The organism is Oceanobacillus saliphilus (assembly GCF_023522835.1).
GTDB classification, from domain to species: Bacteria; Bacillota; Bacilli; order Bacillales; family Amphibacillaceae; genus Oceanobacillus; species Oceanobacillus saliphilus.
In genome coordinates, this window is record NZ_JALCZU010000001.1 from 265,297 (window position 1) to 322,967 (window position 57,671).

Sequence of the window (57,671 nt, forward strand, 5' to 3'; positions counted from 1 at the left end):
CCTCAACCTTGCTACTTCTTCTACCTTCAATTTCGTTAACTTTGCAATGTGTTCATCCGAAAAATTTTCACGTATTAACTCTTGAGCCAACATCTTTTTTGCCTCTTCTCGGCCTTCTTCTCTTCCCTGTTCTCTACCTCTTACTAATCCTTCGTCTTTCGCCTCAGCAAACAACTCTGCTATTGTAGGTGGTAACTTTTCTTTTTCTGCACGCATTGTTTGGGACACCTCCATTCCTATTAATGGTCTTATATCTTCGCTTAATTTCTTTTTTAAGGATTCTGGAACGTGGAGTAGATAATCGATGAAGTAAAATATACTGCTTAGATAGATGCGGGGGTTTTCCTGTTCGGTGCTAAATTTTTGCAGGACTTGAATCATTAGTTTTCGTTTAAACGTGTAACGCTTGTGTGCCTCATTTTTACTTTTACTCGCGTAAATACCAGCCAGCACTGCTGCAGCAAATGGATTCGATGATTGCTCCAATTCTTCGATATCTTTTCCATGAAATTTGTACATATTATATGCATAGGTAAGTTCAGTACCAAAAAAGGAAAGATTAAATTCATTGTGCTGACTCGAGTACTCAGTATCAGTTATCAAGGCAATCGCATAAATCTCCTTGTTAAATTTATCATAAATTCTATAAAAGTAACGGAACATCCGCTTTGAAAAATCCTTGCCCGCTATTCCTTGCACTTCCACATGAACCAATATCCATCTTTCCTGACCGCTTTTCATAAACACTTTCACAATTTGATCCGCATTAACTCTTCCTTTCCTTTCGTTTATCACATCTTGGAAAAGCTCTTGTTGCAGAAATTCCGGTGCTCTTGTGAAGTCAATTTCTTCATACAATTCGGGAGCGAAAAATTGCATAAACTCCTCGAATAATTCGCCAATTAATTTTTTCCATAACCCATCCTGGTCTGATTGTATTGATTTATAATTTGCAGTATCCTCAAATACGTAAATTGTTGCCATTATTTTACCACATCCTTTGGTGAATATGAATTTGTTTTTGATACGGAAATTCGACAGCGTGGGAGCAGCTCTACGTTTGGGAAGTGCTCTCTCCTGTTTGAAGGGTGCTGTCTCCCGTTTGGGCGGCGATGTCTCGCGTTTCGGCGGCGCTCTCTCCCGGTTTGACGGTGCTGTCTCCCGTTTCGGTGCTGCTCTCTCCCGTTTTGGCGGTGCTATCTCCCGTTGAGGCGGTGCTATCTCCCGTTTGGGTGGCGCTCTCTCCCGTTTCGGTGGTGCTCTCTCCCGTTTCGACGGTGCTGTCTCCCGTTTTGGTGGCGCTGTCTCCCGTTTCGACGGTGCTCTCTCCCGTTTTGGCGGTGCTCTCTCCCGTTGAGGCGGTGCTGTCTCCTGTTTCGGTGGTGCTCTCTCCCGTTTCGGTGGCGCTCTCTCCCGTTTCGGTGGTGCTCTCTCCCGTTTCAGTGGTGCTCTCTCCCGTTTCAGCAGTGCTCTCTCCCGTTTCGGCGGCGCTCTCTCCCGTTTCGGCGGCGCTCTCTCCCATTTCGGCGGTGCTCTCTCCCGTTTCGGCGAGGCTCTCTCCCATTTAAAGGGCGCGCTCTCCCGCTCAGACGGCCCGCTCTACCGTATTAGAGAAAGCTCACCAGCCTCGCCTGGCCTACTCTCTACTTCTTATACCATCTCCTATGCTTTTCATCATATTTCAGTCCGGCATTTTTCATTAACCTTGTGGCTATATTTTTTGATTTGAAATTTAAGAACCGCATACATTCTGAATTTGTAATCCAGGGGTTTACTAGTAATAAGTAATCTTCCAGCGTTTTCTTATGTGCTGTGGGGGATTTATGATGACATTTATTGCATTGCCAGTTGCTGTGTGTCCGCTCCATTCCGAGCCACCCACATGCCGGGCACTGCACCCCGGGTAATAGATCACTCCCCTTTATGCTATGCTTGGTCATAATATCGATATCAAATTCTCTACATTCACGTAGAATCGTATATCCAATTTTTTGGTGTTGTACAGGCGTGTTGCTGGATAAGCTTTTTTCGTGATTCATTAGTTTCATCGGAGTGCTCTCTCCTCTTACTACTACTTTTGCAATAGCTTCTTTGTCGCCGACAACCTCTAGTATTGTGGCTGGATCACTTATTGCAATAAAATGATAGATTGGAATACTTGGAAGGCCACGTTCTTGCAGCCAGTTTTGAAGTTTGATTTGTTGGATTTCCACCTGGGTAATGGGGTGATTGAAGCCCGTTTGTATTTTGCCGTCATCGCGGATGAACTGGTTGAGGACAGTGTCGAATATGATTTTGCCGCTGTAGTTCTTCACTTCAATCAAATAGATTGCCTGGGGGCTTAGGATGAGGTTGTCTATCTGCACAGACTGACCGCCTATAGGTAAGCAGACATCCTGCAGAATCGTGTGTTTATCGGCTAGCAGGGACAGATAGTAATCTACTTTCAGTTCTCCCTTATAGCCCTTGAGGTACTTGGCAGATTCATACTGGATTTCCTGCAAGCGTGGGAAGTTCCTCCTAAGCCGGGGTGCGATGGCTTCGTATTTTTGCAGCACGAGAGGTTTTGGACGTTTTCTTATGATCATCATGTACTCCTTTCCGATCGTAATAACTATATTATAACCACTGTCCAGGATTTGGCAATTTGCTAAAATTTAATTTTCTATTAAATATAATGCATAAAATAATCGAATGCTGGACTAAAATAATATTTTCAAATAACGAAACCATTCTAAAAGAGAAGTTTCACCTTTTTCCTGGAAAAATGTCATTTTTTGTTCGCATGATTTTGTGCTATATTTAAGATATCAAAAGGAGGTGAATGGCATGGAGAAGGAAGATCAGATTATAGCAATGCTTGAGAAGATTATTGGAAAGTTGGATGAGCATGGAGAAGCCTTAGATGAGCATAGCAGTATTCTTAGTAAACATACTAGCATCCTTAATGAGCATAGCAGCATTCTTGATAAACATACTGGAATCCTTAATGAGCATAGCAAAAAGCATGAGGAACACAGCGAACAATTTAAAGAACATGGGCAGATATTAGCAGCACTTCGCAATGGGCAGGAGTACTTGAAGGCGGAAATGGACGGAATGAAGATAGCGAATGCAAAGGAATTCGGCTCATTAAAAGAAGAAATTAGTCTTATTTCTACTAACCAGGACCTACTTCGAGAGGATACTTGGGCAAGCAAAGTAGATATACATCGCATTAAAAATACGATGGGTATGAAATAAATGTGGAAAACTTCTTCATACTTCCTAACTATACTTCTAAGAATCAGTCTACTGAATATATAGATTACCTCGATAAACTAACCCGATCCGGATTCCCACAATCCAGATCGGGTTTATTTTTATATCTATATATGTGGTGCTACGTTTACGTACGCTCCCCGCGCCCTTTATAATTAATCGCTACAATACCAACGGCCACAAGCGCTATTGACCCAACAATAAACAAATTTAACTCTTCGCCCGGTATGAACATTGCTGACAAAACGGTTCCGGCAACGGGAACAACAAATTTGTACATGCTGATTTCCCCTGCCTTGTTGTATTTGAGCAGTGAATACCAGAGTGCAAAGGCGACCGCAGACAATAGGGCCGAATATATTAATAAGCCTGTTCCAAGCGGATTGAAGATAATGGCATTTTCACTGATTTGAGGAAGGCCGATTATGAGCAGAATCGCTGCACCGATTGTCAGCTGCCAGCCGGTAAGTGCGAATGGATGGATCCCTGTCGCAAGTTCCTTCGCCATGATTGTTCCAATTGCACCAGTCAAGGCAGCGAGGATCATATAGCCCTCCCCTGTCAGCTGGAAGCTCAGCTGAAATTCCTGTCCCCAGTTTGCGACAATAATACCAGTAAATCCGGCGATTAAACCGATTGTCTTATTCCAATTCATACGGTCATTGGTATAAAAATAATGGGCGATTAGAACGGTAAAAAATGTTCCACTTGATGATAGGATTGCACCCTGCATCCCAGATACTTTTGCCAGTCCATTATAAAAGAAAAAGTATTGGAGCGAGGTTTGGAAGATACCTAGAATTATAAGGACTTTAATCTGCCTGCGTGTCACCAATAGATGACGCGGACTTGTAAGCAGCAAACCTACCAATACAATCAGGCCTGCAAGCAAAAAGCGCCAACCGGCAAAAACAACTTTGGCAATCGTATCATCCGGTGCCATCTGCAATTCCTCATAACTAATTTTCAGCACCGGAAACGCGCTCCCCCATAATATCGAGCAGAATATGGCAATGGCTATAACGGACCATTTATTTTGAAATAGATTGTTCATGATGTCATCTCCTTGGGGTGGTTGGGATTTTTTGTTTGGCCGAGCTGCTCTCCCAAGTTGGTGCGGTGCTCTCCCGTTTGGACGGGGTGCTCTCCTGTTTGGTCGGGGCTCTCTCCCGTTTAGGCGGGGCTCTCTCCCGTTTGGAGGCGGGCTCTTCTGTTTGGACGGAGCTCTCTCCCGAATGGAGGGCAGGCTCTCCCGTTTGAACGGCGCTCTCTCCCGTTTGGACGGGGCTCTCTCACGTTTGGACGGAGCTCTCCCGTTTCGGTGGTGCTCTCTCCCGTTTGAACGACGCTCTCTCCCGTTTGGAGGCGGGCTCTCCCGTTTGGACGGAGCTCTCTCCCGAATGGAGGGCAGGCTCTCCCGTTTGAACGGCGCTCTCTCCCGTTTGGCCCGGGTGCTCGCCCGAGTTGACCCAGAATCCCCGTGCCTAGGCGCGATCCCACGTATAATATTTCGTATTCAGAACAATGTTTATCATAAGCGAATTGGTATCAGAACGCAAATTAACAGATTAAAGCGGAATGGCCTTTCATAAGGAACAAAGTGAAACGCAATCGGCAGTAATTCAATCTTGTTTAAACATAGTGGGTATTTGTTAAATATCTCTATTAATTCACGAAATTTGTTGACTAATTAGGACTATCTTACTAAACTTTATATATTGGATATTTTTACTAATAGATAGAGAGAAGGTACGAACTTAATGGAGAATGGGAAGAAAAAGATGAGAAAGGCCGATTTTCTTGGTTTCTTGAGTGGTTTGATTGCTTTTGCATTGCTAATTTTACCTTTTGGCAATACACATGCAGGGTTGACTGATGACAATGATGTCCGCTCAGATGTATATGGTGAAGAAGAGAATACGAGAGAAGATGTTTATGGGGATGAATTAGATTTTAATGAGGAAACAGATGTTACGGGTGATGTTTATTGGGATGAATTGGATTTTGATGAGAAAACAGATGTTACCGATGATGTATATGAAGCCATTGGCTATTCGGCTGAAACGGTAGCTGGTTATGTTTATTACCGGTATGATTTCAATGAATTCAATATAGGTGATTACATCGATTCAAATGGGGATGTTGTTGCAAATGATAGTGATTGGATAACCTTTACACCGGGATTATTGGACTCGTTGGATGATGATAGTTCGGTTCATTTGAATTTTAACGGCAGTAGCGTGCAAATTCCGCTTTCGTCTATCAGAGGAAATTATTCCAGTCTAGAATATATCGATTTCCACCTAACTCCAGTGAATATAGCTGGGCATGTTCCGCCATTGAGCGAAGTTTTCTGGATTGGTATGGTCGATCAATATGAATGGGAGTATCACGATGAGATTGGTGGGCCTGTAACGCTGACTTTCCAGATCGACCCAGATGCAGTTGAGAATTGGGAAAATGTTGTGATCAAGTATATGAACGAAGATTATGAGTTTGTGGACTATGAACATCAGAATCTAACATTTAATACGGAAACTGGAGAGATTACTGCAGAGGTCTATCATTGGAGAACCTATGCAATATTTGAGGAGCCTGGCAGTGAAACGGATGAGACGGTTTCAGAAGACAACAAACCGGATGAGACTCATGAAGAAGATGAGGATGAATTCGTTTACGTTCCCGAAGATAGAAAAGTTACCGACGATGTATACTATTTGATTGGATTTGAAGATGCTTTAAATGATTTAAAAGATAGTAATGGAAATGTCGTTGCAGAGAATGCAAAATATTTTATGATTACGAAGATTTTATTGGATACATTGGATAGTGACAAGGAGCTCATCCTAACAAATGATGGAATAAAAGTAGCTGTTCCAATTGGTGCGCTCAAGTCATTGAGCAAAGATAGTTATATCCTGGCTCTGGATCTGACTAATGTGACAGATCAGTATCCGAACGCAAAGAGTTCCGTCTATGACTTTAGCCTTTTTCTGGATTATGAATATGTGGAGAACACTGCTTTTCCCAAACCCTTTGAAGTAACCTTCTATGTGGATCCGAAGAAAGTGACAAATTGGAACGATATTGTCCTCCGCTATATCGACCAGGATGGCAAGATTACCGATTATAAAAATCAATTTGTCAGCATTAATGCGGCAACAGGTGAAATTGTCGCAAACATCTATCACTTTAGTACGTATGGCATTTTCGAAGTTCCAGGCAGCGGGTCACCTACCAACAATGGGGAATCGTTGGTGATTACAGGGGTGAATGAAGATAAGAATAAAGATGAATCTTCTAAAGGAAAGAAGAACGCTCCTGAATCTGTGAACAAGGTTTCCAGTAAGAGCAAAAGCAGCTCGGCTGATGAAACAGCGACTGATGCTCCGAAGCAAAATCAATTAGGGAGTATCTTACCTGACACAGCAACCAATACATTTAACATTCTAGCGATTGGCTTGATCGTCCTTTTATTCGGTTTACTTCTGGTTATTTGGAAGAAACCTAAAAAAGCTTAATGTCTGACCCCTTCCATGAGTTGGAAGGGGTTTTTGGTGGGTTTAGGGGAGAGTATTATCTTTTTGTGGGAGTGAAGCATCGTCGGGCGGGAGGCAGCACTCCGCAAACGGGAGAGAGCAACGTCCAAACGGGAGAGAGCGCTGCCGAAACGGGAGACAACTCCGCCTAAACGGGAGACAGCTCCGCCTAAACGGGAGACAGCTCCCCCTAAACGGGAGACAGCTCCGCCTAATCGGGAGACAGCTCCGCTTAAACGGGAGAGAATCACTGTCGGACTTGAGAAAACCGACACCCCCCATCTCTCATATTTTTTCATTTTCCGACAATTGCCGTGACTATCGTCGTGTATAATAATATGGGTATCTATCAGGAATCGGAGGATTTATCGGATGAATTGGTTTATTTTTATTTTTTTGGCTTTGATTTTTATTTTTTCACCGTATCAGAAAGGGCTTTATTTTGATACGGACTTTTATGGTGTTCAGCTGCTTGTATTTGGGCTATTCATCATGCTGTTCCTTACGTTAATCATAAAGAAAGAATTAAGTTCCATCAAACCGGTTTGGGTTATTGTTGTTTTGCCTTTTTTCTATTTGATTTCCCTGTTCAACGCTGAAAACCCGATGGGGGCATGGAATTCTTTGTTGCGCTGGACATGTTATGTGGCTTTTTTCCTTCTATTATATTGGGCAGCGAGCAGGGATAAAAAGATACATCAGTTATTGCCGGTTGTATTTCAGATTACTGGCATTTGGATTGCTATACATATGCTATTCAATCAGTTTGGTTGGCTGGAATATCCAACAGCATTTATTTTTGATCGGTTTGCTGGTGTTTTTCAATATCCGAATACATTTGGAATGATTATGGGCGTATTTTATTTATTTTCGCTTATGATGTTGCTGCAGTCTCGGAATAACCTGCCGACTTTTATTTTGTACGCTGCTCCTTTGGTTATTTTTATGATTTGTTTTATCGAGTCGTATTCCAGGGGGATGTTTTTGGTTCTGCCAGTGACCTGGTTTGTGGGGCTACTTCTTTTAAGGCCATTAAAGCAGATTCAATATGTTCTTTATACCTTCATTTCTGTGGTGGCAGGTGTTATGGGGACCGTTATTCTCAAACAGGATACACCTGTAGCAAATCTTATCTACATAACTATCATTTCTGGCATCGTCGTTCTGTTGCTGATTTTTATTAAGAAATGGATTTCGAACCCCAAATTTGATAAATTTGGCGATAACAGATTGTACCGGTTCATTGGTCCAGCTGTCATGATGGTGTTTGCTCTTTTGTTACTTTTGGATTTAGGGTTTAAAGGTCTGGTCTATCAGCAAATGCCTACTGACCTGCAAGAGCGGATATCCAGTATGACGGGAAGTACGTCCGCACGTGAGCGGGTATTGTTTACGCAGGACGCTTTCGAAATGACGAAAGAATCGCCGCTTTTTGGCTCGGGTGGCGATTCATGGGCGTCCCTTTACCGTACCTATCAGCAATTACCATATCAGGCCAATAAAGCACATAACGAGTACCTTGAATTCGCAATCGATATCGGCTGGCTCGGGCTGGCAGGGATGATTGCTGTATTCGGATTTTTTTATTTTATCATTGTAAAAAAATATCGACATAGCGACGAGAACACCGCATTTATTGCCGTTATGATTTCCAGTCTCACTATTTTGTTACATAGCTTGATTGACTTCAATTTATCATTTGGTACAGTATGGCTTCTGCTTCTTTGGCTGTTGGTCTATGGCTTGCTGGGCGAGGAAAATTTGGGTGCCGGGAAGCTGATCGATACGAAATTTTACAAATATGGAATCTATGCTTTTTTTGGTTTGCTGCTTGTGGTTGGCTTTTTCTCTTATCGCTTTATGACCGCCGAACACGATTACAGGCTTGCCATCAATACAAATAATATTTCTGAAAAAGAATTCCATTTGAATGAAGCAGTGGATAAAAATCCATATAGCCACCGCTACTTGTTCGCATCAGGGAATTTATATATTCAGCTCGTCAATCGGGATATAAACGTAGAAGCGAATAGCCAAAATGTTATCGGCATTGCAGGAAAACTGACTGAATTGGAACCGAATAACTCCTTCCTTCTGTATCAGGCAGGATTAATGCTTGAGGATGTTGGTGAAACAGCGATGGCGTCATCACTTTTTGAGAAAGCTTTGGACTTGGATGATTTTGGAACCGATATTTATGAAGCTGCCATTCGGGTAAAGTTGGAACTGGATCGCGAGCAGACTGATCCTTCGGCAAAAGGGAATCATCTGAACGACGCGATAGCGGTGTATGAGCAGTTAGTCATAACCTATGCGGACTTTGAAAAAAATCCAATTGGCAATGAGCATAATAGCAGGAAATTTCAGGTTTCTGATGACGCCAAGTCAATGGCTGCGGAAGTATATTACATGCTCGCAGACACAGTAGCAATTGAAACTATTCTTATGGGACTCGAGTCTGATAGTGATGTTGTAGAAGATGTGGTAGTTCTTTTGGTTCTTTCTCTTCAGGAAGCAGGGAAATTTGAAGAGGCTGCTGATGTATTGGAAGCTTATCAGGCGGTTTATCCTGATTTGGCGGAGAGATTTATGGAGTGAATATCTTGATTGTTGTGTGCTGCGGCTAAATATTACGGTTGGCCTTCTCCCTTTAATAGGGGGAAGGTTTTTTGTTTTATGGTTAGCAGAGATTGGGAGCGAGGTACAGACGCTTGCTCTCAGATCATAAATATTCGATACCAGGCTATGAACAATCAACTCTCTGGATTTAACGCTCGATCCAGGCCATGGACGCTCCAAGTACATATTCGAACGCTCAATCCCAGGCCTTAAACGCTCATCCCCCTCGCTCGAACGCCCGCCCCGAACCACGGAACGCTCCACTCTCCTGCTCGCACGCTCACCCCCGCCCCCAACAGCTCACCTCACACAAAAACCAACCAATGATCTCCACCCCAATTAACATTATAGTAATATTCCCTCCCCAACTAAAATAAACTCTATAAAACAAGCTTTATCTGGAGGGATATAGATGGATGCAGAGAACTTGCTGATTACTGAAGAAATGTTGGCCAGATATTATGATCTCAATAAGATGAAAAAGGAAGTAGAAGCAGAGATGAGTCAGTTGAAGGCTAATTTTAATGCCTATATGGATCAATATGCCGGGACAAATAAGAAGGGTGAGGTTGTTGAAGGGAAATACAAGCTACTTAGGCAGATTAGAAAAACGGAGAAATTCCATGAGAAGGATACCTTGGAACTGCTGGAAGAGATGCAATTGCATGACCTGATTAAAGTGGTGAAGAAGCCGGATGATGGGAAAATTAATGCAGCAATTGAACTAGGCTTGCTCGCAGAAGAGAATCTGAAGGACTGCCGGATAGCAAGCTATTCACCGGCGATTGCTGTTAAAAAGATTTAAAATCGTAAGGGGATGTGTGCATCATGTGAGCACTCATCCCCTTTCATATATGATTCGACATAATTCGGGGAGTGACAGACACCGCCGGAGGGCGCTGCCATTACCCGTTCAATGCTGCTTCATCTGCAATAATCATTACATTGCTGTGTTTTTGTAATATAGAAGCTGGAAACTCTTCCGAAACTTCTCCGTTCAACAGGCGATCAAGTGCCTCGCTTTTACTGGATCCCGATACAAGCAACAGGATCTCTTTACTTTGCATAATAGAGTCAATTCCCATTGTGATTGCTTTTTTAGGTACCTCTTCTAAGGAAGCAAAAAATCTTGCATTCGCTTCACGAGTCGATTCGTCTAAATCGACGACATGGGTTCTGCTGGTGAAGGCTGTTCCAGGCTCATTGAACCCAATATGACCGTTTATGCCAATACCAAGCACCTGAACATCGACCTTTTTCGCATCGATAATTTTTTTCTCATAATCCTGACATTCCTTGTCCAAATCCTTAGCAACGCCATTTGGCAAGTTAACATTGTTCTTATCGATATCAATATGTTTGAAAAGCTTTTCGTTCATATAATAATGATAGCTGTTCGGATCGTCATTTCCCAAGCCTACATATTCATCCAAGTTAAATGTCGAAACATTCTTGAATGACACGTTCTGCTCTTTATTTTGTTGAATTAAACGGTCGTACAGGCCTTCTGGAGTTGAACCTGTAGCAAGACCAAGTACTGGTTCTTGCAGTTCTTTTATCTTTTCTACTATATAGGAGCAAGCCTTCTCGCTCATTTCGTCATAATCTTTTACTTTTATTATCTCCATTACATACTAGCTCCTTCCATATACATCATTCGACAAATTTCGGGTGGTGCCTGGCACTGTTCGGTTTTCGACAAAATTCGAGGAGTAACAGGCACCCAACTACTTCTAACTGCTGTAGGCAATCGCGCCGCGGCAGATGGTGTGTTTTATGTTTAGTTGGTTGTCTACTAATAGGATGTCTGCGTCTTTGCCGACTTGGATGCTCCCTTTTTTATCATAGACATTTAATTGCTTCGCTGGGTTGATGGATGCCATTTTAATAATGTCTTCAAAATCAACTCCATCAAGCTTCAGCAACTGCTGTGCACCTTCATGCATTTTCAAGATGCTTCCTGCCAATGTGCCGTCCTTCAACACAGCCCGGTCTTCATTCACGATAACCGGCTGGCCGCCTAATTCGTAATCGCCCGCTGGCAAGCCTTTTGCGCGCATCGCATCGGTAATGAGGATCAATCGTTCACTTCCCATATTGTTGAAAATCAATTGAAGCATTTCCGGTGCGATATGAATTCCATCTGCGATAACTTCCCCACGCAATGCCTCCAACTGAAACGCAGCACCGACAACTCCGATATCCCGGTGATGGATTCCTGACATGGCATTGCACAGATGGGTTACTTGCTGAACACCGTGTCCGACTGCCTGTTTCATACCAGCAAAATCTGTCGCTGTGTGCCCTGCTGAGACATTGACTCCGGATTCAGCTAACTTTCCGATAAAGGATCCGTCATTATCATGCTCCGGTGCCATCGTAATCGTTTTAATTTTACCACCGGAAAGCTCCTGCCACCGCAAAAACTTCTCAATGTCAGGTTCGATAATGTACTTTTCAGGCTGTGCGCCTGCTTTCGATTTCTCCACAAACGGACCTTCGAGATGGACACCAAGCAGTTCGGTTTGTCCTAGCTTATTTTCAAACCTTGAGATATTTTCCAGTGCGGCATCAATATTTTCCGGGGACTGGGTAATCGTCGTTGCAAGAAAACTTGTTGTCCCTTCACTTGGCAAATTTGCTGCCATCGTATCGAGCGCTTCTGCTGTCGCATCCATCACATCGGCACCGTATGCACCGTGAATATGGCCATCGATAAAGCCGGGTATGGCATTGAGATGTTTTCCATCGATTATTTGCACGTCCGCAGGTAAATCAGGTAATTCGCCGCCTTCAACAATCCTTTTAATCTGTCCATTTTCAATATAAATCCCACCGTCTGGAACTATCTTTTTCTCCAGATATATCGTAACATTTTTCAAATAAAGTGACGTGTTCTGCATGTACGCACGCTCCTTCCCATTTTAGCATACCTCAAACAGAAAGAGCCATCTATAGAAGAGGCGGATTCAGCTTGAAATTTTTTAAGCTGAACACACCTCTTCCATTCAATGGCATCAATAAGAGATAATCTTTTAGACGAAATCCTTAATTTCATTCGCAAATTTAGTTGTAATATCTTTCGGTCTCGTGATTGCGCCACCAACAACAGCGGAGTATACACCAAGTTCAAATACGCGCTTTAGCATTTCCGGTGTTGCTACATTACCTTCTGCAATAACGGGTTTTTTCACAGCCTGAAGGACTTCTTTCAAAAAGGCAAAATCGTTATTATGCAGCATTTTACCAGTAGTATCCTTTGTGTAACCGTGTAATGTCGTGCCGATATAATCAAAACCAAGCTTCTCCGCATGGACTGCTTCTTCCACTGTTGCGATATCAGCCATCAACTCGACGCCAGGAGCATTTTTGCGCACATAGGCAACGAGCGCTTCCAGTGATTTTTCCGGTCTTTCACTGAAGGTTGCATCCATCGCGATCACTTCACAGCCACTCTCAATCAATTCGTCCAGCTCTTTTGTAGTCGCTGTAATGTAAACCTCGGAACCCGAATAATCCCTTTTTACGATTCCGATAACTGGAAGGTTGACTTCCTTTTTGATTTCGATAATATCTTCTTTTGAATTTGCTCGAATCCCTTTTGCCCCACCTTGATAAGCGGCAAGGGCCATCTTGCTCATGATATAGGAGGAATGAAGTGGTTCATCCTCGAGAGCCTGACAGGATACGATCAAATGTTTTGGTAAATGCACAGTTTTCAACTCCTAATCTTCTAACACTTCTTCAATTTCATTTTTAATAACGGAAACTTGCGGGCCATATACTACCTGTACCCCGTCCCCTTTCAAAATAACACCTTTGCTTCCAGTTTCTTTTAAAGCTTCCTTGTTTACTTTTTCACCATCTTTAACGGTAACACGCAAGCGGGTTGCACAGTTGTCCACGTCAACAAGGTTTGCTTCTCCACCAAGCGCTTCAATGATTGCATATGGACGAGCTGCTTTATCCATATTGACGGTTTTCGCGCCAGCATCATCGTCCGCATTGGCATCGACAACTTTTTCATCTTCACGACCAGGAGTTTTGTAGTTAAACTTCTTGATCAGGAATGAGAATGTGAAGAAATACAGGAAGAACCAGATAATACCAATTGGAATGACATAGATCCAGTTCGTCAGCGCCTGACCTTGCAGGACACCAAACAGGATAAAGTCGATGAAACCACCCGAGAATGTCTGTCCAATCGTAATTTGGAAAATATGTGCCAGCATAAATGCCAGACCATCGAATACTGCATGCACAAAGTAGAGTACTGGAGCTACGAATAAAAATGAGAACTCCAATGGCTCTGTAATACCTGTCAAGAAAGAAGTTAGTGCAGCAGAAAGCATCAATCCACCGACAACCTTCTTGTTTTTTGGTTTTGCCATACGATAAATCGCATAAGCAGCACCGAGCAGACCAAACATCATCGTAATAAAACGTCCGGACATAAAGCGGGCTGTTCCTTCAAAGAACCGCTCTGTACTTGGATCGCCAAGCTGAGCGAAGAAAATATTCTGTGTACCCTGAACTAATTGACCGCCAATTTCCATTGCCCCACCAAGTCCGGTTTGCCAGAACGGTAAGTAGAAAATATGATGCAAACCAAATGGCCCAAGCATACGAAGAATAAAGCCATAGAAAAATGTTCCGATATAACCGGTTGCATTAACGATATCACCGATGTTGAAAATAAAGCTTTGGAAAATCGGCCATATGTAGTACATCGCAACCCCTAACAATATTGCTGAAAAGGATGTGATAATTGGTACGAAACGGGAACCGCCAAAGAATCCCAAAAACTGTGGCAATTCGATTTTATTGAAGCGATTATGCAAGAGTCCTGCCATAATACCGACAACGATACCACCGAATACACCTGCTTCAAGTGTTTGAATACCGAGGGCAAAACCTTGACCAACTGCCGATAAGTTCTCGACAGCTAAATTATTCGTAATAATCAATACTGCATTTATCGTTGCATTCATTACGAGATAACCTATTAAAGCAGCCAACCCAGCAGTCCCTTTATCGGATTTAGCCAAACCAATGGCAACTCCGACAGCGAAAATTACCGGTAAGTTAGCGAATACAATATTACCAGCTGAACTCATCACCGTAAAAATAGCCTGAAGCCATGCAAAATCCAATACTGGATATGCGGCAACTGTATTTGGATTGGAAAGTGCTCCACCAATTCCTAACAAAAGACCGGCTGCAGGTAAAATTGCAATCGGTAACATAAAGGACTTCCCAAATTGCTGTGCTTTACTGAAAAACCTTTTCATGATGTACCTCCTATTTGAAAATAATTTCAAAACTATCGTATCAAACGTTTTCATAGTCGTCAATACTTTATTTTAGATTCCTGTTACAAAATGTTATCATGAGAGGGAAGCATGGGGACGGTTCTCTTGCTTCGGAAGCAAGAGAACCGTCCCTATGCTTCCTGAAAGGAGAATGATGCTGATGAACTTCGAAAATAGAATTCAAAAATACAATTCCATATTAACGAGCAATGATCGCAAAATTATTCGCTATTTAGTGGCAAATAAAGATACTGTCATCAACAAAACAATTACTGACTTATCCGATGAGATTGAAGTATCGCCCGCAAGTATTACTAGGTTCTGCAAAAAAATTGATTTTGATTCATTTCAGCAAATGAAATATTCCATTGAACAAAATGCTGTCGAAACGATTAAAACGGATAAAACATTTGATATTATTTATAATTACTACCATTCCATTATCAAATCGACACAGCAATTCATCAGTGAGGAACAGACGAGCAGGATTGTCGGTTTAATATTAAGTGCGAGTAACATATTGTTTTGTGGTGTCGGAAATTCCGGCCTGATTGCCAACGAGTTCAACAGCCGTATCCAGCGCATGGGGATCTCCTCACAGTCCATGACTGACGCACATGGCATGCTCATGAAAAGTGCCTTATTGGATGAAAATGACCTATTAATCTGTTTTTCCAATTCAGGCGAGACAAAATCTGTCGTCGATTCGGCAAAATTGGCAAAAGAAAACAATGCCACGACAATTGCTGTTACCAATTATGAAGATACATTGCTGACGAAGCTTGCAGACGAAGTAATTTTAATCTCAAGCTATAAATATATTGATGACGAGAAATTTATCAATACACAAATTCCAGGGCTATTTTTGCTGGATATTTTGACGTATAAGTTGTTGAATCATGAGAGATTAATGGAGCAACGAAAGAAGACGTTAAGGGCGATTAGTAAATATGGATAAAAAAAGGAAGATCAACGTTGAGTTTAATCGTCGATCTTCCTTTTTTTATTTAATTGTAACAATGTTTTCTGCGCTTTTTTTGACAGCACCTTGGACTTCCAATGTTACCGATTCACCCTCATTTAAGTTGGTAAAAATAATCGGCGTCACGGTTGACGTTGCATGACTTCCAACATAATCCAAATCAACTTTCATCAATGGTTGGCCCGCTCTCACTTGGTCATTTTCTTTGACTAGTGGCTCAAACCCATTTCCTTTTAACGCAACCGTATCGATTCCAATATGGATTAAAATCTCACGACCTGAATTGGACTCCAACCCAATCGCATGGTTTGTCGGAAAAATATTGACAATCTTACCGTCGATTGGCGAAAGCACCGTCCCTTCCTTAGGCACAATCGCAAAGCCATCCCCCATCATCTTCCCTGAAAATACTTCATCCGGAACTTCTGTTATTGGAATTAGCTCACCAGTCATTGGAGCAATAATTTTTTCAGATTCTTTCTCTTTCTTGCCGAATAGGTTTTTAAACATGCTGCTTCCCTCCGATTTCCAACAATTTCTGTATAATATGCCCTAATTGATGGTTAGACATACTAGTGAAAATGTTTAAGTTAAATAGTAGTATGAATGGTTGGTGGGGTCAAGTTGGATGGTGCGGCTGGGGGAATGAACTTCATTTGGGTTATGAAGATCAAGGTGCTGAGGACGGCGAAATGAGCTTCATTTGGGTTATGAAGGTCAAAGGGCGGTGCTGAAGCCCGTGAAATGAGCTTCATTTGGGTGATGAAGGTCAAAGGGCGGTGCTGAGGCTGGAGAAATGAGCTTCATTTGGGTGATGAAGGTCAAAGTACGATGCTGAAGCTGGGGAAATGAACTTCATTTGGGGTATGAAGATCAAAGGGCGGTGCTGAAGCTGGGGAAATGACCTTCATTTGGGGTATGAAGGTCAAAGAGCGATGCTGAAGCCGGCGAAATGAACTTCATTTGGGTTATGAAGATCAAAGCTCGATGCTGTGGCTTGGGAAATGAACTTCATTTGGGGTATGAAGGTCAAAGGGCGGTGCTGAAGCTGGGGAAATGATCTTCATTTGGGGTATGAAGGTCAAAGCGCGATGCTGAAGCTGGGGAAATGAACTTCATTTGGGGTATGAAGGTCAAAGGGCGGTGCTGTGGCTGGGGAAATGAGCTTCATTTGGGTGATGAAGATCAAAGCGCGATGCTGAAGCCGGGGAAATGAACTTCATTTGGGGTATGAAGATCAAAGGACGGCGCTGAGGCTAGGGAAATGAACTTCATTTGGGGTATGAAGGTCAAAGCGCGATGCTGAAGCCGGGGAAATGAGCTTCATTTGGGTTATGAAGATCAAAGCGCGGTGCTGTGGCTGGAGAAATGAGCTTCATTTGGGTGATGAAGGTCAAAGCGCGGTGCTGTGGCTGGGGAAATGAACTTCATTTGGGTGATGAAGGTCAAAGCGCGGTGCTGTGGCTGGGGAAATGAACTTCATCATGACTATGAAGATCAAAGCACCATGAAAAAACCGGCGAAATGAACTTCATCATGACTATGAAGATCAAAGCACCATGAAAAAAACGACGAATTGAACTTCATCATGGTTATGAAGATCAAAGCATCATGAAAAAGCCGGCCAAATGATCTTCATCACGACTATGAAGATCAAAGCACCATGAAACGAATTGAACTTCATCACGGGTATGAAGGTCAAAGCACCATGAAAAAACCGGTGAAATGATCTTCATCACGACTATGAACATCAAAGCGCTATGAAAAAGTGCCCAGATGAACTTCAGCATGGCTATGGAGGACCTGATTTGGAAGAATGGCAGACTCATCCATTAAATAACTGTTATGAATTGTATTTGTAGACTACATGTATACGACCAATCACAATCAATATGAAACAAAGAAATATGTCGTCTATTCGATATTGGGATACACCATAAAAAGGGGGGCTATCCGTTTATCCAACTAACAATAGGATTCCCTACATAATCTGTGTCTCTATACTCCTATTTCTCAACTAAAAAGCGAAAATAGCTCAGTTAAGCTGAGCTATTTTTCAGAGATGGAAATATATTTAGTTGTCAATTAACAAATCTTTCTTTTCCTTCTCCAAACGAACACACCACTGCTGTTTTACGATTACTTCACAGTAGTATTTGTGATTAACAGAGGAAGCCCTATGCCTATCTTATTAAAATCATTTCCACCAACCATCATACATAGATACAGGTTGTGTTCGTTTGTGTTTCGTCATTACGTATTGATTTTCTATTTTTTCAGCGTCTGCTTTAGTAATTTCCTTACCTTCCAAATAATCGTCGAGAACATCATAGCTTATTCCAAGTTCTGCTTCATCTGATTGTAATGGCGTTTCGTCTAAAAGATCGGCTGTTGGTTCCTTTGTGTATAGTCTTTCTACCGCATTTAGTTCTTTTAAAAGGGATTTACCCTGTCGTTTATTCAAACCACTTAGCGGGAGAATGTCTGCTCCACCGTCACCAAACTTCGTATAGAAACCTGTTACTGCTTCAGCTGCGTGGTCCGTTCCGATTACTAAGAGCCCTTCCATACCTCCGATAGCGTACTGCGTGATCATTCTCACCCTCGCTTTAACATTTCCTTTGTGGTAATCCTTCAACTCTTGATCAACACTATGAAGGTAACTTTTTTCGAAAGTATCCACCGTATCTGCAATATCAAATGTTACTTCCCGGTCAGGTTGAATAAATTCCAATGCCAATTGAGCATCGCTTTCGTCCTTTTGAGTTTTATAAGGGAGTCGAACAGCTATGAAAATTGCTTCATAACCTTCCGACCTTAACTCTTCTATAGCCATCTGAGCTAATTTCCCAGCAAGTGTCGAGTCCTGTCCGCCGCTGATTCCCAACACATAACCTTTTGCATTCACTTTTACAAGATACGCTTTAAGAAAATCGATTCTTGCCCTGATTTCATCTTTTGCGTTGATTTGTGGCTTTACATGGAGTTCCCTGATGATTTCGTTTTGAATACTCATTTTGATTATCCCCTCCTAATTGATATAAAAAAATTTCATTGTTGTATCGATAACAAGCGTTCGGAAACAACCATCACCGTTATTACGTAAAATTGTCGATTTACTAATGGCCTCTAACATATCTATACCATTCCTGCCATTATGATAAACTTATTTCCTCTCACTAAATCTTTGTCTTTAGCCATACTAAACGTCACCCTGCTTTGCTAATGATATCCGTTGAGCGATACTTTTTACAATGTCTTGTCTTCCAGTATTTGTCGCAAACTTCTCTTTACTTGTTGTATACTTCCATTCTATTGCTCTAAATCTTATTTAAATCTACTGGATATTTTACCAGATTCCCTTACCATCATGGAGATGAAGGTCAAAGTGCTGCGGAAAAGTCGGCGAAATGTTCTTCATCCGAGCTATGAAGGTCAAAACTCGATGGAAAAGCCAGCAAAATGATGTTCATCACAGCTATGAAGGTCAAAGTACGATGAAAAAGCCAGTGAAATGATCTTCATCACGGCTATGAAGGTCAAAGTACGATGAAAAAGCCAGCAAAATGATGTTCATCACAGCTATGAAGGTCAAAGTACGATGGAGAAGCTAGAGAAATGAGCTTCATCCGAGCTATGAAGGTCAATGCTCTATGGAAAAACCAGTGAAATGATCTTCATCACAGCTATGAAGGTCAAAGTACGATGAAAAAGCCAGTGAAATGATCTTCATCACAGCTATGAAGGTCAATGATCTATGGAATAGCCAGTGAAATGATCTTCATCACAGCTATGAAGGTCAATGATCTATGGAAAAACCAGTGAAATGATCTTCATCACAGCTATGAAGGTCAATGCTCTATGAAATAGCCTGTGAAATGATGTTCATCACAGCTATGAAGGTCAATGCTCGATGGAATAGCCAGTGAAATGATCTTCATCACAGCTATGAAGGTCAATGCTCTATGAAAAAGCCAGTGAAACCACCTTACTAGAAACCAAACCCCCATTGAAAGCAAAAAAAACAACCTTCATCATAACAATGAAGATTGTAATAAAATAAAGAAACCGGAGAATCCCCTCCATCAAAAAACACGAATGTCAAACAAAATAAGCCCATTGACGAACGCCTACAATTTTATAGTTACTTGCTAGTATTCTTCTAATTCTTTGTTTCGATTTCACCATCTGGCACCAATCATAAATGATATTGGTTGTAATCTGTTGATTTGGAAATAGAATCTGGAATTCTTTCAAGGTTCTTAATACTGCCTTGGAAACTAACTCTTCATACCCGCATCTTTGGCATACGCAATTTCTCTTCTCGGCTGTAACTGAGTATGATTGGCATTTTAGGCAGGTTATTCCCTTCTGCAATTGTTCATAATCGTAGGTAGGCAGTTTGCTGAAAGGGGAATCAACTTTGTGTAAAGACAATAGTTGATCGGCTAATTTGTTGTGTTTTGCCGTTAATTTTGTAGTTATTGTGTTCTGGTTTTCTATATATCGATTTATCTGGTTTGAAAAGATAATGGGTTTATCAAGAGGCGCTTGGTATAAGTTGAAGTCAGGGTTGACAAAGACTACGGAAGCATCTATTTGAAGATTGAAGCCTTGATTGAGGAGTAATTGTTGTAGTAACGATTCGCTTCTGCTCAATTGGTGCAGGGGATTGATAACTTCTAATTTGGGTTTCTTGAATAATTTGTCAGATTGATAATAATAATCGCCTGCAAAGTTTTTCACTTCAAAAAAGTGAATCTTTCTTTGCATCATAATCAGGGAATCAATCTGGAAAAATGTGTTATTCACTTCGAACAACAAATCGTTTAATATTAGGCATTCGCATGTTAAATTTTTCGTAAAGGTATCAAATAGCACCTCTCCTTCATAACCTTTATTAAGACTTAAATAGTGTTGCTTATCCTTGCTGTTTAATTTCATTCTCTTGTCTAATAATGTTAGAATTTTTAATTCCTTCGACTTGGTACGAGATTTGTAGTAAAGCATTGTCCACATCCTTTTTTAATTTACTATTATTTATTATATTTGAATTATGAATGGAAGGAAATAGAAACTTGCAAGATTTAGTCAAAATAAAACAAATATTCGATTAGGATGACATTCACCAACAATATCCCAAAAATAATCTTGTCGATATTTCCCGGGAAATGAAATATATATTTTTTTTTGGATATATATGGAGGGGAACAATCAATGAGTTAAACTACTAAAATACATCTCCCCTCCACTTGTTTGCCGAAAAATACTCCAAAACTTACAAACTGAGACAAAATCAATCATCACAATTTTCGTCATTTAACTACACATATGCCCTACTTACAGGTAAAATAGTATTACATTAGTCGTGAGGAGTAAGTTCTATGCGTGCTGCTATAGCAAAACCTTCAAACAAAAAGAAAATAATTATTTCTGTCCTGATTGCACTCTTCCTCATAATTGGGGTAGGGATTGGCTACGCAGCTTATCTTTACAATAAAACAGACTCCATTGTTTCTGATGCGCATGAAGATGTGGGCAGGGATAATGAAACATCACAGCTGCGGATGGGGAATGTTGATCCTGTCGAGGATAATGTTTCTGTTTTATTTATTGGGGTCGACGATAGCGAACATCGGGAAGTCGAGAACAGCCGCTCCGATGCATTATTACTCGCGACATTTAATCAGGAGCAGAGCACGGTAAAATTATTAAGTATTCCCCGTGACACCTATGTCTATGTTCCAGAAGTGAATTACGCTACGAAAATTAATCATGCACATTCATTCGGAGGTCCGCGTGCCACCATTGAGACGATTGAGGAATTTCTTGATGTCCCTGTCGATTATTATGTGCGTATGAATTTTAATGCTTTCGTGGATGTCGTGGATGCACTTGATGGAATTTGGTTGAATGTCCCTTATGAGATACTGGAGTCAGATTCTGATGATAAACGCGATTCTATTCACCTCTATCCCGGATACCAGCAATTGGATGGCGAGCAAGCATTGGCATTAGCGAGAACCCGAAAATATGATAACGATGTGGAACGCGGGAAAAGACAGCAGGAAATTCTAACTGAAATAGCCAATAAAGCAACATCTGCATCTTCTTTATTTAAATTGGAAGATGTGATTGTAGCTGTTGGGACCAATTTGAGAACGAATCTAACGTTTGGGGAAATCAGGTCATTCCTATCTTATGGTTTAGATGAAGGTATTCAAATAGAGAATGTAAACTTTTCAGGTCAAGGAGGATATATGGAAGCAGGCGGTTGGTTTTATCAGGTAGATGAAGAGAGCCGAATCCAAATCCAGACTGAACTAAGGAATCATCTGGAATTGGAACCGTTAGGAGAATCAATCGAGTATGCGGAACCAGATGACAACCTCTACCAACCAGAATGATTGGAAATCACTCATTTTTTGGTGAATGCTTTTAGAAGGCGTGCCGATACCGATGAATAGCCCGTTCGAATACTGATTTCTATATTTTTCTATCCATTATGTCTATACCTTCCGTAATAGTTGTCTTCACGAATCAACCCACTCTCATTAAATGGATGGAATAGATGATCTTTATTTTAAAAACTACTATAACTTATACGTTTTTATGATAACATATGAACTAATTAGAGTAGTTGTTGGAGGAGAGTACCATTAAAACAATAATTACATATGGCACTTTTGATTTAATCCATGCGGGCCATATTCATATTTTGCGGCGTGCGAAGGAAATGGGAGACTATTTAGTTGTTGGTATTTCTACCGATGAATTTAATAAACTGAAACATAAAGATGCTTATCACTCTTTTGAAGATCGTAAACTGATACTGGAATCAATCCGTTACGTTGACCTGGTCATCCCTGAGTACTCCTGGGAACAGAAAATTATGGACGTAAAGAAATTTAATGCAGATGTTTTTGTAATGGGTGATGATTGGAAGGGGAAATTCGATTTTTTGGCAGATTATTGTGAAGTCGTTTACTTACCCCGCACAGAAGGAATTTCCACTTCTAAAATAAAAGAAAACTTTCCGAAACAAATGGATGACCAGACCTAGTATGAAACCTTTATGAAAATAATACGTCTAATCTATGACTGTTCACTTTTGTTTTCATCTTGTAATAAAATTTTGATTTACGAATCATCTATTTCATAGTAAAATAGATTGTGGCTTGTCAAATAAAATGCTTTTAATTTATCTGTTCCAACTAAAAGGGGAATTTAAAATGAGTAATCATAAATATACGCAAACGCGAATCGTCAAAAGACGGAAGCGAAAGTTGCGTAAACGAGTGTACTTTATATTAATACCTGTCATAATCGCTTTCCTGACTGTACTTGGTTATGGAGCTTTCCTATACGCAAAAGCCGACAGTGTTCTATCAAATTCATATGAAGATGATGGAAGAGAGAAATCACCTCTAAGGGATGCAGAAGTTGACCCCTCTATTGATAATGTCTCTGTGTTAATCATTGGCGTAGATGAAAATGAACATCGAGATAATGCGGGGAACTCAAGATCGGATGCAATTATGCTCGCAACATTCAATAAGGATGAAAAAAGTGTAAACTTAGTCAGCATTCCACGAGATTCATACGTATATATTCCGGAAGTTGGCTATGAGGACAAAATCACCCATGCACATGCATTTGGGGGACCGAAAGCTACGATTGAAACGGTCGAAAATCTGCTTGATATTCCAGTAGATTACTATGTTAGACTTAACTTCCATGCATTTGTGGATGTAGTGGATGCCTTAAACGGAATAACAGTTGATGTGCCTTATGAATTCAAGGAATCCAACTCAATGGATAAACGTGACGCCATTCATTTATATCCTGGTGAACAAGTAGTAGATGGAGAAGAAGCTCTTGCATTAGCCCGTACAAGGAAACTTGATAATGATATTCAACGCGGTAAGCGTCAAATGGAGATAGTTAAAGCAGTTACTTCAAAAGCTACTTCCGTCAATTCCATCCTGAATTATGACGATATTCTCGTAGCTGTTGGTGACAATATGACTACAAATATGACATTCAGTGAAATGAAAACTTTTATATCCTACGGTACGAGTGGAACAAACTTGGATATTCAATCTTATACTCTAGAAGGCTATGATTATAAACCTGCAGGCATATATTATTGGCAGTTGGATGAAGTGGCACTTACTGAGACGAAATCCATGTTAAAGAATCATTTGGACATTCCAAATCCATTAGTTGAAAATGTTACTTCAGATCAAAATATTACGACTGGTGAAGATTCTTCAACCTCATATTAATAGGAAAACCGCGAAGTTCTTGTATAAGAACTTTGCGGTTTTTTTATTTCAATTTATTTATTTTTATTTTTTTATCACCAAACAACCAGCGGAATCCAGACAACATTGGCTTTCGATTATGATGTGTAATACCAGCCAGTTCTGCAATTAATTGAATTGCCAAAATGATAAAACCCAAAATCGCCAATGACGTCAGCAATCTCGTACTATTAAAGAGAATTGCCATGAACCCGAAGAACATACTGAAAGCATAGATGATTAATACCGATGCCTTGTGTGAATAACCCATATCAATCAGTCGATAATGAATATGTTTCTTGTCTGCAGTAGCAATTCCCTGACGATTCATTGCCCGACGGAAAATAGCAAGGATCGTGTCGAAAACCGGGATTGCGATAACAATAACCGGAATAATAAAACTGAAGAAAGCTACATTTTTAAATAGACCCAACATCGATACAACTGCAATCGAATATCCTAAAAATAGTGCTCCCGTATCCCCCATGAAAATTTTGGATGGATGAAAGTTGTGAAACAGAAATCCAATGCAACTTCCGATTAAAATGACGCATAACGCAACGACAACTACTCGATAATCCATTACTGCCATTACTAGAATACTAGTTAAAGCAATTGCGGAAACACCTGCAGCAAGACCGTCCAGCCCATCAATCAGGTTTATTGCATTTGTGGCTGCCAATATCCAAAAGACAGTCAGCATTATTCCAGTGAAACTATCCAGGAAAACCGTACCCATAAATGGAATCGTTAGTTTCTCGATCACCAATCCAGAAGATACAACGACAGCAGCCGCAGAAATTTGCCCAATGAGTTTATAGAGTGCTCTTATTTGGAACATGTCATCAATAACACCTGTAATTAGAATGATTAGTGCACCAAGAATAATTGCATTCATTTCCGGGGTTGCGGGCTGCAAATATAGGAAACCAGCTGCAGTTCCAATGAAAATGGCAAGTCCACCCATGCTAGGTTTTGCTTCTTTGTGCATTTTTCTGTTATTGTCGGGTTTGTCTATCACACCGATTTTTTTAGCCACTCGTATAATTAAAGGAGTAACAAGCAATGCTGTTGCACACGATATTAAAAAGGCAATAATTAATTCGGTTATGCTCCACATAGCGTCGACACCCTCTTTTGATCTGTAATTGTATTCCTCATACATTTTACCACAATCTATTAAATTGTGTATGGTTCTATTTATAAATTATCTTAGACAAGTTATTTTAAATATAAAAAAATAGCCTAGCTTCTCTTTTTTAGAAGAGAGCTAGACTGATAGATTTTACTTGTATTGAACAAAATTAAAATTAAATAAAGGATTGTCCAGCACATTGTACATGTTTTTTAGGTTAGGTATTTGTTTAGAAGCCCAGCCAATATCGGTTGCATATTGTTTACCATGTTTACCGGTAGCTTCCATAGCATTTGGATTCCAGCGCATTTTATAGATTGTGTTTTGTTGATTTTCATTGTGAATGTATCGTTCACCTATAAATTTTGCACCGCCAACGATTGCTTTGTATGGAGTATCCCATCCTTGCTCATAAGCAAATTGAGAACCACACGTTTGTGGGCAATGATCAAATGCATTAATACCAAACATGTTATAGACCTTTGTTCCGTTAACTACAATACCAGTAGCTAACTTGGATGTTCCATTTGCAGTCTCTAATAAGGCATGAGAAATAAGATATAGTTCATTTACCTTATGTGTCTTACTTGCTTCAATAAAGGCCTGTCCCAATCCATCAAGAGTACCTTTTTTGTCCAAGAATTGGTTTAGTTCAGATGCAGAAGCGCCAGCTCCTGACGATAAATCCAAATGCTGGAACGTATCATTGTTCTCTGGATTTAAATGTACTTCGGTGTCAGAACGAGTTGCATTTCTCCAAGTGTTATAAGAAATTTCGTACCATGATCCATTTTGAGCTACCACATTAACCTCTGTTCCTATAGGTAGAATACCATATATGTGTGTATCACTTTTACTGTTCGGTTCCGCTCTAACATTTAATCTAGCAGTTGTCACTGCAACTGTAGCTAGTGGATTTACTAAAAAAGTATGCGCATATAAAGTTTCACCTTTATATGTAATCTCATACCATTCCGTACTTCCCTGGTAACTATCACCATTAACTACTCCTTCGATTGTTACACTAGTGCCAGGATCCAATGTATATTTATGAGTAGAATTAACAAGCCTAGGTTCAGTACGTACTTTTACTTTACCACCTGAGTATATAGCTCCCGTTTCAATTAGTTCAACATACGAACTACTAATGTATGCTGGCGAATTACGATACTTATCTGTTTGTGGCGGTGGATTTGTTATAGCCATCTGTATATTGAGAGCTTCTTGTAATGTAAGATCATACTTATCATAAGTTACTTTAGTTTTCGAAATCTCTTTTTCTACCTCTGTTTCAAGTTTGTTAAGAGTAACTTCGTCAACTAACCCAGTAACTTTTAAGCCATATGCCTTTTGGAACTCCTTAACAACACTTTCTGTTACATTACCATAAGCAGATGTTGGATTACTCCAATTTGCAAAGCCTAACAATGTCAACCCTTCTTTTAAACGGGTAATATGCGCACCATTATCCCCATTTTTGTATGCTGAGGATATCACATTATCCATTTTATTAAGAGTAGCCTGATCCGCAATGCCATCATTCTTTAATCCATAATATTCTTGAAAGTCTCTAACAACATTTCTAGTAACACTACCATAAATTTGACTTGGATTGGACCAGCTTGCAAAACCTAACCGAACTAGTTTTTCTTTCAGCTCTATAACAGGCTCTCCCCGGTCTCCATTTTTATAAGGAGGATTCAACACTTGAGCTATCTTAGCACGGGTCGTCTCATCTGCGGTACCTGTTGCAGGAAGTTTATAATAGTTTTGAAAATCTTTCACTACTTCTGCTGTTACACTTCCGTAAAACTGACTTGGATTAGACCAGCTCGCAAAACCTAGACGTACAAGATCTTCCTTCAGTTCTACAATATGTTGACCACTGTCACCGTCTCTATAAAGTTTTGAATCTATTAATGCTTTCTCAATTGCAGCTAGAGTATTTGCTCCTGCAATTCCATCTACAGTCAAGCTATGAGCTCCTTGGAAGTCTTTTACTACTCTTGCCGTATTACTTCCATAAAACTGACTTGGATTGGACCATGTGGCAAATCCTAATTCTACAAGGTCTTCTTTCAGGCTTACTACTGGTTCCCCTCGGTCTCCTACTCGATATGGAGGATTCAATACCTGGCTGATTTTATTTCTTGTTGTGTTGTCTGCAATACCAGTTACAGGCAGGTCATAGTAGTCTTGGAAGTCCTCTACAACAGCAGCGGTGTTGCTACCATAAAATGGACTTGGATTGGACCAGTTGACAAAACCTAGACGGACAAGGTCTTTCTTCAACTCTACTATATGCTGCCCACTATCTCCATCACTATAGAGAGGAGATTGTGTTAATGCCTTTTCAATTGCAGCTAAAGTATTAGCACCTGCGATACCATCTGCAGTCAAGCCATGCGCCTTTTGGAAGTCTTCTACTACTCTTTTCGTATTACTTCCATAAAACTGACTCGGATTGGACCATGTGGCAAATCCTAATTCTACAAGGTCTTCTTTCAGGCTTACTACTGGTTCTCCTCGGTCTCCTACTCGGTATGGAGGATTCAGAACCTGGCTGATTTTATTTCTTGTTGTGTTGTCTGCAATACCAGTTACAGGCAGGTCATAGTAGTCTTGGAAGTCTTCTACAACGGCAGCGGTATTGCTACCATAAAATGGACTTGGATTGGACCAATTGGCAAAACCTAGACGTACAAGGTCTTTCTTCAACTCTACTATATGCTGCCCACTGTCACCGTCGGCATAGGGTTCCTGCACACTTTTCACAGTTACTGCTTTTGATTCTACTAAGGTTTCTTCCTCATCTTCCGAAGGAGTTACTTCCTCATCCTTATCCTCTGAAGAGGCATCTTCTGAGCTGCCTTCTTCTAGACCGTTGCTCTCCGGTTCTCCTTGATTAATATCTACTTGATCAGATGATGGATCGCTGGATTCTCCGTTTTCGTTTTCTTTTTCTGCTATGTCGCTTGTAGTATCGGAGTCTTCTTCTGATTGTTCTGTTGATTCAACTTCTTCGATAACCTCTTCAGTTTCAGAGTTCTTTTCCTGATACTTTTCCTCTTCATTTGCTATAGCTGTTTGTGGACTAAAGTGTACTAATGACAATGCTAACAATACGATGGCAATAATAGATTTCATATGCTTCACTTTAGTTTCACCTCCTTTTGTTATTTTAATTAATACGTTACAAATCGTATTAATGAATTTGTATCATACTATTATAGTATCGGTTATGGAGAGGTTAATTTCAAGACTATTATTCATTTTTTGTCGAAATTTCTTCTAAAATATGGAATTTAACTATGCTGTTGTACTTTAAAAACAAGAAAAATGTATTCATGTTTAAAAAATAAAAAGGAGATGAGCAATTGGGCTCACCTCCTTCCTAATCTAGCATCTGACTTAATTTATCTTTTTTGTAAACCATAAGAATTCGCGATAGCATCGGCTGTAATCTTAGCCAAGTGCTTCCTATTATAAGCTTTGCTTAAGTAATTATTCTCTGAAAGATTGTCAATAAACATATATTCCAACAATATTGATGGCATTTCTGTATTTCTGAGGACATTGAAATTTTCGGTTTTCATACCTCGATCATTGACCGAAATTCTGTTAGCAATATAACTATGAATTTCCCGTTGTCTATTCCTGGTTTCTTGAGCGACACTACCATTATAGATAAAAGATTCAAATCCACTTCCCAAACCTCGCCATGCATTGGTATGAAAGCTCATAAAATAATCTGCACCCCAACTATTCGCCATTCGAGATCGTTCTTCCAGTTCTACAAAGACATCGGATGTACGAGAGTACTTAATCTCTACTCCAGCATAATAATTTTCCAGTACCTTTCCTGTTTCCAAGGCAATATCTAGTACTATATTTTTTTCCTGAAGGCCGTAACCCGTACCTCCTGGGTCCTTACCTCCATGTCCTGGATCAAGAAATACTTTAATAATATTATTTTTCATAGTTTGACGTGTCAATGCATCAGCTTTTCCTGTTACATTTAAGCCATAAGCTCTCTGGAAGTCTTTGACCTTACTAGCTGTATTACTTCCATAGTTAGATGTTGGATTGCTCCAATTGGCAAAGCCTAAAGTGGTAAGATCCTTCTTCAAAGCTACGATATGTGGTCCACTATCTCCAATGGAATACAGATTTGCAAGTACTTCTTCAATTTTATTCAAAGTTACTGTGCCAGCTATCCCATCTGCAGTTAATCCATAGACTTTTTGGAACTCTTTTACCACTCTTGCCGTATTGCTTCCATAAAACTGGCTCGGATTCGACCATGAGGCAAATCCTAATTCCACCAAGTCTTCTTTCAGCCTTACTACCTGGGCCCCTCGGTCTCCATTTCGGTATGGGGGATTCAATACCTGGTTTATTTTATTCCTCGTCTTCTGGTCTGCAACCCCTGTTACAGCGAGACCATAATATCTTTGAAAGTCTTCTACAACTGATGCTGTATTACTTCCATAAAAAGGACTTGGGTTTGACCATTTCGCAAAACCCAGACGGACAAGATCCTTCTTCAGCTCTACTATATGCTGGCCACTATCTCCATTCCTATACTGCTGTTTTAAGGCTTTTTCAATTTCAGCTAGTGTACTTGTACCAGCTAACCCATCAGCAGTTAATCCATAGGCTTTTTGGAACTCTTTGACCACTCTTGCCGTATTGCTTCCATAAAACTGACTCGGATTCGACCATGAGGCAAATCCTAACTCTACCAAATCTTCTTTCAGGCTTACTACCTGGGCCCCTCGATCTCCATTTCGGTATGGAGGATTCAGTACCTGGCTGATTTTATTCCTCGTCATCTGATCTGCAACCCCTGTTTCAGCGAGACCATAATATCTTTGAAAGTCTTCTACAACTGATGCTGTATTACTTCCATAAAAAGGACTTGGGTTTGACCATTTCGCAAAACCCAGACGGACAAGATCCTTCTTCAGCTCTACTATATGCTGGCCACTATCTCCATTCCTATACTGCTGTTTTAAGGCTTTTTCAATTTCAGCTAGTGTACTTGCACCAGCTACTCCATCAGCAGTTAATCCATAGGCTTTTTGGAAGTTTTTTACTACTTTTTCCGTATTACTTCCGTAAAACTGACTAGGATTGGACCATGAGGCAAATCCTAATTCTACTAAGTCTTCTTTCAGACTCACTACTGGTTCTCCTCGGTCTTTATCTCGATATGGTGGATTCAGTACCTGGCTGATTTTATTTCTTGTCGTCCGGTCTGCATTCCCTGTTTGAGCGAGACCATAATATCTTTGAAAGTCTTTTACAACTGTTGCTGTATTACTTCCATAGAAAGGACTTGGGTCAGACCATTTCACAAAGCCGAGACGGACAAGAGCTTTCTTCAACTCTACTATATGTGGCCCACTGTCACCTTCTTCATACAAAACGGTATTTTTGATGAACACCTCATTTGTAGATTCCGATTCAATTTCTCCCTCATTGTCCAGTGAATCAGGTTGCTTATCGGAACCTTCATCAGTTTCAGAATTACTGTCTTCCTGTTCCTCTATTTTTGTGTCTTCCTCAATTTGATCTTTATTTTCTATAGATTCTTTTTCGGCTTCGTTATTTGAATGCGTCTTTTCTTCATCATTATGTAGGTCATTGTTTTCTTCAAATATTTTTTCATCTTGAGAACCTTCTGCCTCTGAAAAATCTTTTTCACCTTGCACTTCTTCCTGGATATTTCCCTCTTCAATTTCCCCATTGTTAGCTTCTGCTGCTAGGGGATTAAAATAGACTGAGAAAAATATAGTTAATAAAAATGCGAGAGTAATAGAATTTCCTTTCTTCATCTGTATCACCTCCTTGTTTTAAGTCACTCTTATAGTATCGGTAATTCAATAGTTAAATTCAATAGGTTTCCTAACAATTATGTAAATAATTTATCATTTTTTGTAAGTCTATGTAAGAATATATATCATCCTAGTTAAATGAACTCCAGAAAGCAAAAAAAATCCTGGAAGACTCATAATTTATCCAGGAATTTTGAAATTAAGACTTTTACTTATTTTTAGCGAATAAGCTCTTTAGCTTTGAACCGAGTCGGAACTTGGTGTTGGGTGAAGCTTGCAGTACAGCCCAACTGTATAACTGTATCCCTTCATTCGCATTAGGATGTATGGAGTCCTTTAACCAAGTCGACGGATGTCGAGTTTTAAATTTAGCATTTATTATTGGGTTTGGATCAACATAAAGGTGACCTGAAGATTCTGCATACTTCTTTAAGGCATTCCTATAACTTTCTAACATTTCAAAGCGTTCCTTCTTTGGCAACTTAGAAATTCTGTCATAATTATCTGATGTCCAAGGTGCAATAAAAATAAATTTGGATGATGCTTTTTTAGAGCGAATGATTTTAACTACTTCTGAAATATTCTCTATATATTCTTTTGGATTCATGGCACATCGAAGAGGATCCTGGTATCTTACATCATTTATACCTATGGCTATTACATAAAGATCTGAATTAGACTTAGATATTTTTTCAGCATTTTTTAACAAATAAGGCGAAGCAGTACCTCCCTTGGCAAACCTTTGTACTTTCAGATTTTTAAAGTTTCTTACAAAAGGTTCATACCAGCCATATCCACCATTTCTTGTTCCTTCTGTTAAGGAGTCCCCTATAAAACAGACACTTTTGGATTTTGTGAGTTGATAATAAAACTCTTTGTTTTTCATTTCCTCTGTAATAAGTAAAGGTGATACTGGGTTACGAACATACCCTTTCGCCTTTCCTTCTGCTCTATCTGCGAATAGGTAATATTTTTCCTGAAGCTGATCAATCGTTAAATTTTCTCCCAGCATAGTTTTAGTAATCAGTTCATGAATCTCTTTAATACGGGAGAATTCATGTGTACTAATATGCTTACGCAGACTTTCGTCATGTATAACATCATATAAAGGCAGCGGTCTATAATTGCCATCCAAGAATGAATGAGCCCATAAAGGTACATTGGCAACCGCAAAAGGATTTCCATTTTGCGGATCAAGAAAAATTTGAGTAAGCGCTGATGCATCCCCATCTTTAGCCGTGTAAGAATTCACAAAATTACCTGCACAGTGCAAGATAAGAACGTTCGTATTTTTTTCCGGGTTTTTCCTCCATTCATATGGCTGTACAGCGTGAGCATGATCATTCAGTATAATATCGGCACCAGCATCAACAAAAATGTTGCACCAAGTTTTTTGAGTATTATCAGGTGAATGAAGAAACTGTTTTCCTATATGTGGCAGAACAATAATACAATCAGGTTTTTCTTTCTTTATCCTCTTAAAATCATCTAAAACATCTTGTTTGACAGCCTCGAAGTTCTCATCCTTTGGGGACACCAAAAGGGAGGTCAAGTGTTTGTTTTCATCTTTAAGAAAAAAACTATTAGCATAACGATTGCTTCGTCTCGTATAAGTGAGGATAGCAACCTTTAACCCACGTATATTGAAGACTGGAAGTTTTTCCTTTTCTTTTTGATTACGATAACACCCTCTATGAGCCAAACCTGTTTTGTCCAAAACATCCAAGGTTCTCATGGCACCTTTTACACCACAATCTAAAATATGGTTTTGAGCAGTAGTCACAAAATCAAATCCCGCACGTTTTATAGCATCAGCAAAACTATCCGGGAAGTTCAAATAAAGGGGTATGCGATCTGAGTAAATGCTCGTACTATATTCGAAACTCTCCCCAGCAAGAGGCCCTTCTAAAACTCCCATGGAAAAATCCGATTCTTTAATGTACTTATCAACATAAGAAAACATCTTATCAAATTCATAGGAGTCTGATTCAGGATTATAAGAATTTAAAACCTGATCCCGAAGTAAAATGAGATCACCGACAAAAGAAAGAGATACAGCATCCTTCAACTGAGATGATTCCTTTTTGGTCATAACGGGGTAGATTTTGTTAACTCTCTTTTTATCATCCATTTGCTCTTGAGAATCTTGAGTTAGCTTCTTCTTGTACAATGCTACCAGCTTCCTAACTGGTTCTTCATCAGCTATCCTGGAAGCCAGAAGTACTTCAATATTTTCCTGTGCGGACGGAAGTTTTCCCTTTTTGACACGTCTAGCAGCAATATCGGTATGCCATTCCAGTATCTTTTCACTATTCAATGTGAATTTGATTTCTTTATCATAGAAGAAATTAAGAGCCACATTTTTTAGTTCATCCGATAACAAAAGAGCCCGTGCTGTGTAATGGCCGGCATTTTCAACATGATAATAATATGCTTGTGGATACGCTACCTTTAAAAAAATGTTAATAAAATAGTTATCAATATAATTACTTTTATCATAAAAGATACAGACCTTGTTACTTGTCGTTTTTATATCATTTATTTCAGCATGATAAAAACCGTTATTTTTAAATCTTTTTCCCATTAAATCGTTAATTACAGGGTGAGCCGGAATTCTAGGACTCAAGGCCAGTATATTAGCATCTACGGCTCCCCCATAATAAATGGCACAATACCCTCCTAAACTCGAACCATATGTATAAACATCTTTATCCGTTAGAGAATCACTTACAATATTCTTAAATTCTTCAGCTGACAATAACTGATACTGCGTATATCTTTTTTGTGCAACATAAATATAATCCATTCCTTCTGACATTATTAGCTTTTTAGCAGATCCTTCATCATCCAATGTAGAGTCAATTTCTCCAAAGGTAATGACGCATTTATTACTTTCGTTAGCTTTACTGGCATAATGAGTTATTTTAAAATTTTCATTCTTCGCAAGTATTTTTTCTACGTAGTCCATGAGTATCTCCTCTCGTCAAAGCGCTGTTTTCCTATAAATTCTGTATGGTACTTAGCTATATAAAAAAGGAATACTATACTTTATTGTTCAGAGTTTAGCATTCCTTTTTAAATTAGCAAAATGATGATTAAGAGATTCGGCTACCAATCACAATAGCAATTCCTGCTAAAATTCCAAATAAACTATCAAGCAGTTCATCCTGATATGTTGTTTATTATTTCTATTGTTTCAGATTATCAATTTCTTTATTTAATTCGTCTATCTGATTTTTTAAGGTTTTTATTTCCCTTTGCTGTTTCTTAATTTTTTTCTCCTTTTTTTGTTGTTCTGTCAACATTCTCCTTCGAGGTGATTCGGGGTTGTTTTGTTCTCTGTGAACATATTTAAGAACATCCTTAGTTAAATCACCAAATAAAGGCCGCTGTGCTGCCAATTGATAAAGCCATGTTGCCCCTCTTAGATTCACTTCCAAGAATATAGGTTGTCCTTCTTCCCCTACAGCTATATCCCAGGATACAAAATCATGATGTAACACATCTTTATGCAGTTCAATGACATATTCTTTAAACGCTTCGTAATTAGGAATTGAACCCATTTTGGCAAATTCATATCCAGTGGTCGGGTGATGTGTAAAGCTTTCGCAAGCTTCATTTATTGCAACCTTCAGAAATTCACCGGAATCACTGACTCCCAGACAAACCCCACCAGCACCTGCATTATCTTGCACGCTATTATTTGCTCCAAATCGGGCAAATGTCAAAAGATGCCTTATTTCATTTTCCCAACGAAAGGTTACCATTCTCAATGTGTTAACTGAATCAGGATGAGGTGCCGCAATGATGGGATGTTGTTTTATTAGTTTTTGGACTATGAAATGACCGCCATATATCTGTTCTAAGTCAGTCATACTCACTTTTTTATCTCCCATAAATACATCAGAGTTTACAATTTTCAGTTTCCTGATGCCCTCACCATTGTTTGTGTTACTTGGTTTTATAATTAACTCTTCAAACGTTAAAAACCTTCTATACGCTTCTTCAGAAGTTATAGCATTATTGTCTTTATCGTAATAAGTACCGTAAATTCTTTTGATGATATTTTCTACAGTTCTTGTCGGTTTTGCATTGATTAATTTATCATAAATATTTTTATCTTTATATACCCCACGCATCTTAGGATCATTAAAGAAGGGGACAATATCATTGCTCATAACAGATGGAGGAACCAGATTTAATTCTTTCTTACCGGTAAAATTCATAAATGCTAGATTAAAAACCGGATCATAAGTCTGTCCATAATTATCATTCCAAAACTGATTTACTTCATTAACATATTCGACATCTATGTCTGATAATAAGCCAGCATTATAATAACGTTCGAAGGCGTCACTCTCTTTATTTATCTCTAATTTATTAAAAACATCATTCTCGTTGGAAGAAGAAGCATTTTTATTTTCTGAATTACGATTTTTCCCAAAAATACTTTTAAACATACTAAACCCTCACTTCTGTAATTTATCTAAATGATAATTCAACTAGCTTCTAAAACGGATTACTTTTTTCCGTCTCTGGCAGAATTTAACTTCCTTAAAGGCCGAGTCAGCTTCCACGAACGGCTGTTGATAACGTTCTTATATTTCTTACTTAATTCACCACTCTCTTGCTCCAACTGCTTTATTTTCTGATCCATTTTTTTTAAGTGAGCTTCCGCATTTATATTTTCCTGTTTCTTCTTCTTCAATTCCCTTTTTAATTCTTGTTTTTCTTCGACTAGCTTTTTGATTGTTTCTTTAAGTTCTCTTTTCCCTGCTCTTAAGTCTTTTACTGTCTGCAGTTTTTTCTTGTATTGGCTTTGCAGAGCAAATACTTTTTCTTCAAGATGCTGAATCTTCTCTTTTTCCTTCTTAATTCTCAATCTTAATTCTTCTTCAGTTTCCCGTTTTATTTTGAATCCAATGTTAACGGATTTATTCCAGTGGAGATCTTCAATTTCGGTAACATTAAATGCTTCAGGGCCGTTGTAACACATGGATTTAAAATTATTTATTACTTCAGCATCAATACTTGCCGCTATTACCTCATAACAATTCGATGATATTTTCTGTATATGTCCTTGAATACCATGTTTTAAAGCAGTAAGCCTCACCCAATTACGGTATGCCACTCCATTCCCATCTCCATAAATGTGGAATTTGCTAGAGTGAAGTCTCCCTTCAACTTGAGGAGGATTTACCTCAACTTGTTTTACGGAAATATTATCTAGTGGTGCCAAAACCGCTTCAAAATCAAAGTACAAATTAGACCTTTCTTTATTTTTCGTTTCTGGAAAGTATAGATCAACAATCGGTTTCACTACATCTCTAGGTTTTCCCTTAATCGGAAACACATGAAGACCAATCATTGGTTTCGTATTGATTTCAATAATTGTGGATTCCCCTGATTCTGGATTTATAATTATATCTAACCCGCCCATATCCAGACCAGGAATAGCTTTTGCTGCTTTTTCAGCTATCTCACGTATTGCAGACGGCAATTCATCAGTAATATCAACTGGATCTCCGCCTGAAGAAACATTTGATTTTGCCCTCAGAAAAAGTCTCTCTCCTTCTGCAGGAATACTATCAAGGTTGTATCCCATTCGATTAATTGAATTTAGTACCTCAACATCAATTTTTATTTTTTTCTTCGATATGTTGGGATTCAAACGACGACTTTCATTTTTCTTATCAATTAACTGTTGAATCGTGTCAGTACCATTTCCTGTTACATTTGCCGGTATTCTGTTCACCGCGCCATAGACTTTCCCATTAATTGTAAGAATACGGTATTCTGTCCCAGGAATATATTCCTCAACTAGAATCTCGTCGTAACCTAAAACATTTTTTAAATATTCCAATGTCTCCAGTAGATTTTCGTTAGAGTCCACATTAGAAAAAACTCCTTTTCCAGCATTTTCGCTTAATGGTTTGACTACTACAGGAAAATCCAATGAAGTTGCATATTCCACTATTTCATTATGTTCAATTGTAATATCAAATCGTTTCCCATTAGGCACCTTTAGTCCAGCCTTAGCAAGATATTCTTTTGTCATATGTTTATTTTCACATATCTCATATGCTTCAGCTGTTAATTTATCTCCTCTCGATGACTCGAATCTATGGATTTTCCCTTCATATTCTAAAGAGTACCTAACTAATATTTTATTATCAGGGTTATCTATGGTAAAGAAATTTACTTTTATACCTCGACGCCATGCTTCCAACGCTATTAGAAACATACTTAACCTATTTCCATAACCTTCTGGAGGTAAAGTCTCTTCTAAATGGGTTAACCAAGTTACATTGCCATTTTCCATCGTAAAACCTCCCCAAAATAATAATCTGTCTATTTCCCAAGTTTCTTTATTTTGTTTACCCTATTGGTGTATAAACAATCAAAAAGAAACAGATTTATGTTTTATAATTATTCAAACTTACTTTTTTAATTAAAGGTTTGATTGGAAGAAAGGGAGACTCTTACATATGAATTTATTACTTCTTTAGTAACTCAATCATTCTTCTTAAAGGATAGGTATATTTCCAGCTTTTACTGGTAGTCACTCTTTGATATTTTTTATTCAAACGATCTTTTTCTCTTTCTATTTTTTCCTTCTCTTGTACTATTCTTTCTTTTTCTTTTTCCGCACGCTGCAGATCGAATGGAGTAAGTTTGTAATCTTTTTGAATTATATCAAAGCCTATTTTCACAGGCTTGTTCCAATCAGATTGTTCCACGTTTTCTACAACTGCTTTCTCCGGTCCTTTAAAGCAGATCGATTTAAAATCCTCAACGACTTCCTTATCTGTACCAGCAACAACTACTAGTACAGTCCCATCATCCAAATTTTCTGCATAACCATGCAGATTCATTAATAGTGCCTGTCTTTTAATCCAAGCACGGTAACCTACCACTTGGACCTTTCCAGAGATAATATACTTTTTTCCATGGATATTACCGTTTGGAGGAGGTGTTAGCTGGACAGAGGCTGCTGACCGGTTTTTGATAGGCTCCAGTACAGTATCAAAATCAAAAAATAACCATGACCTTACATCGTTTTTGGTTTCTGGAAAATAATAATCAATAATTTCTTTTGCAAAGTCTCTGGGCTTACCCTCCATAGGAAAGAGATGGCCGCCAATTCCTGGTCTTGCATTAACCTCCAGAATGACACCCGTATCATTTTCTTTATCTACAATCATATCAACGCCGTAATGAAAAAGGCCTGGGATTGCTTTCCCAGCATTAATCGCGATATTCTTAACATTTTGAGTTAACTCATCAGTTACATCGATGGCATCCCCACCTGCAGAAAGATTACTTTTTTCGCGTAAAAACACACGTTCTCCATCTGCTGGAATAGAATTCATGTTATAACCTTTTCGCTCTAGCATAGTAATGACTTCACGATCTTTTTTTATTAATCTGCTTGTTAAGTGCGGATTCATCTTTCTAATTTGATTTATTTGATCAATTAATTGCTTCACACTATGCTTACCATCACCTAGTATACTTGCAGGTCTACGATTCATTGCACCTAAAAGACGATCCTCAATAACACAGATCCTAAACTCATCGCCTGGTATATAGTTTTCTACAATTATTTCCTTAAACCCTAACACCCCACGCACATAAGGAATTATTCCTCTTAATTCGTCAATCGATTGGATATTAGCAAAAACCCCTTTACCAGCATTTCCATCTGTTGGTTTAAGAACTACTGGGAATCGCATAGTCTTCGCAAAATTAATGATTTCCTCTTCGTCACTATTTTCATTGAACATCCTACCTTCTGGGACAGGTACTCCAGCCTTACTCAAATATTGTTTAGTGAGCTCTTTATTCGCACATACGTCAAAGGCTTCTTGTGTTACCTTATCCCCCATGGATAAGGAAAAATGATGAACTCTATTTTCATTACCTATAGAATACCGAACTTTCAAGCTATTTTCGTCATCAAATACACTATAGAATTGAACATTTAGCCCTCTTCTCCATGCCTCTAAAGCGACTGTATATGTACTGATTCTTTTTCCTTGACCCGCAGGTGGTACTGCACCTTCATGGTGTGGCATCCATTTGAAATCTATTTCATCCATATTTTATTAACCTCCGCTTTTAACCTTATGCTTTAAAATAATTCTATTACCTAATTTTTTTTATCTTTCGGAATCCATCTGTGAAGTACCTTAATGGATAGGTTATTTTCCAAGAGTGACTTTCCCTCATTTTGTTAATTCTATGTTTTGTCTGCTGCTTCTCCTTAAGACTTTGTTTTGTTTCCTGTTCCTTTTCCTTAAGTAGAATTTCCAATTCTCTAATAGACATAGAATTGTACCCATCTTGCCATTCAAAACCTAACTTAACAGGATGATTCCATACTCTTTCCTGTTTCACTGATATATGAAATCGGCGTTTGTTCTGCCAAATGTCTTGAAATTCATCAACTGCTTCCTTAGTTTCACCTGCAATAACCAACTCGAATAACCCTTCTTCCAGTTTTCGAATTGAACCAGATATCCTGCTCTTTAATGCATGTGTCCTTAGCCACATGTAGTATTCTTTACCTTCGACATTACCAGTTATTTTATACATTTTTGCAAACAGTCGACGGGGGCTACACGGAATTACTTCTACCTCTGATGTAGAGCTTCCTTTCAGTCCATTTTGTATACTTCCAAAGTCAAAATATATATTTGAATCACTCGTGTCCCTTTGTTTCGTTTCCGGAAAATAGAAGTCAATGATTTCTTTCGGAATATCTCTAGCTTTACCTTCAAGTGGGAATAGATGTGACCCAATTCCTGGCCGTGTATTTAATTCCAATACTACAGCTTCTCCTCTATTTTCATCCAAAATCATATCCACGCCGCAATGGATTAAGCCAGGAATTGCATTTGTCGCATCAATTGCAGTCTGTTTTTGTTTTTGTGTCAACTGTTCTGTAATATCTATTGGGTCCCCACCTCTGGAAACATTACTGATTTTTCTTAAGTAGATTATTTGTCCTTTTTCAGGGACCGTATCCAGTGTATAGCCAAGTTCAGTTAACATCAATTTAACTTCACGATCTATTTGAATTGGCCTAAAATGCAGATGAGGTATCTGTTTTCTAAAATCATTTTTTAGTCGAACAAGTTCTTTGATACTATGTTTTCCAGTACCTAATACATTTGCTGGTCTTCGGTTAGCAGCCCCCAAAACTCTCCCATTCAGAACATATACCCTTACTTCTTCACCTGTCACATACTGCTGAACAAGAATTTCTTTATAACCTAGTTTTTCACGTACATATTGCACGGAAGTCTCTAATTCCAACTCAGTTCTGATATTTGCAATTACCCCTCTCCCAGCTTTGCCATTTGTCGGCTTTACAACAAGAGGAAAAGATATTTGTTTAGATGCTTCAACTATCTCTTTATTTGATAATTCTTCATCAAATTTTTTCCCCAAGGGGATAGGTACACCAGCATTGAGTAGATAATCATTAGTTAAACTTTTACTATCACATATTTCAAAAGCTTCTTGTGTTACCATATCCCCACTTGACCCATTAAAGTAATGAATATGATCGCCATTACTTAAGCTGTAACGGATATGAAATTTATTATCCTCTTTTATATTGTAGAATTTTAGCTTTAAGCCTCTCCTCCATCCCTCCAAGGCGATGGTATACATACTTATTTGATTCTTCCTAGCTTCGACCGGGACAGCTTCCATAATATGAGGAATCCATACTGTCTGCTTATCTTTCATCATTCATACATCCCTTCATGCTTGTAACACAAAAATCTTCCTACTCCTTCAATTGGTTCGGAAAAGTTTTCTGCCTTGTCATTGGGTTGGTCACTCTATAATTTTATATCTATTGATTAATATTCATTTGTTTTTCAAAAACTAGGATGTTGGTTAGGGACGGTCTATTAGGTATGGATATTCCCCTTTATTCTCTTCACTACACCACCTAATGCACGGAGTGGTCTTGTTATTTGCCATGAATAGCTACCAATCATATTCTGATATTTCTTCTCCCATACTTTTTGGGCTTTCTTTATTTCTAAAAGGTCATTATCCTTATTATTTAATTCTTGAAGTATTGACTTTCTTTCCCCTTGTATTTCAAAACCAATTTTCAACGGTTCTTCCCACACTTCTTCTTCCACTCCAATTACTTCAGCATGTTGATTCGGTTCCATTAAATGCGTTTTGAATTGTGTTAGAGTTTCTTTATCCGGTCCAGCTACCACCACTTCAATATTATCGTCATCTAATTTAGCTATATATCCGATTAAAGATAAACTTAAAGCTTTAGTCTTCATCCAGTGATGATAAGATAATTTATGAACTGCGCCTGAAACTTTGTATCTTTGAGCATAATAGGATACCTTTTCTAAAGATTTCACTTGAGTCGACACAGCATTATTGTTGGCTATTGGTTCTAGAACTTCTTGTAAATCAAAATAAACTGGAGGTTTTTGCATTGCGTCCATTTTTGTTTCCGGGAAATAATAATCTATGATTGCTGCTGGAACATCCCTAGAGTCTCCTTTAATTGGAAATAAGATTCCACCCAATTGAGCAGTCGGATTAAGTTCAAGAACAACACCTATTTCTTCAGAACTGTGACTAGTATGTCTAATCAAATCAACCGCTCCATGATTGAGTCCTTTCACTGCCTGTATTGCTCTTACCGCTACATTTTTGATTGCTTCAGGGATTTCATCCAGTACATCAACCGGATCACCTCCTAGTGAAATATTGCTTTTATCACTTAAGAAAACCGTTTCACTTTTTGGTGGCACAGCATCAGCCGTATAACCTTTTTTTTCTATAAATTCAAGAGTTTCCTTACTTAACGTAATTGGACAACTAATTAGTCGAGGATTTAGGCTTCGATCCGAATTCTTACTATTTATTAAAGATTTGATAGAATTAACTCCATCCCCCACCACATGGGCAGGAATCCTATGAATAGCACCAACCACCTGACTTTCTACAACATACAAACGGTATTCGTCTCCAGGTATATATTTTTCAAGGATAATGTCTGGATAATTTAGCTCTGAGCGCACATAGGTAAGACTATAATCCAATTCATTTTGACTTGTTATATTTGAAATTACTCCTCTTCCAAAGCTTCCATCAGTTGGTTTAACAACAACTGGATAACCGATATCAGATGCATATTCCATAATCGTTTCATTTTTTATTTCAGCAGAAAACTGCTTTCCTTCCGGGACAGGAACACCAGCCTGTTTCAATGCCAGTTTAGTTTTATCTTTATCTTTACCAATTTCGACTGCCTCATTGGTTACTTTATCACCTCTAGTTCTAAAGAAATAATGTGTTTTTTCATTAGAACTAAGAGAAAAAAGCTGCCCCGGCCTATCAACGAACCACGTACTCATATCTTTAAATTTCTCATGATCCTTCGCGTGCCATTTAAGTGTAAGACCTCTTCTCCACCCCTCTAGAGCGACAACATATGCATCCAGCAAGTTCCCATGTGCATTTGCAACAATTTCATTGGAAAGATGCGGTAACCACTCTGTGTTAATCTCTTCCATCAGATTTCCTCCTAAATTTCCACCAATTAAACACTATCTATGATTTTCCTTCAGCTTTGTATAATGTGTAAACTGCTTACCATTTAATAGATCAATCTCAAGTCGTCCTTGCGCTTCGATAAAATAATCTCCGAGCCACTTGTCAGTTTCTGTATCAAATTCATCATAATTCCCAGGTTTTGGGGTGAATTCACCGAATACCAAGCCCTCATCAGATCTCAGAAAATCAATCCTTATAAAAGGAGCCGGTATTTCAGCACTGATGGTAGAGGCCTGGTTTATCTCATCGTCCGTTACACCACGACCTTTAAATAAACTTTCATCATACTTACCTGTCGCGATTCTTTCGCCAGCTTTTGTCCACCAGCAATATTTCAGCTCCGGATAGCGCACGATTTCTAATATAAGGGCGACTTTACCATAAAAACAATAAAATTTAATATCTCGGGCAGGAAGTTTTTCCTTTTTATTTTCTAAAATTAATTCTTCCACTAACCATTCATCTGTGTTGACCTGTCCGGAATCGATGTCTTTCTCCATACTTCGACGTAATAGTGGCCAATTCGTGAGTTTTTTTGCTTTTTTAATGTCTATTATATCATTAATGCTATAAACAAGATAAACCCCACGTCCACCGGCTCCATCTGCAGGTTTTATAACAATTCCTTCTTGTTCGGGAATGTCATTCAGCCGGTACGTTTGATCAGATAGCTGCGGGATTCGGATGTTCATTTGATTCATAAAGTGATACGCCATTTTTTTATCATCCAAAACCATTTCAGGAAGGCTCCCCTGAAGCTGGAGCTGCCTCATTCTCATATTCAAACTGGCACGGAAAGAGGAAGCTTGCTTTAATAAGATATTTTCTTCAGAAAGTCCTGATCTCACCATGAACTCAGGAATATCTTCCACTTTCAAACCAGACAGAACTTTAGAGTAGACAAGCTGTTTGTATTCGTACGTTTCTTTCTCAAACAACCTGGCTGAGGATTGCAGCAGATGATTATAATTTTGATCACTTTGCTTCTTCTTATTGATTAGCTTGTCCAATAAATCAACGAGCTTGCCCTCATCCTTTTGTTCCTTTGCGATTCTCCATACACTGTCATAGTCTAATCGTGCATTTTCGATTTTTAGTTCATTGATCAATTCCAGTGCAGCAATTAATTCATTTTGGGTAATGCCAAGCTCCTCTTCTAATTCGGCAATATATTGTTTTTGACCATTGCCCGATGGCACCCATTTACGAATGGAATTGGAACGTTGCCATGTTTTGCTTTTCTTAATGTTTTTGATTAGCTTTTCACTGTCTTTGATCTCAGTGTCGGTTTTTTTAATTTCAGCTTCTTTTTTAATTAACGCTTCGATTAATTTATCTGCTTCCTGTTTCTCCACCTGGTGTGACATTGCAGATTGATCTTGTTCACTTATGCTTTCTCGTTTATCTGTTTGATTATTTTTATTCTCACTGATTACAGCCACCCCCTTTCGCGTTATTCCAGAATAAATGGATTAGCTTCCACCATCCAGTTCTCTATAAATGAAATAAATGTCGCTTCTTTCCCTTCGTCTATGACTGGCCAGTTGTTCGTTGAAAGCTGAATGGACTTCAGTTCACGGTGATGATTTTCCATCAGATTCATACGTATTTCCTGATTAACCGGGTACCATTTTGCTGTTTTAGTGACATATTCACCGATATGTCTTGCACACTGCCGAATAGTGTAATTTTTTATTTTTCCTTCATGGGGCAGCTCCGTGATGATGACTCTGACAACCCTTGGGAATATTGTCGGTACATACTTCTGTTTTTCCTGAAAGATTGCAGGATTATGAACGATAAGAATGTCACAAGCTACAGATTCACCGTATACGAGCATTTGTATATGTTCACCATCTATCATCTTTCGAATCGATGGGTTTATTTCTTTTTTTATTTTAGCATCATATTGACTCATCTGAATCAATCCAGTACGCAAACCTTTATATTTGTATAGTTCTATTTGTTTCAATAGGTCTGTATCCGGTGTCGTTCTGAAATCAGAGATCATGATTATATCCAGGTGACGCCTGCCGGATACCTTCTCTTCCCGCTTTGGCCACATTGGTTCAGGCACTGGAAACGGACGCTCCTTCTGTGGGAAGGGGAAATACAGGGATTTCGCTTCTTTATGATAGAAGCGATATGCTTCTGCATACTCTTTCCGTATCCCCATTAAAAAACCGCTATATCCAAAGGCGGAATTTCCGGTGAGTGAACCGGATGATTGCATCGGAAACGATAGAGGACCAGTTTTCAAATCAACCAGCTTGTCTTTCCCAAAAACGGCTTCCAAACGGCGCTTAAATTCACTGTCTGCCGCGAACCGGATACTGTCCCAATATCCTACTTTTTCTACTACCGGTTCACGTCTGAACATAATGGAAGACATATTGGAGAAAATATATTGGCCGGGCATCCCTCTTCTGTATAATTTAAGATCCTCCGTTAGTCGAGCATGTTCGGATGTATTCGCGATAATATCTTTTTCTTCTATTAGATGTCGCACTTGTTTTTCTATTTTTTCAGGATGTGACCAATCGTCCGCATCATTGATTGTTATAAATTCACCTATCGCCTCTTTCAGGGCAATGTTACGAGCGGTATACGCTCCACTGTTGACAGGGGTTTGGAGTGGTTTCACTCTCCTGTCGCGTTCCGCATATTCGGCTATGATGGCAGGTGTATGATCTGTACTGCAATCATCCACAACCAAAACTTCCAGGTTGTTCCATGTTTGTGCGAGAACAGATTCGATTGCTACACGAATTCCCGATTCAGAATTATACGCAGGGATAATTACCGAAACTTTCGGTCCAGCTAGCCCTTGTTGTTGAATCGGGTCGGTTGTTAAATTATAATAGGCATTTACATTATCATTTTCCGATAGTTTTACCTCTTGCAAACCATATAATTTCAACGTTTTATTGATCCACTTCAAACGATCCGCACTTGTCGCTTCCAAATTGGCAGCAGCTAAATAAAGGTCACCATGGATCTGATTTTTCAATAAATCGCCAACAATTCGCCTGCCTTCTTCTGGTTCACCGAGAAGGTCATAAGCCTCCGCTTTTAAAATTGCAGCTTTACGAAGGGAAGCTAAATCCTTAACCTTATACATGGCCAGTTCTATATAATCAAGTGCAATTTTTGCTCCGATATCCGTCAGCTTATTCGCATACCACAAGCCAAGCTCCCAGGCTATTGCTTTTTTAAAATAGGGATCTTTCGTATGGAGAAGCATTGTCTGTAAATCTGACGATGCTCTTTCTTCAAAACCTAAATCATATAAATGATAGTTATATTTTTTTAGTTTATTTGCAGCATTTTTCTGTTTATAGGTTTTACTGTAGACCTGTTTGATGTTCCTTCTTCCAAGCGCATAGGCAGGAATAGCCTTTATCTTGGACATTCCTGCCTTTTTAAATTTAGTCAGCTTCTGGATTGTGTCCTGTACTTTCAAGAATTCCCGTTTATAGAATTCCAGGCTTTGTTTCAGTTCTTCATTCTGCGCTTTTTTAGCTTCAAGAAGTTGATCCATTTCCTCGAGCTGTTGCTTTCGTTCTTCATTTGTCTTCCGGGTTGCTTCATTAAGAGACTCTTTATTCATCATAAGCCATCCCAGGCTCCCAGACGTGATCGTGATAGCTAACTTCATCCTTTACACTTAAATGACTCTCACTTATGCTCTGCTTTACATCACGTGTAGCTGGAAACCATTCTCCTTCATGATTAAAATAATCTTTCAAGTTTCTTTGGCTTTCCTGCATATTAGCAGGCAGCCGACTGATTACAACATGTACGGCATCTGCTTTGACCTCCGGGATGTACCGTTGATGCTCCTCCAAAACAGTGGGATTGATAACGATCAATCTATCTGTTTGAATCTTTTCACCGTATACAAGCATCTGTACCCTATCGCCATCCAGCAGTTGTCTAATGTCTCTCTTTATCTCTTTTTCTGCATTTAAATGATATTGATTCAACTGCACGAACCCGATTCGACAATCCTTTTTCAAATAAAGCTCATGGATCATTTTCTTTTCGTCTGTGTCGATTGTTCTGAAATCTGTCGCAATCACGATGTTAAAGATGCGGCTTCCAGATGGCTTCGCTTCCCTGTTGGGCCACATTGGTTCAGGTACATGAAATGGTCTTGACTCCATTGGAAACGGGTACCGTAGTGACTGTGCTGTTTGATGATGATATTCCAGACTTTCAACATACTCTTTGCGCACTCCCATGAAAAATCCATTGTATCCGAATGCAGAACTACCGGTAAGGGAAGTGACGGATTGTCTAGGTAACGATAAAGGTCCTGACTTCAAATCGACATAGCTATTTTTCCCGAAAACGTTAATAAGACGCCGTTTAAACTCGCCGTCTGCTGCAAAACGGACACTATCCCAATAACCAACTTTCTCTAATACCGGTTCCCGTCTGAACATGATAGACGACATATTCGGGAATATATATTTACCTGGTGTTCCGCGACGATATAGCTTTAAGTCTTCCGTTAAACGGGCGTGTTCTGACGTATTGGCAATCACGTGTTCATTTTTTATTAAATGGTTAACTTGGATTTCAAGTTTTTCTGCGTGAGACCAGTCGTCTGAATCATTGATTGTCACAAACTCACCTGACGCTTTTTGCAATGCGATATTACGGGCGACATATGGTCCGCTATTGACAGGGGTAGACAGTAATTTCACTCGTGAATCCTTTTCAGCATATTCCCGGATAACTGCTGCCGTCTGATCCGGACTGCAATCATCAACCGCGAGCAGTTCCAGATTCGTCCAAGTTTGCGAGAGAATAGACTCAATCGCAACCCTGATTCCACCTTCTGCCTTAAATGCCGGAAGGATAACAGAAACTTTTGGACCTTCCACGATTTTTCTGTTCATATCTAGCGTTCTCAGATCATCGTATTCCGGTTTTCTGTCTTCTGATGCAAATTCAATTGGCTGCAAGGTATAATTCGTCATTGCCCGATTGATCCACTTGACACGCTCAGCGATATCATTTTCCAAATTAGCTGCTGCAAGGTATAAATCAGCATGTTGCTGCCGTTTCAGCATCTCATCAATGACATGCTTAGCCTTGTCCAACTCGTTACAAGTTTCATACAACTCAGCTCGAATGATGGCTATTCGTCTCAGCTGGTTCGCTTCTTTTTCGCCATGTGCTGCTGCCTCACTATACTCGAGTGCTTTCTTTGCATCTGCTTCCGTCAATTGATTCGCATGCCATAGCGTTAACTCCCACGCGGCAAGTCTTCTGAGTTGAGGGTCTTTGATGTTTTCAAAAAAATAAGTCAGTTCAGCAAGTGCTCTTTCCGTAAAACCCAAATTGTACAGGTGGTACTTTATCTGTTTCAGCTGCTGCCTTTGCTCCTGCTTTCTTCCCATTAGACGCTGCTTTATCTTTTTCTTTTGTTCATCTGTAAGAAGATTGAGCAGCGTTTTTCTCTGTTTTTCATTTAAAACGGTATATAACAGCCAGTCAGCTGGACCTGTAATTGCTTTTTTTATTGTGCTAATCATTTATAGACACCACCATATCGTACAATTATTCTTTTTCAGTTGCTTTTCTTTTATTGATGATTTTACTCCTTGGATTCGGTTTTTTATTATTTATGCCGAGTGACTCCCTATACTTTGCAACTGCTTCTTCCGCTGTTCCGTCAAAGCGGACCTGGCCTCTTTCCATCCAGATTCCTCTCGTGCAGACTTTTTCCACAAAGTTCATACTATGAGAAACGATAATTACTGCTTTCGCATGTTCCATCATGTCCTGGATACGTTCACTTGCCTTTTGCTGAAATGCCATATCCCCTGTAGAGAGTGCTTCATCAATAATGAATATATCCGGTTTCAGAATGGCTGCAATACTGAATCCGAGCCTTGATTTCATTCCGGATGAGTATTGTTTGACAGGTTTATCAATTGCTTTATTTAACCCCGAGAATTCAACAATTTCGTCAAACTTGGATTCTATTCGTTTTTTGGGTATACCTAGCAGCATGGCATTAAGATAGACATTATCCCTTCCTGACAGCTGGGCGTTAAATCCTGTACCATAACCGAGAAGGGACGAGGTTTCTCCCTTCAATTCAATGTTTCCTTCGTCAGGTCTAAGGATATTTGTCAGCACTTTACAAAGCGTACTTTTCCCGGCACCATTATGACCGATGATCCCGACAACTTCCCCTTCTTTTATTTCAAAGTTAACATCTTTTAAGGCCCAGAATGTACCTGAATTAAGTTCAAAGGAAACGCCGACATTTTCTGCTTTTACGATCGTTCTATCTTTAATATCTGTCTCGGTTTTGTTTAGCTGCAGGCTTCTTTTTTTCCTTGGCGGTGCAGCTGGAACAGTAGCCTTATAATGTTCCACTACTTCTTTTGGATCACCAATCTCCCTGACATGTCCGCCGTCAATCCACATCAGTCTGTCGCAGTTTCGTTCGGCATAGCGCAAACTATGGGTGACGATAATAACCATCTTAGCTTGTTTTACTAGTACTTTCATTTTTTCTGCAGCTCTTCTGCTAAATTTTGCATCACCAGTATTTAATGCCTCATCAAGTATAAGGATTTCCGGTTCCAGATGTGCTGCCACACTAAAGCCAAGTCTTGCCTTCATTCCGCTTGAGTAATACTTCATTGGCTGATCGATAAAATCTCCGATATCGGAAAAATCATGGATCTCGTCAATATAATGATTGATTAGCTCTTTGTTTATTCCGAGCATCATTCCATTCAAATAGACATTCTCGCGTCCGGTCAATTCCTTATTAAATCCCATACCGAATGAAAATAATGCTGTTACTTTTCCATCTACTTTGATATTTCCTTTGTCTTCCTGAAGAATGCCGGCGATGATTTTGCTTAGTGTTGTTTTCCCGGCGCCATTGGATCCAATTATTCCGAGAATTTCACCTTGGTGGCCTGTGAAATCAATGTCTTTTAATGGCCATACAGGTTCTTTCTTTTCTTTTCTGCCTTTAAACATTCCGAAAGCGAGTGATTTGATATCATCACGGTATCTGCTGTCTTCAAAGGAAACACCAATATTTTCAGCAACAATGACATCTTCCTGCGATGCTGGCTGATTGTTTTTATTTTCCATATTAAAACCTCTTTTATGATGGGCTTTTGTGATAGTTGTTGCTTTATACCCACACGATTGGTATATAATGCGACGTCGGATAAGGTGCTTCGGCGACCGCTCTGGAAAATACACTGCGCTTTTCGCGGGCGGCTGGTGAGCCAACTTGCGCTAAAGCGCTGCGCTGTCTCACCGATGCCTCTGCTCCCGCAGAAGTCTCCATGTATTTCCCAGAGCTAGTTTGAAGATTGCTGCTAATACTCCACGCAGTAGCCGAAATAGAATCATACAGTTTCACCAGTCCGGGTGAGCGGCGGGCGGTGACTCCTGCGGGAACAGCACGTGTCCGAAGACCCCGCAGAGTGGTTTTCTCGAGGAGGCTGAGGCCGTGCCCGCGGAAAGCATCCGCCCAGAGCGATCCCGGACGGCAGCAGAAGCACATATCTCCGGGATAAACCTAAGTTATGTCGCAGTTTACGGATTTTCGGTGGAACGAGTAACCGCAGTCCCACTTTTTCATAAAACAGCTTTTATTATAAAGCTTTAATAATTTTATGTTCATTTTTGCTGTAGTAATAAAGCATGAATATACCTAATGCCACAGAAATGATGAATATAACGAGAAGTGCCATCATGTTCGGTGTCTGGTGGTCGATTAAGATATCTCTGTAGGATGTAACCAATATTGCCACAGGGTTATATTCCACCAATACTTTCAGCCAATCCGGCAGACGTTCGCTTCTTAATAACCTGGCACCTTCCCAGATGATTGGTGATGCATAGAAAAAGATACGAGTGACGTACGTAAGCAAGTTCTCGATGTCCCTTACAAATATAGTAATGTATGCGAGGAACAATCCTAACGCCAAATGAGCGATCAGCTGGATAAAGATGATCAACGGTAAATAAACAATATGCCAATCAGGCATTACACCATATATCACGAGAAACAACGCGATTACGATTAACCCAAAGGAGAAGTTAAACAATTGAGTCAGCGTAAACGATAATGGAAATAAAGACTTTGGCAAGTACACTTGATTAATGATGGAACTATATCTCAAGATCGACCTTGATGAAGAACTTATACTTGTACTGATCCAGCGCCAGACTACTAGTCCAACAACAAGGAAGAGCGGATAGTTTTCGCCACCGCGTTCGAGTACGATAACAACCAAGAAATAATAGACCAATACGTTTAGTAATGGGTCGAGCAGCCACCAGAAATAGCCTAGATAGCTATTTCGGTGTTCAGCTTTCAATCCGGATTTCACCAGATAGAACAGCAAATCTTTCCTTTTTAACATTTCCTGTATATAATTTTTCATAAATACGATGACACCGCCTAGTATATAAACATACAACCAATTGATTCAGTTAATTATGTTTACCCTTTAGTTTAATAATCAAATTACATATAAAGCAATATCACTACTTTATTATAATTTTAATATTATTTTTTATTTCACTTAATTATAATTATATTCATCAAAAATAATAGAATCTACCGCTTCGTTCTCCACTTGATAAGATCCCTGATGGACCTTACTGCATAATGGGAGAAATACCAAATACTTTTAGGGAGACTCTGTTTTTCGATCTCTCTGAAAACATACCAGTTTCGTTTGGCTGCTTTCCATTTATTGCTCGAGATCGAGTTATCTACGAGCCTGTACTCCGCCAATATTTCTGGTAAACCATATGCAAGGAAGCCATTCTTCGTAATCGTAAGCCAATAGACATAATCCTGTCTTGTCCGTATATTGACCATTTTCAAATTGCCGATTTTTTCCCTGTCAAGCATAACTGTAAGGCAACCGATGACACATCGCTTCATCAAGTCATCATAATTGACGGATTCAGGTGCCTCGCTCACAGCATTTGTCTTCGTTCCGTCTTCCAGTATTCGAACATATTTTGTGAAAGAAAAAGCAATTTCCTTCTCGCGCATAAAACTTAGCTGTTTCTCCAGCTTTTCCGGCAGCCACAAATCATCACTGTCAAGAAATGCAATATACTGTCCTTTTGCATTTTCCATTGCCGTGTTCCTAGCCACAGCGGAACCACTGTTTTCTTCCAAGACGAAAAGTTTTATTCTTTTATCCCGCTCCATATATTCTTTCACAATTGAAGTCGTATTATCAGTGGAGCAATCATCCACGATAACCATTTCCCAATTCGAGTAGGTCTGATTTAAAACCGATTCAATTGTGTACCCAATAAATTTCTCCGCATTATAGGAAGGAGTAATTACTGAAATAAGTGGGTTGCGTTCCATTTAATCACCTATTCCTTCTTGTATACTACCAGTTTTTTCAATGTGAAGGAGTTCCCGGTACCAGGAAACGAGTTTTTTCTCCTCTGTCCCCCAATTCAATTCTTCCATCACAGCTCTTTTTCCGTTTTCCCCCATCTTTTTTGCTTCTTCTGGGTTATCTCTCAGATAGGAAATTGCCTGCCTTATTTCATTATCATCAAATGGATTGACTGCAATTCCGCAATGATACGTTTCAATAAAGTTTTTCCAAACAGGGAAATCAGAGCAAATGACCGGTATTCCAGCGTTCATATACTCGAAAAATTTAGTCAGTTCCTTTTTCTTATAATGCTCTGTAGGTGGGAACAGCGCGATGCCTGCGAGCCAGTTCGTTTTTAAATATCGATCTTCAATCACTTCTTTTTCGATAAACTGGTCAATTCCCTCGATAATCAAATGATCCTTTTGATCCCCTGCCGCAGCATACATCTTCTCAGCAAGCTCACTTGGGCATTTACCTACAAAATGCACCTGGACGCTTTCATCAATTAATGGAATTTTGGAGTGAAGCATTGCACCTCTTACAATGGATACATTACCAGTATACAATAATTTGTTTTCCGCTCGTTCTTTCCGATTGCTGTTCAGGAAGTTTTCGTTAATTGTAGGGTAATTGAGAATGCATTTTCCTTCAGGGTAAATATCTTTATAATATTTTTCGGCAAGACAGAGTTCAAAATCCCGGGTGAAAAACTTCTCTATAAACTTATACGCAGAAGCAATCACTTTTCTTACGGGCATGCTCATATAATCCTTTTGTAAAATACTCGTAATGTAATCTTCATGGACATCATAAATGACTACATTTCTTTTATTTTTCAATAGCCATGCAACAGGTAGAAGCTCCGGATCATGGAAGTGGTACACATCAGCATTTAGTTTTTTGGCCTCTCTATATGCACGAAATGCCCCAAGTGTCATTCTTTTCAGCCTGCTATTGTATTTTTTTAATGGGATATGTCTGATTGGTTTATCATCCGCTGTATGATTGTCACCTTCCTGGGCAATTAACGTAACATCAAAGCCCGCATTTTGCAGTGACTTGCATTCTTTATGATAGATACGTGGATCATATGGATGATGCACAGTTGTCAGCTGTACTACACGCTTTGGAGTATGCATACTCCTTCATCTCCTGTTCACAAGTTATTTCTTTTAATAGTTCTGCTGAAATACTTTCTCGTATTTTTTAACAATCTTTTTTGCGTGGAACGTGCCGGCACGTTCCAGACCTTTTTGAATGGCATGATTCAATTGTTCTTCATTCCATGTCAGTGTTTCATATATTTTTTCGCCCAATGCGTTTACATCCCCAACTTCACACATTAACCCATATTCGCCATCATTCAATACTTCTTTGGCTCCAGGCTGTGCCTTCGTTGAAACAACCGGTGTCCCTGTAGCAAGTGCTTCCGCAAGCACATGACCGAAACCTTCTCGTTTTGACGACAGGACAAACACATCAGCTTGCTTGAAGTATATATAAGGATTTTGCTGAAATCCAAGAAAGTAAACTCTATCTGCAATATGTAATTCTTCTGCAAGGCTTTTTAATTCACTTTCCAGTTCTCCTTCACCAAGAATTATCAGTTTCGCATCGATCCGATTATTTACTTCCGCAAAAGCTCTGATTAAAGTCTCTTGGTCCTTATCTTTAACTAATCTTCCAGCCGTAATAATTATTTTTTCATGACCGGCAAAAATCGGCAGGTGATTTTTAGCTATCGTACCGTCGTTCATATCGCGCTCTATACTGTCTATATCTACCGGATTGTAGATTACTTCTACCTTATCTGATTTAACTTTATAGCGATTAACAATATTTTCTTTAACGCCACTAGAGAGTGCTATTACTTTACTAGAAAGCTTATAAAGCAAGCCATAAATTCTCAGTTTCAGGTTGGAAGCAGGTGTGCCCCCAAGATATGCCGCTTCACGGACAATATTTTTTGCTCCACTAAAGGAGAAAAGATTCGCCAGTATCGCGATTGTATTGTAATTCGGAATCGTGCTGAATACGATGTGGGCACGTTGTTCTCTGATCACCTTTGCCAATGGGAAAATTGCTGACCTCAATCGCTTTGTCTTCAGTTTGATAAATTTTATTTCCGGGTCTAGGTACTGTTCATAATTCCCGTCATAATCTAATGTAACCAAAACCGGATTAAATTTGGTACGGTCTATATTATTTAGGATGTTCAATAATGTACGTGCTGCGCCACCTGCACCCATTTGATAAATAAAAAATATAATTCGTTTCTTTTCCAATATACAGTCATCCTTTGTAAGGCAATTCATTTTAGAAGACTTGGCATTCGCCAAACCTTTTGCAAATGTGTTGATTGTCTTATGCAGATAGGCATGTTTCACCTTTCTTACCTGCTAAAAAATCGTAATTACACTGAACGAATTATAACATAGCATAATGAATAAATAAATTGTCGAAATGATTACAAAAGCGCAGGCGACTGGTCAGAAAGCGTTGTTTAAATAAGGAAGCGGAAAGCGCATGGTTTTGTTGCCAGTGTTTATGACGGCAGCTTCTACGACGGATTGGACGTAGCTGTTTATGTAACTCCATTTATTACTGGCAACATTTTATGCTTTTTTGCTTTTACAAAAAGGGATCTGATATACTCAGATCCCTTTTTCCGGCTGTTCCTCATCGGACTTTATATCAAATATGATGAAAGTCTATCAGTTAATCTAATGACAACATAAGCAATGTATCTCAGCCCTCTTAGTTCTACTATGCCTTATTTTTCAATTTCACTACTTTGCGAAAGGTTTTATCCCGCACTAGCGGGACATTTTGAAGCCTGAGTAACGCTTCACTTTATTGAAGGTCGCCCTATGGAGTGGTATTCGACTCCACTTGCCCTTGCTGCTTCCAATGAATGGCAGTTTCTGCCATCAAAGATAATCGGTTTAGCCATGTACGCCTTATAGTTTTCCAACGGGAACCTTTTTATTTCGGCCCATTCGGTTAGAATCAACACCAAATCTGCTCCATCAATTGCTTCTTCAATACCTGTTGCATAAGTTACTTTACTTGAAAGTACTTTCTTGGCATTATCGATAGCAACGGGATCATAGGCGGAAATGATTGCACCGTGTTCAAGCAGTTTTTCCGTTACGGATATGGATGGTGCTTCCCGCATATCGTCCGTATTCGGCTTAAATGCCAATCCTAATACAGCAATCCTTTTACCATGGATATCCTTGTAACTGTTCAGTACTTTATCAACCAAAATGTCTCTCTGACGTTCATTCGCGTCCACTACATTTTCAAGTATTGGCATTGGATAATCTGCCTGTTTCCCGATAGATATAATTGCTCTCGTATCTTTCGGGAAACACGAACCGCCATAACCTATTCCTGCATTCAGGAAATTCTCACCAATCCGCTTATCCATGCCAATCCCTTTCGCTACAAGGTCAATGTTCGCACCTATTTTTTCCGAAAGGTTTGCCATTTCATTGATGAAGCTTATTTTTGTCGCTAAAAAAGCGTTGGATGCATACTTAATCATTTCTGCACTCCGAAGATCCGTTTTTAAAATAGGCAAACCGAAGCCCTCATTGATTTTCTCAAGCAGTTCCAGTGCATGTTCATCGTCTGATCCAATCACAATTCGATCTCCGTTAAAGGTGTCGTATACAGCAGATCCCTGACGCAGAAATTCCGGATTAGAAGCTATTTTTATATTGACCTCTTTTTTAAGATCCATTTCTATTTTTTGCTTTATATATTCATTCGTACCAACTGGGACGGTACTCTTGGTCACGATTATTACATCGTCTTCAAGGTTTTGCGCAATGGACTCGCAGGCACGGTTAACAAAGGTTAAATCCGCTGATCCATCGTCACTCTGCGGCGTTCCAACTGCGATATAAACGACCTTTTTCCCTTGCAAGCCTTCTTTGTAATCGGAGGTAAAGTTTAGTTTACCGTTTTTAATATTTTCCTCCATTAGTTCGGTAAGTCCTTCTTCATAGATGGGACTAATTCCTTTTTTCAAGGTGTTTACTTTCTCTTTATCAATATCTATACAGGTTACTTCATTTCCGATATGAGCCAGGCAAACGCCTGTAACAAGGCCAACATAGCCTGTGCCAATCACTGATATTTCCATAGCTGTCTTCCACTCCCGTTTAATAACTTCTTAAGCTAGCCAATTTCTGTTCCATATATGCTTTAATATCCTCGTGCAAGTCCGGTCGGTTTAAAGCAAAATCAATCGTTGCCTGTACAAAACCCAACTTACCTCCAATATCGTAGCGCTGGCCATTAAAGTTATATGCCAGAACCTGCTGCTTTTCGTTCAATTGGTTTAATGCATCTGTTAGTTGGATTTCACCGTCTTTTCCGGGCTCCTGATTTTTAAGAATATCAAATATTTCCGGCGTAAGTACGTAACGCCCCATGATGGCCAAATTGGATGGCGCATCTGCCTGTGATGGTTTTTCCACCAAAGACTTAATTGCACGAATCGAACTGCCATCCTCTGTTGCGGCAGGGTTGATGATACCATACTTGGAAACATCTTCCCAAGGGATATCGTGAACACCGATGACAGATTGTTTATTTTCATCATAGACATTGATCAATTGTTTCAGACAAGGTTCCTCTGATACGACTATATCGTCCCCAAGCAATACGGCAAACGGTTCATTGCCGATAAAACTATGTGCACAGGCAATTGCATGTCCGAGACCCCGAGGCTCCTTCTGTCTTATATAATGGATATTGGCTAAATTGGAAATGGATTGGACCATTTCAAGCATTTCGAGTTTGCCCTTTTCCATGAGTTTTTCCTCGAGCTCATATGATTTATCGAAGTGATCTTCTATCGCTCTTTTTCCGCGGCCGGAAATAATAATAATGTCTTCTATTCCTGATGCTACTGCTTCTTCAACTATATATTGAATGGTTGGTTTATCTACAATCGGGAGCATTTCTTTCGGTTGGGCCTTTGTAGCCGGCAAAAAACGGGTACCTAAGCCTGCTGCTGGTATGATGGCTTTTTTTACGTTCATTAGCTTGCTCTCCTATTCTTTTTATATGTCGGTGATTCCACTTATAATATTACCATATATCCATTAAAATTCACGTGGTGAGGGGGAATGTCCAATCATGAAATGGGAAGAAATGCTTTTTATTGTTTTATTCAACTTAATATGATTTCTATTAGAAATTAAACCGCTATACATGCTAAACTTATAAATGTATAATATTGAGCATAGATGAAATAAACTAACTGATAAAAGGCAGGCAAAAAAGATGAGTTTATTTAACAAGATTCAGGCGCATGAAGAAAAAATATCTGTCATTGGACTTGGCTATGTTGGTCTTCCATTAGCCGTAGAATTCGCAAAAAAATATGATGTTGTTGGCTATGACTTAAATAAGCAGAAACTAAATCAATATATGAATGGTGTGGACGTTACAAATGAGGTAGGGAATGAAATGGTGAAGAAAACTACCATGTTGTTCACCGATGATGAAAGTGAACTGAAAAACTGTAAATTTCATATCGTGGCAGTTCCTACTCCAATCAATTCAGATAAAACACCTAACTTAAATCCAGTCATCGGTGCAAGTGAAACAGTAGGCCGTCAATTGACAAAAGGTTC

General features: G+C 39.3%; 40 protein-coding genes and 1 pseudogene (1 of these 41 running past the window's edge). 10 read left to right on the forward strand and 31 right to left on the reverse strand.

The window, feature by feature from the left end:
* The 3 genes from MN204_RS01165 to MN204_RS01175 all read right to left on the reverse strand — a co-directional run.
* A partial coding sequence (locus MN204_RS01165) for an RpnC/YadD family protein (RefSeq protein ID WP_249869236.1) occupies window positions 1-984 on the reverse strand: 984 nt, incomplete at its 3' end.
* Between the two features lie 70 nt (window positions 985-1,054).
* Complete coding sequence (locus MN204_RS01170) at window positions 1,055-1,564, reverse strand: hypothetical protein (protein WP_249869237.1); 510 nt, start codon at window positions 1,562-1,564, stop codon at window positions 1,055-1,057.
* A gap of 79 nt (window positions 1,565-1,643) precedes the next feature.
* Complete coding sequence (locus tag MN204_RS01175; RefSeq protein WP_249869238.1) at window positions 1,644-2,588, reverse strand: nuclease-related domain-containing protein; 945 nt, start codon at window positions 2,586-2,588, stop codon at window positions 1,644-1,646.
* Window positions 2,589-2,829: 241 nt separating this feature from the next.
* Here MN204_RS01175 and MN204_RS01180 point away from each other — a divergent pair, with 241 nt between their 5' ends.
* Entirely contained in the window at window positions 2,830-3,243 is a 414-nt protein-coding gene (locus MN204_RS01180; RefSeq protein ID WP_249869239.1) for a hypothetical protein, read from the forward strand.
* Window positions 3,244-3,388: 145 nt separating this feature from the next.
* Here MN204_RS01180 and MN204_RS01185 read toward each other — a convergent pair whose 3' ends face one another.
* Entirely contained in the window at window positions 3,389-4,315 is a 927-nt protein-coding gene (locus MN204_RS01185; RefSeq protein ID WP_249869240.1) for a DMT family transporter, read from the reverse strand.
* A 706-nt stretch (window positions 4,316-5,021) separates the two neighbouring features.
* On the opposite strand from MN204_RS01185, the gene MN204_RS01190 reads away from it, so the two are divergent.
* The 3 genes from MN204_RS01190 (at window position 5,022) to MN204_RS01200 (ending at window position 10,224) form a co-directional block, all read left to right on the forward strand.
* Entirely contained in the window at window positions 5,022-6,782 is a 1,761-nt protein-coding gene (locus MN204_RS01190; RefSeq protein ID WP_249869241.1) for an LPxTATN C-terminal sorting signal domain, read from the forward strand.
* A gap of 390 nt (window positions 6,783-7,172) precedes the next feature.
* Window positions 7,173-9,398, forward strand: a complete 2,226-nt coding sequence (locus MN204_RS01195) for an O-antigen ligase family protein (protein WP_249869242.1) — start codon at window positions 7,173-7,175, stop codon at window positions 9,396-9,398.
* Between the two features lie 433 nt (window positions 9,399-9,831).
* Window positions 9,832-10,224, forward strand: a complete 393-nt coding sequence (locus tag MN204_RS01200) for a hypothetical protein (protein ID WP_249869243.1) — start codon at window positions 9,832-9,834, stop codon at window positions 10,222-10,224.
* Between the two features lie 100 nt (window positions 10,225-10,324).
* On the opposite strand, the gene nagB is transcribed toward MN204_RS01200, so the two are convergent.
* From nagB to MN204_RS01220, 4 genes are all read right to left on the reverse strand, one after another.
* Window positions 10,325-11,047 (reverse strand): glucosamine-6-phosphate deaminase, encoded by a 723-nt coding sequence (gene nagB / locus MN204_RS01205; protein ID WP_249869244.1) that lies wholly within the window; start codon window positions 11,045-11,047, stop codon window positions 10,325-10,327.
* Between the two features lie 105 nt (window positions 11,048-11,152).
* The gene (gene nagA / locus MN204_RS01210; protein WP_249869245.1) at window positions 11,153-12,322 is read right to left on the reverse strand and encodes an N-acetylglucosamine-6-phosphate deacetylase; all 1,170 of its coding nucleotides are present in this window, start codon (window positions 12,320-12,322) and stop codon (window positions 11,153-11,155) included.
* Between the two features lie 132 nt (window positions 12,323-12,454).
* Complete coding sequence (locus MN204_RS01215; protein WP_249869246.1) at window positions 12,455-13,132, reverse strand: N-acetylmannosamine-6-phosphate 2-epimerase; 678 nt, start codon at window positions 13,130-13,132, stop codon at window positions 12,455-12,457.
* A gap of 12 nt (window positions 13,133-13,144) precedes the next feature.
* Window positions 13,145-14,710 (reverse strand): maltose/glucose-specific PTS transporter subunit IIC, encoded by a 1,566-nt coding sequence (locus tag MN204_RS01220; protein WP_249869247.1) that lies wholly within the window; start codon window positions 14,708-14,710, stop codon window positions 13,145-13,147.
* A gap of 181 nt (window positions 14,711-14,891) precedes the next feature.
* Between MN204_RS01220 and MN204_RS01225 the strand changes: the two genes are divergently transcribed.
* Window positions 14,892-15,689, forward strand: coding sequence for a MurR/RpiR family transcriptional regulator (locus MN204_RS01225; RefSeq protein ID WP_249869248.1), 798 nt, complete (start codon window positions 14,892-14,894; stop codon window positions 15,687-15,689).
* Window positions 15,690-15,734: 45 nt separating this feature from the next.
* On the opposite strand, the gene MN204_RS01230 is transcribed toward MN204_RS01225, so the two are convergent.
* Complete coding sequence (locus MN204_RS01230; RefSeq protein WP_438804675.1) at window positions 15,735-16,223, reverse strand: PTS sugar transporter subunit IIA; 489 nt, start codon at window positions 16,221-16,223, stop codon at window positions 15,735-15,737.
* A gap of 1,292 nt (window positions 16,224-17,515) precedes the next feature.
* Between MN204_RS01230 and MN204_RS01235 the strand changes: the two are divergent.
* Window positions 17,516-17,655: pseudogene (locus tag MN204_RS01235) on the forward strand (IS256 family transposase); the annotation flags it as partial.
* A gap of 255 nt (window positions 17,656-17,910) precedes the next feature.
* Here MN204_RS01235 and nadE read toward each other — a convergent pair.
* Window positions 17,911-18,729 carry an NAD(+) synthase gene (gene nadE, locus MN204_RS01240; RefSeq protein WP_249869249.1) on the reverse strand — a complete coding sequence of 273 codons (819 nt, stop codon included), beginning with the start codon at window positions 18,727-18,729 and terminating at the stop codon, window positions 17,911-17,913.
* Between the two features lie 1,085 nt (window positions 18,730-19,814).
* The gene (locus MN204_RS01245) at window positions 19,815-20,723 is read right to left on the reverse strand and encodes a nuclease-related domain-containing protein (protein ID WP_249869250.1); all 909 of its coding nucleotides are present in this window, start codon (window positions 20,721-20,723) and stop codon (window positions 19,815-19,817) included.
* A 374-nt stretch (window positions 20,724-21,097) separates the two neighbouring features.
* Between MN204_RS01245 and MN204_RS01250 the strand changes: the two genes are divergently transcribed.
* The 3 genes from MN204_RS01250 (at window position 21,098) to MN204_RS01260 (ending at window position 24,001) form a co-directional block, all read left to right on the forward strand.
* Window positions 21,098-22,120: an LCP family protein gene (locus MN204_RS01250; protein WP_249869251.1), complete on the forward strand. Its 1,023-nt coding sequence runs from the start codon at window positions 21,098-21,100 to the stop codon at window positions 22,118-22,120.
* A gap of 251 nt (window positions 22,121-22,371) precedes the next feature.
* Window positions 22,372-22,776, forward strand: a complete 405-nt coding sequence (tagD, locus tag MN204_RS01255; protein WP_249869612.1) for a glycerol-3-phosphate cytidylyltransferase — start codon at window positions 22,372-22,374, stop codon at window positions 22,774-22,776.
* Window positions 22,777-22,945: 169 nt separating this feature from the next.
* Window positions 22,946-24,001, forward strand: coding sequence for an LCP family protein (locus MN204_RS01260; protein ID WP_249869252.1), 1,056 nt, complete (start codon window positions 22,946-22,948; stop codon window positions 23,999-24,001).
* 43 nt (window positions 24,002-24,044) lie between these two features.
* Here the strand turns inward: MN204_RS01260 and MN204_RS01265 are convergent, their stop codons facing one another.
* From MN204_RS01265 to galU, 20 genes are all read right to left on the reverse strand, one after another.
* The gene (locus tag MN204_RS01265) at window positions 24,045-25,139 is read right to left on the reverse strand and encodes an MraY family glycosyltransferase (RefSeq protein ID WP_249869253.1); all 1,095 of its coding nucleotides are present in this window, start codon (window positions 25,137-25,139) and stop codon (window positions 24,045-24,047) included.
* Window positions 25,140-25,304: 165 nt separating this feature from the next.
* On the reverse strand, window positions 25,305-28,301 hold the full coding sequence (locus MN204_RS01270; RefSeq protein WP_249869613.1) for a peptidoglycan-binding protein: 2,997 nt from the start codon (window positions 28,299-28,301) through the stop codon (window positions 25,305-25,307).
* Window positions 28,302-28,570: 269 nt separating this feature from the next.
* On the reverse strand, window positions 28,571-30,994 hold the full coding sequence (locus tag MN204_RS01275) for a peptidoglycan-binding protein (protein WP_249869254.1): 2,424 nt from the start codon (window positions 30,992-30,994) through the stop codon (window positions 28,571-28,573).
* A gap of 208 nt (window positions 30,995-31,202) precedes the next feature.
* Window positions 31,203-33,962, reverse strand: coding sequence for a CapA family protein (locus tag MN204_RS01280; protein ID WP_249869255.1), 2,760 nt, complete (start codon window positions 33,960-33,962; stop codon window positions 31,203-31,205).
* Window positions 33,963-34,182: 220 nt separating this feature from the next.
* The gene (locus MN204_RS01285) at window positions 34,183-35,454 is read right to left on the reverse strand and encodes a sugar-transfer associated ATP-grasp domain-containing protein (protein ID WP_249869256.1); all 1,272 of its coding nucleotides are present in this window, start codon (window positions 35,452-35,454) and stop codon (window positions 34,183-34,185) included.
* 59 nt (window positions 35,455-35,513) lie between these two features.
* Window positions 35,514-37,316, reverse strand: a complete 1,803-nt coding sequence (locus MN204_RS01290) for an ATP-grasp domain-containing protein (RefSeq protein WP_249869257.1) — start codon at window positions 37,314-37,316, stop codon at window positions 35,514-35,516.
* A gap of 175 nt (window positions 37,317-37,491) precedes the next feature.
* On the reverse strand, window positions 37,492-39,096 hold the full coding sequence (locus MN204_RS01295) for an acylphosphatase (protein WP_249869258.1): 1,605 nt from the start codon (window positions 39,094-39,096) through the stop codon (window positions 37,492-37,494).
* Window positions 39,097-39,142: 46 nt separating this feature from the next.
* Window positions 39,143-40,756: an acylphosphatase gene (locus tag MN204_RS01300; RefSeq protein WP_249869259.1), complete on the reverse strand. Its 1,614-nt coding sequence runs from the start codon at window positions 40,754-40,756 to the stop codon at window positions 39,143-39,145.
* A 164-nt stretch (window positions 40,757-40,920) separates the two neighbouring features.
* On the reverse strand, window positions 40,921-42,564 hold the full coding sequence (locus tag MN204_RS01305) for an acylphosphatase (RefSeq protein WP_249869260.1): 1,644 nt from the start codon (window positions 42,562-42,564) through the stop codon (window positions 40,921-40,923).
* 33 nt (window positions 42,565-42,597) lie between these two features.
* The gene (locus MN204_RS01310; RefSeq protein ID WP_249869261.1) at window positions 42,598-44,046 is read right to left on the reverse strand and encodes an ATP-grasp fold amidoligase family protein; all 1,449 of its coding nucleotides are present in this window, start codon (window positions 44,044-44,046) and stop codon (window positions 42,598-42,600) included.
* A gap of 11 nt (window positions 44,047-44,057) precedes the next feature.
* Window positions 44,058-46,214, reverse strand: a complete 2,157-nt coding sequence (locus MN204_RS01315) for a glycosyltransferase (protein ID WP_249869262.1) — start codon at window positions 46,212-46,214, stop codon at window positions 44,058-44,060.
* Window positions 46,207-48,150: a glycosyltransferase family 2 protein gene (locus MN204_RS01320; RefSeq protein WP_249869263.1), complete on the reverse strand. Its 1,944-nt coding sequence runs from the start codon at window positions 48,148-48,150 to the stop codon at window positions 46,207-46,209. Before MN204_RS01320 ends, MN204_RS01315 begins: the two co-directional genes overlap by 8 nt.
* A 25-nt stretch (window positions 48,151-48,175) precedes the next feature.
* On the reverse strand, window positions 48,176-49,738 hold the full coding sequence (locus MN204_RS01325; protein ID WP_249869264.1) for an ABC transporter ATP-binding protein: 1,563 nt from the start codon (window positions 49,736-49,738) through the stop codon (window positions 48,176-48,178).
* Window positions 49,739-49,781: 43 nt separating this feature from the next.
* Window positions 49,782-49,910, reverse strand: a complete 129-nt coding sequence (locus MN204_RS21210) for a hypothetical protein (protein WP_306798544.1) — start codon at window positions 49,908-49,910, stop codon at window positions 49,782-49,784.
* 340 nt (window positions 49,911-50,250) lie between these two features.
* Entirely contained in the window at window positions 50,251-51,045 is a 795-nt protein-coding gene (locus MN204_RS01330; protein WP_249869265.1) for an ABC transporter permease, read from the reverse strand.
* Between the two features lie 176 nt (window positions 51,046-51,221).
* On the reverse strand, window positions 51,222-51,995 hold the full coding sequence (locus tag MN204_RS01335) for a glycosyltransferase family 2 protein (protein ID WP_249869266.1): 774 nt from the start codon (window positions 51,993-51,995) through the stop codon (window positions 51,222-51,224).
* On the reverse strand, window positions 51,996-53,156 hold the full coding sequence (locus MN204_RS01340) for a glycosyltransferase family protein (RefSeq protein ID WP_249869267.1): 1,161 nt from the start codon (window positions 53,154-53,156) through the stop codon (window positions 51,996-51,998).
* A 33-nt stretch (window positions 53,157-53,189) separates the two neighbouring features.
* Window positions 53,190-54,404 carry a glycosyltransferase gene (locus MN204_RS01345; RefSeq protein WP_368858634.1) on the reverse strand — a complete coding sequence of 405 codons (1,215 nt, stop codon included), beginning with the start codon at window positions 54,402-54,404 and terminating at the stop codon, window positions 53,190-53,192.
* A gap of 461 nt (window positions 54,405-54,865) precedes the next feature.
* On the reverse strand, window positions 54,866-56,170 hold the full coding sequence (locus MN204_RS01350) for a UDP-glucose dehydrogenase family protein (protein ID WP_249869268.1): 1,305 nt from the start codon (window positions 56,168-56,170) through the stop codon (window positions 54,866-54,868).
* A 19-nt stretch (window positions 56,171-56,189) separates the two neighbouring features.
* Window positions 56,190-57,074: a UTP--glucose-1-phosphate uridylyltransferase GalU gene (gene galU, locus MN204_RS01355; RefSeq protein WP_249869269.1), complete on the reverse strand. Its 885-nt coding sequence runs from the start codon at window positions 57,072-57,074 to the stop codon at window positions 56,190-56,192.
* A gap of 244 nt (window positions 57,075-57,318) precedes the next feature.
* On the opposite strand from galU, the gene MN204_RS01360 reads away from it, so the two are divergent.
* Window positions 57,319-57,671: the 5' end (the start) of a nucleotide sugar dehydrogenase gene (locus tag MN204_RS01360; protein WP_249869270.1), read on the forward strand. It continues 961 nt past the right edge of the window; 353 of the gene's 1,314 nt are visible here — the first part of the coding sequence; its start codon is at window positions 57,319-57,321; its stop codon lies beyond the right edge, outside the window.

Bases quoted from the DNA above. Each gene is read 5' to 3' on its own strand.
- MN204_RS01275 (WP_249869254.1), bottom strand. From the start codon at position 30,994: ATGAAGAAAGGAAATTCTATTACTCTCGCATTTTTATTAACTATATTT.
- MN204_RS01330 (WP_249869265.1), bottom strand. From the start codon at position 51,045: ATGAAAAATTATATACAGGAAATGTTAAAAAGGAAAGATTTGCTGTTC.
- MN204_RS01315 (WP_249869262.1), bottom strand. From the start codon at position 46,214: ATGAATAAAGAGTCTCTTAATGAAGCAACCCGGAAGACAAATGAAGAA.
- MN204_RS01260 (WP_249869252.1), top strand. From the start codon at position 22,946: ATGAGTAATCATAAATATACGCAAACGCGAATCGTCAAAAGACGGAAG.
- MN204_RS01335 (WP_249869266.1), bottom strand. From the start codon at position 51,995: ATGGAACGCAACCCACTTATTTCAGTAATTACTCCTTCCTATAATGCG.
- nagA (WP_249869245.1), bottom strand. From the start codon at position 12,322: ATGCAGAACACGTCACTTTATTTGAAAAATGTTACGATATATCTGGAG.
- MN204_RS01305 (WP_249869260.1), bottom strand. From the start codon at position 42,564: ATGGAAGAGATTAACACAGAGTGGTTACCGCATCTTTCCAATGAAATT.
- MN204_RS01295 (WP_249869258.1), bottom strand. From the start codon at position 39,096: ATGGATGAAATAGATTTCAAATGGATGCCACACCATGAAGGTGCAGTA.
- galU (WP_249869269.1), bottom strand. From the start codon at position 57,074: ATGAACGTAAAAAAAGCCATCATACCAGCAGCAGGCTTAGGTACCCGT.
- MN204_RS01320 (WP_249869263.1), bottom strand. From the start codon at position 48,150: ATGATTAGCACAATAAAAAAAGCAATTACAGGTCCAGCTGACTGGCTG.
- MN204_RS01250 (WP_249869251.1), top strand. From the start codon at position 21,098: ATGCGTGCTGCTATAGCAAAACCTTCAAACAAAAAGAAAATAATTATT.
- MN204_RS01190 (WP_249869241.1), top strand. From the start codon at position 5,022: ATGGAGAATGGGAAGAAAAAGATGAGAAAGGCCGATTTTCTTGGTTTC.
- MN204_RS01200 (WP_249869243.1), top strand. From the start codon at position 9,832: ATGGATGCAGAGAACTTGCTGATTACTGAAGAAATGTTGGCCAGATAT.
- MN204_RS01180 (WP_249869239.1), top strand. From the start codon at position 2,830: ATGGAGAAGGAAGATCAGATTATAGCAATGCTTGAGAAGATTATTGGA.
- nagB (WP_249869244.1), bottom strand. From the start codon at position 11,047: ATGGAGATAATAAAAGTAAAAGATTATGACGAAATGAGCGAGAAGGCT.
- MN204_RS01285 (WP_249869256.1), bottom strand. From the start codon at position 35,454: ATGTTTAAAAGTATTTTTGGGAAAAATCGTAATTCAGAAAATAAAAAT.
- MN204_RS01340 (WP_249869267.1), bottom strand. From the start codon at position 53,156: ATGCATACTCCAAAGCGTGTAGTACAGCTGACAACTGTGCATCATCCA.
- MN204_RS01270 (WP_249869613.1), bottom strand. From the start codon at position 28,301: ATGAAATCTATTATTGCCATCGTATTGTTAGCATTGTCATTAGTACAC.
- MN204_RS01225 (WP_249869248.1), top strand. From the start codon at position 14,892: ATGAACTTCGAAAATAGAATTCAAAAATACAATTCCATATTAACGAGC.
- MN204_RS01350 (WP_249869268.1), bottom strand. From the start codon at position 56,170: ATGGAAATATCAGTGATTGGCACAGGCTATGTTGGCCTTGTTACAGGC.
- MN204_RS01170 (WP_249869237.1), bottom strand. From the start codon at position 1,564: ATGGGAGAGAGCCTCGCCGAAACGGGAGAGAGCACCGCCGAAATGGGA.
- MN204_RS01230 (WP_438804675.1), bottom strand. From the start codon at position 16,223: ATGTTTAAAAACCTATTCGGCAAGAAAGAGAAAGAATCTGAAAAAATT.
- MN204_RS01290 (WP_249869257.1), bottom strand. From the start codon at position 37,316: ATGGAAAATGGCAATGTAACTTGGTTAACCCATTTAGAAGAGACTTTA.
- MN204_RS01325 (WP_249869264.1), bottom strand. From the start codon at position 49,738: ATGGAAAATAAAAACAATCAGCCAGCATCGCAGGAAGATGTCATTGTT.
- nadE (WP_249869249.1), bottom strand. From the start codon at position 18,729: ATGAGTATTCAAAACGAAATCATCAGGGAACTCCATGTAAAGCCACAA.
- MN204_RS01195 (WP_249869242.1), top strand. From the start codon at position 7,173: ATGAATTGGTTTATTTTTATTTTTTTGGCTTTGATTTTTATTTTTTCA.
- MN204_RS01175 (WP_249869238.1), bottom strand. From the start codon at position 2,588: ATGATCATAAGAAAACGTCCAAAACCTCTCGTGCTGCAAAAATACGAA.
- MN204_RS01245 (WP_249869250.1), bottom strand. From the start codon at position 20,723: ATGCTTTACTACAAATCTCGTACCAAGTCGAAGGAATTAAAAATTCTA.
- MN204_RS01220 (WP_249869247.1), bottom strand. From the start codon at position 14,710: ATGAAAAGGTTTTTCAGTAAAGCACAGCAATTTGGGAAGTCCTTTATG.
- MN204_RS01265 (WP_249869253.1), bottom strand. From the start codon at position 25,139: ATGTGGAGCATAACCGAATTAATTATTGCCTTTTTAATATCGTGTGCA.
- MN204_RS01280 (WP_249869255.1), bottom strand. From the start codon at position 33,962: ATGGACTACGTAGAAAAAATACTTGCGAAGAATGAAAATTTTAAAATA.
- MN204_RS01300 (WP_249869259.1), bottom strand. From the start codon at position 40,756: ATGATGAAAGATAAGCAGACAGTATGGATTCCTCATATTATGGAAGCT.
- MN204_RS01185 (WP_249869240.1), bottom strand. From the start codon at position 4,315: ATGAACAATCTATTTCAAAATAAATGGTCCGTTATAGCCATTGCCATA.